Source organism: Vibrio sp. EJY3 (assembly GCF_000241385.1).
GTDB classification, from domain to species: domain Bacteria; phylum Pseudomonadota; class Gammaproteobacteria; order Enterobacterales; family Vibrionaceae; genus Vibrio; species Vibrio natriegens.
Window position 1 is genome coordinate 228,539 of the sequence record NC_016614.1, and the last position, 57,671, is coordinate 286,209.

Here is a 57,671-nt window from a genome sequence, read left to right on the forward strand (position 1 = left end):
TTAACATTGTTGTAATGATTGTTAAAATGTTAATTCCTCAATCAATGATTTCATTATCGTTACTTATAATTGCGAATATGTTGTTGTTCTGTGTTTGGTGTGTGCCAAAACTAAGTTTCTGATAACATTTCGATTTATAAACGGTATGTTGTTTGTGTTTTTCATCTATGTGAGCGCAGTTGTGTATGATGATGAGTGGTAATTCTACTGCGCAAAGCCGCATAAATCGCTTGCTTTTGTTAACGACATGTTTTAACTCATGACGCATTCATCCAGTGGATGCTTAGGCTATTCTGCGTGAACAAAAAGAGCAGCTTTTCCTGCTGCTCTTTTTGATTGGGTCAGAAGTGATAGATCGTCCAAATACCGCTCGCTAATCCCAGCTTAATACCGTCCAGTTTGGCTGATTCGCATGCTCTCGAAGGCGAGGGCATGGGTTGACTAAATAGGCGTAGTCAGCGTGCTGACAAAGCGGTAAATCGTTGATTGAATCTGTATAAAAATGAATTTCTGAGTACAATTCTGGCTGTGCTTCTAGCCATTGTTGCAATCTGGTGACTTTGCCTTCTCGATAGCTAGGTATGCCCGAAATTTCAGCGCTGTAAGTGCCTTTTTGTTCAATCAAGTCGATTCCCAATGATGTTGGGATTCCAAGACGTTGGCCTACCGCTTCGACTAAGAAAGTCACGCTCGCGGAAATGATCACCATATCAATGCCATCTCGGGAGAGTTGTTCGATCAACGTTTTGGACTGCTTAAACTGCTTGGGCAGAATCTGTTTGTCTACGCACTCTGCAACTAACATTTTTACTTGCTCAATAGGCATGTCGGAAAGTGGTGCCATACAAAACTCAAGGTAGTCTTCCATGTCCATTTTTCCCTCAGCGTAGAGCTTCATGAGGCGTTGATCTTCTTCGATAAAGTTGGGCTCAGTCGCGATGCCCTTCTCGACCAAAAACGCGTTCCAAATCATTGCACAGTCTGCGTTGATTAAGGTTTCGTCCATATCAAAAACATACAAAGGTTTGGACATCTTAAGCTCTCACTGGTTGAATTTCGTTTAGATTAAAGAGTAGTTCTAACTGGCTGCCATTTGCTAATAGTCGCTCAGATGAACGGTTGAGTAAATCAACGGTGAGCTCGCACTCGTTAACCTCCACCTGATAGCGAATCACATTACCCAGCAACTGGTGATTTTTGATAATACCGCTTTGTGGTGCGGAAATCTGGTTACCATACTGACGGCCTTGCTCTCTGACATATATAGACTCAGGGCGAATAGCCACTTTGCTTTGCGTATCGATATTAAAAAGCTGTTTGGCGTGGTCGGATTCCACCAGGTTGTAGTGTCCCATAAAACCGGCAACAAACTCGTTGGCTGGTTGTGTGTAAATCTCTTCAGGTGTACCAGCCTGAACGATTTCCCCTTTATTCATCAAGAAGATACGATCAGACATGATCATGGCTTCTTCCTGATCATGAGTAACGAAGATCGTGGTCAGGTTCATTTCTTTCTGGATGTCGCGAATTTGCTGACGAAGGTGCTTACGGATTTTGGCATCCAGTGCTGACAAAGGTTCGTCGAGGAGTAAAATTCGCGGCTTCACCACCAAGGCGCGTGCTAGTGCGACACGCTGACGTTGCCCGCCGGAAAGTTGATGCGGGTACTGTTTTTCTTTGCCTTTTAGGTCAACCAGCTCAATCACTTTCGCCACTTCACGCTGAATGATGTCAGCGTCTAGTTTTTTCATTTTTAGGCCAAACGCAATGTTGCCTTCAACCGTCATATTGGGAAACAGAGCATAAGACTGAAACACCATGCCAATGCCACGCTCCTGCGGTACTTGGTGGGTGATGTCCTCTCCGTTAACCGAAATGGTGCCACCATCAACAGGGTTAAGCCCTGCCAGGCTGCGAAGAAGAGTGGATTTGCCACAACCACTAGGGCCAAGCAGAGTAATAAACTCGCCCTGTTCAATGCTGAATTGGATGTCTTCAAAGACCGTATTGTCACCAAAACGTTTGGTCAGGTTTTTTGCGGTTACGTAGCTCATGATTTAGTGCCTCGACTGAAACGACTTGCCAGCCAAGTCAGTAAGAAAATAAACAGGAAATAGGTCATGACCAGTGCAGATGTAAAGTGTCCGCTTGTCTGACGCATGTTGTACAAATAGATTTGTAGGGTTTCATAGCGTGTGCCAACAAGAATATTGGCAAATACAAACTCACCGAGCAGGAAGGAGAAAGAGAGAAACAGCGACGCCATTAAGCCTTTCTTCAAGTTTGGCAAAATGATCAGCAAAAACGCTTTGGTTGTGCTTGCGCCAAGTAAATGCGCTGCGTCCATCAAGTCATGCAAATTGATGGCCTCAAAGCTGTTTGAAATCGCTCGATACATGAAAGGTAAAGCGATCGTGAAATAAGTGCCAATCAGAATCCACGGAGTGCCAATTAAGGAAATATCGCTGTTGGCATAAAGTTGCAGAAGGCCAACCGACGACACCACCGGCGGTACAGCAAACGGAAGCAAGATTAGAATGTTCATCAGCTTGTCGAGTTTTGGGAAGTAGTAAAACACCACAAAAATCGCAGGCAGAATCAGAACAACGCTCAATGCCAGAGCAGAAATACAAATAAACAGAGAACGACCAAATGCTTGCAGGAAGCGCGGGTCAGTCAACAGTTTGATGTACCAATCCAGCGTAAATCCGTCCGGTAGAATGGTCGCTCCCCAGCGGGACGAGAGCGAATAAACGAAGGTCGCAATGATTGGGACCAACATAATACCGACAATTGAGTACACCACCGTTTTGTGGAAGCGAATATTAATGTTTTGCATTAGCTTCTACCTGCGTAGCTCTTAGTAATCAGCCATTGGTTAATCACAGTGATAAAGGCCAGCATCGCCATCAAAATAACCGAGATTGCGGCGGCGAGATTGGGCTCAAGGAACAGATCGCCCGAGACTAAGCTCGCAATGCGAATGGTGATGAGGTTGTAGTTACCGGAAGTTAACGCATACACACTGGCATAAGCGCCAATGGCATTTGCGATCAGGATGATAAACGTGCCCAACAGAGCAGGAGAAAGCACGGGTAATGCGATGCGTATCCAGTATTGTGATGTCTTTGCCCCAAGTAGTGCGGCGGCCGCTTGCCAATCGTCACTTAAGGCATCGAATGCAGGGTAGAGCAGCAGTACTGCCAACGGGATCTGGAAGTAGATGTAAATCGCCATCAATCCCCATTTACCATAAAGGTCGAAATCGCCGAGCAGGCCGTATTGCTTAAGCAATAAAGTGACCGCACCGTTAGTGCCTAAAATGATGATGAACGCAAACGCCAGAGGGACGCCAGCAAAGTTGCTGCTCATGTTGGTGAAGGCAATCACACCGTCGCGGATTTTTGAATCGACACGACGTAACGAAGAAACCAGTACGGTTGCAACCAGTAAACCAGCAATACTCGACCAAAATGAGAGCCAGAGGCTGTTGCCGAAGGCTTGCATCATGAAGGTTGAATCAAACACTTCCAGATAGTTGTCTAACGCGAACTCTTCGTCGTAAATAAAGCTGTTAATCAGCACCCAAACAATCGGTGCAAGCTGAAACAGGTAGAAAAACAGAGCGAAAGGGGCAAGCCACAATGCAGGCTTACTCCTTTTTAACCAACAACTTATTCGCCGCTGTTTCGCGCTTACGTTGTTTGATGTTGATGAAATGGCAGAACTGCTCATAGTGCTAACAATTCCTGAGTGTAAGGTTTTGAGTGATCAAGGTTGAGAAGCTGGCAAACCGAGCCACAAATCTCAGTTTGTTTCACGTGGCATTCTTGGTGGGTGAACATATCGCCAATCACAAACAGTGGAACTTCTCTTTCTTCTGGCAGGATGCCGCCATGAGATAAATCGTTGTTCATGCCATGATCGCTGGTCACAATGATCTGGTAACCATCAGCAAGCCACTGATCGATGTAGTTGGAAAGAATGATGTCTGCGCCACGCGCACAATTGCGGTATTGACGAGAATCTAAGCCGAATTTATGGCCTAAATCATCAATGTTCATTGGGTGGATCAGCAAGAAATCCGGCTGATGCGCACGGCGTAAATGCTCGGCATCCAGAAACAGTGCTTCATCAGGGTACTGGTCCCAGTGATAAAAACAGCCATGTTGGATATTCAGTGTTTCATCATTGGTGAAGCGGTCGCGCACAGCGTTATACGGAGCGCGATTATAAAGTTCGCTCACCCAGTGATATGCCGCTGCTGCGGTCACTTTTCCCTGAGACTTTGCCAAACTAAAGATTGAATCCTGATTCGACAAGCGAACGATATTGTTGTTGACGATGCCGCTATCAACCGGACGGACACCGGTTAGGATGCACTCATATAGCGGGCGGGACATCGAAGGCAGTTCACATTGAATCGGGTATAGTGTTGCACGTTGTTGCTCTAACAGACCGTTTAGGTAGCCCATACAATCACGGGCTACCTGATAGTTCAGTCCATCTAGAACAACAAGGATAACCTTATTGCTCATGATATTTTCTCGTTACTTCTTAGGAGAGGATGTTGCTTAGTACTATTGCTGATGAATCAGTACGTTCTCTTGCCATTGACGTGGCAGCTTACGTGCCGATTTTTCCCATGCAGAGAAGTCCGTAACTGGTTTCGCATTCGTGTACTGGTCGTTCGAGATCAACTTGTCCTGAATGGATTTTGGTAGAGTGATGTTGCTGCGAATCGGACGTGCATAACCTTCTGCAAGGTTAATCTGGCCTTGGTCGCTGAAGATGTATTCACGTGCTAGCTTCGCTGCATTTGGGTTTTTCGCGTACTTGTTGATGATGGTTGTGTAGCCCGAAATCACAGAGCCGTCTTGAGGAATGTTGACACTAAATTGCTCGCGGTCAATCTGATCACGGTAGTTCAGTGCGTTGAAATCCCACAGGATAGCCACTTCGACTTCACCTTTTTCAAGGTTTGCGATGCTTGGATCCGTAAACGACAAACGACCTTGTTTAGCTAATTTTGCAAAATACTCGATAGCTGGTGTTAGGTTTGATTCGTCACCACCATGCGCAAAGGCTGCCGCAAGTATCGCATTGTTAGCTTGCGCTGCCACACCGACATCGCCTACCGTTACTTTGTAGTCGCCTTTTAGCAGGTCATCCCAAGTTTTTGGCGCGTTTTTCACCAGATTATTGTTTGAGATGAAAGAGATTGTGCCTGTGTAAGCCAGTGCCCAGTGGCCATCTTTGTCTTTTGCCCAATCAGGGATGTCGTTCCAAGTGGTTGGCTTATATGGCTGCGTTACCCCTTTCTTCACTGCTACTCGCGCAAAGGCAAAACCCACATCACCAATGTCTGCGGTCGCATTTTTCTTCTCAGCTTCGAATTTAGCGATCTCCTGAGCAGAGCTCATGTCCGTATCCTGGTGCTTCAAACCGTAGTTTGATTGCAAGTCCGTCCATGTGTCTTTCCAGTTTGCCCAACTACCAGGCATACCCACACTGTAAACTGCTCCTTCTTTTTGAGCAGCTTTTACCAATGTGTCTAGGTTGGCGTCTTTTTCTTGTGTTGCGGAAAACGCAGAGGTAGATAGTGTTGCTGCAATCAGAGTGGCTGATGCTACAGCGGAACGGCTAAGCAAAGTTTTCATTGTCTCCATCCTTCTGGACTAGGTCAGTAAGTTCGATTGTTATCCTATGGGTGGAATGTGACGATTTCGCGCAGATAATTTGACAGTTATGCTGAATTTCTGTGGCAGTTATATTTCATCTGAACACAAGTTAACCAGTTGTTACTTGTCATATTTCTGTTATCCAACTGACCTATCTTGTTCATCAAACAATCTATGGACTAGATCAGAGAATGAACATTTTGGGCTCCGCTTACTCGGGGAAACAGTCAGGTACGCAACTGGGAAAAATCAAAGCGACGCTTCGTGAAAAAATTCATTCAGGCGTTATCGTACAAGGACAAAAGTTACCGTCGGAACGAGAGTTGAGTGAGCTTTTTTCGACGACCAGAATCACCATTAAGGACGCTTTAGTTTCGTTAGAAACGGAGGGAATCATCTACCGAGAGGAGCGCAGAGGATGGTATGTTTCTCCACCAAGAGTCTGTTATAACCCCTTGTCTCGTGCCCATTTCCATCAGATGGTTCGTGAACAGAATCGGATTGCTGAAACTAAATTAATCAACGTCCGCAGTGAGATGGCGTCTGGTGAATATGCCAAGGTATTAGAAGTCGAGCAGATCACGCCAACTTATATTATCGAGCGACTACGCCATATTGATGGCCGCGTGGTACTGTTTGTAGAAAATGTCCTGAAAGCGGAATTGTTTGAGGGAATCTTATCGGAAAACCTGACCATGTCACTGACGGGCATCTACCGAGAAAAGTATGGATTCGAAACCAAACGCTCCCGATTTGATGTGATTCCGACGTCAGCGCCTGCTCATGTTGCAAAACCACTGAATCTGGCGGAAGGGCAGCCTGTTCTTAAGATCTGCCGGGTGAACTACAACCAGAATGGGGAGTTGATGGACTGCGAACTGGAGTACTGGCGACCGGATGCGGTGAGAATCCGCATTGACAGTGTGGAGTGAGTAATAGATTCCCGATAATGTGTAAAGCGTTACCGGGAATCATCACTTAAGCGATTACGTTAAACCTTGCTCTTTCGCCATCTGCTTCGCAATACCTGGTGCTTTCCAAATGCTTGGCAATATGATCAAAGACACTGGCACTGCGGTAATCACGATGAAGGACTGCAACGCCGAGATGCCACCGGAGCCCATCGAGATCAGAGCAATGGCGACTAAGCCCATGATCAAGCCCCAGAACGCACGAATGACCGCGTTAGGTTCAGTGGAGCCTGTCATTACAACGCTGATGGTATAAGTCATTGAGTCACCAGTGGTGACAATGAAGGTCGTGGTTAAAATTAGGAACAGCACCGAAATGAGCATCGGGAATGGCAGTTCTGATGTAATTGCCAGCAATACTGCGGGAAGATTGAAACCTTCGAAAGCAGATGAAATTACACCTGGATTCTCTAGCTCAAATGCCAGGCCACTACCACCAACAATGCTGAACCAGAAGCAGGTAATGAGCGGTGCAGCAATGCTAATTGCCATGATCAACTGACGGATTGTGCGACCGCGAGAGATACGCGCAATAAAGATCGCCATCATTGGGCCATAACCTATAAACCAACCCCAGAAGAAAACGGTCCACCAGCTTAACCAGTCAGCGTCACCGCGGTAGAGTGCCATTGGAAAGAAGTTATCTACCAAACGGCCCATACCTTGAACATAGCCGTCGACAATAAACGTAGTTGGACCAACGAACAAAATATACCCAATCAAAACAACGGATAAGATGATGTTGTAACGACTAACAATTTGAATGCCTTTACTGACGCCACTTAGCGCGGAAAGGGTGTACATCAGAATGGCAGCAATGATCACCATGCTTTGCGTAAAGAAAGTATCTGGCAATCCAAACAGAGAATTCAGTGCGTAACTGATTTGCAGGCCAAGAAAACCAATAGGACCAATCGTGCCAGCGGCTACCGCGATAATACTGCACGCATCCGCGAGGTTACCAATCCAGCCGTTGATGGCTTTATCACCTAAAACCGGGTACAGCAGAGTACGAGGTTTTAGTGGTAGACCCTTGTCGTAGTGGAGATGCATCAAAACAATAGAGGAAAGGCCACCAAGGATTGCCCAGGCTAAGAAACCCCAATGCATAAAGGACTGAGATAACGCATTGATTGCGGCACTTTTGGGAGAGGCATCACCATAGAGTGGTGGAGCAGTAACGAAATGGGCGATAGGCTCAGCCGCTGCCCAAAAAACACCGCCACCAGCGAGTAGGGTGCAGAGTACAATCGATAGCCATTTGAAATTATCGATTTCTGGTTCCGCTAAACTTCCTAAACGTACATCACCAGTACGTCCAAAAGCGAGAGCCAAACCAATTAAGAAATTGAGAAGAAGCAATACTTGCCAGTAAGCTCCGAAATATTTTGTGGCAAAGCCAAAACCACTGTTAACCATTGCGGTTAGAGAATCAGTATTCGTCAGAGCGAGCAGAACGAACAGAGTAAGAAAGCTACCACTTAACCAAAATACAGGGTTAGTGAGTTCGAGTCGCTTAACTAGGGAAGGAGGGTGGATCGCGGCATAGTCTGCTTCCTGAACAGGAGCGTGGGAGGCGGTATTCGTCATATTTGACATAAGTACTTCGCTTTTTTGGGCTTGGAAGCCGTGTATTTCCCCTCACATCCAGTCGATGAAAAGTGTGAGGGACTTCAAAAAGCCGCAAATACTAGCACGTCGAGATTATGAATTTAACCGTAGATTTAAGTTCATCGTTGGAGCATCAGCCAAGGCACTGATTTTTGGGAGCGGAAGACGCTGAAGTTAACAGGATTCTCTAAGCTTTTGATGAACGCGATAGCCTACCACATAACCGATGTAGAACAGGGCCGCGAGTGTAATTAACGCTGCGCTATAGGCGAGAGATCGATTAAGTCCGATGCCAAAAGCAAAGGTAAACGCTATGCCGTTGACCGCTTCCGCAGGAAAGTTATACCAAGCACCATGGACCGAGGACCCAAAAAGCAGCATAGTGCTGATTAAAAAGAGCACGCCGCCCAATAAGCCGAACCATCTGCTGTTGTTCATGTTTATTCTCAAGTGTTACCTAAGTAACGTAACAAAATATTTCAGGGAAAGTATTATATACCCAAATGACCTCAAGATGCGTGGTTATTTGGCTAGTTATCTGAGAGAACATAAATTTGTAGGGATAGATAGAGAGGCCACCGAAGCAGCCTCTTTATGAACGAATGGAGTATGATTCCAGTTAATACCGAGAATCAAGGTTGGCAGATAATCAACCTCCTGAGTTGTTTGGCGGATTGAGTGTCCAGTCCCCGCCAAGTGATTTGTAAAGCGCAATCGTCGCTTGTGCCGTTTGCAGTTTTGCCGCGACACGTTGGTCTTGCATCATTCGTTGCTGACGCTGAGCATCTAACACCGATAAATGGTCAATCAGACCAGCGCGGTAAAGTGACTTCGCCTTGCTCACTGCGTTATCCGTCGCTTTGAGGGCATCATTAACTCGACGCTGGTTCTCCTGGCTTCTGCCATAAGCAAATAGAGTCGATTCCGTTTCTGCCAATGCTGCATCCACCGTATGCTGATAAGACAATGTCGCCGAATCAAATCGTGCTTGGTTCATGGCTTCAATTGCCTCCCCGCGCCCGCCGTCAAACAAGTTCCAACTTACGCCTGCAGCACCCATCCAGCCGAAAGAGTCACTACTGAACAGATCATCAAAGCTCGATGCGGATAAGCCCGGAGCGCCCGTTAAGAAAAACTTAGGGTATTGATCGGCAATACTCGCCGCGAGTTCTTCATTCAATGCTGCCATTTCACGCTCAGCCAGACGAATATCGGTACGGCGCTTCAATAAATCCGAGGGTAAACCGACGGGCACCATATTCTGCATGCTCGGCACACCGTGGCTTTTTGCCAAACGGGTTTCAACCTTTGTCAGAGGTTCTCCAAGGAGCACCGCAATCCGATGTTTATGTGTTTGTTGAGCAATTTCTAGCTGAGGAACGATCGCTTCCATAGCCGAGAGCGTTGCTTTCGCTTGTGCTAAATCAAGGTCAGATCCATAGCCGCTTTGCACCACTTTCTCGACCAGGTTCATGGTGCGTTTCTGATCGTCCAAGTTTGACTTCGCCAGGTCAAGGCGTTCGCTCGCACCTTGGTACTGAAGGTAGTTATGAATTAAATCCGCCGTAATCACTGTGGTTAAGCCACTTTGATAAATTTCAGCTTGCTCCAGACGAATTTGCGCCGCATTCGCTTGACGGTCAATTCGTCCAAATAAATCCATCTCCCACGAGATATTCGCTCCGGCAAAGACACCATCGTGTTGATTATCCATCAAGGTGACATTGCCAACTTGTGGCGGTAAGCCGGATACCGAATCACTTAACGGGTTTAAAATCGGGCCCAGTGACGAGTCATTCTTACTGAACTGATAATTCATATAGCCCGCGCTGAGACTGATGGTCGGCACCTTAAACGACTCCACCATCGTCTTATAGCTGTTGGCCATTTTCACACGCTCTGCGGCGACTTTAAGCGGAATACTTTGACTCTGCATATCTTGAACCAGTTGATTTAAGATTGGGTCATTAAACTCCGTCCACCAAAACTCATTAGTTTGTGACTCGGTGCTTAGCCCCGAGTCTTGGCTGTTAAGGTAAATCTCTGCAATGCTGGTGGTTGGCCCCTGATAATCGGGACCCACCGCACAACCGGTCAAACTCAGTGCCAGAACAATTGGCGCAAGGATGAATTTTTTCATGATGACGCCTCCTGTGGCTTAGTGTTGGTTTGGGTTATTGGTTCTTTGTCATTGTACGCAAGGCGATAAAGTGCAGGCATTACGAACAAAGACAAGACCGTTGCCGCTGCTAAACCACCGATGATGGTTGCTGCCATTTGGTCAAACAGCAGATCCGAAAGCAGCGGAATCATGCCCAGCGCCGTTGTTAGTGCGCCCATCGAGATCGCCATGGTTCGGTTCACGGTCGCTTCTTTAATCGCGTCTGACAGGTTCATACCGTTTGCTCGTTCCAGTTCTATTTGATCCATTAATACAATGCCGTTTTTGATGATCATCCCCGTCAGCGTAATCGCGCCGATGATCGCCATAAAACCAAATGGTTTATCAAAACCGAGCAGAGCAAAAGCCGCCCCTGACGCTGCCAATGGCAGAGTCGCCAAGATGATGATTGGCTGTTTGAAGCCGTTAAACATTGCCACCAGAATGATCACCATGATCAGCATGGCTTTCGGTTGCTGCTTCATGATGTCCGTGACGGATTTGTTTTCATCATAATATTCGCCGCCCCATTCCATGCTGTAGCCAGAAGGCAGTTCAATCGCTTCAATTTGATCTTTAATCGCGTTTCTAACGTTGGCTGGTGTTGACTCTCGGCTAACACCGGCCTGAACCGTTATGGTTTTCACGCGATCACGACGCCAGATCATGCTCTCTTCGGTAACGAGCTCAAAACCATCGACGATCTGACCAAGTGGAACGCTGTTGAACCCAATCAGAGAACGTACTGGCAACGTTTCTAGTGAAGCCATCGTCTGCGAAGTACCACGCAATTGGATTGGGATAAGCTCGTCGTTAAGGTTCATCTGACCCAACGGCATACCGTCCGAAGCGCGTTTCAATGCGAATGCTACGTCTGTGCGATTGATGCCAGCATGACGCATCTTGTCCTGATTTAGGATTGGTTTGAGCACTTTGCTCTCTTGGCGCCAATCGTCGCGGATGTATTTTGCATCTGGGTGAGAGGCAAAAATGGTCTTCGCTTTTGCGGCTAATTGATGCAATACGTTCTCATCTGGTCCAGAAAAGCGGGCTTCTACAGCAAACTTGTCTTTTGTTGCGAGTTTCAGGGCGCGGAAACGAGGTTCTGCATTCGGAAATTCATTTTTAAGCCATTCATCACCGCGAGCAACTAAGCGGCTGATGCTTGGGTAGTCTTTGGTATTAATCAGTACCTGACCGTATGCCGGGTCAAGTGGCTCTGGTTCTACCGTTACAGAGAAACGTGGAGCACTTGTTCCGATATAGCTTGAGATACTTTCGACTTCTGGCTGTTCGACCAGCCACTTCTCGACCTTGCGCATATCTGCTGAGGTTTGTTCGATCTTCGCACCATTTGGCAACCAGTAATCTAAGAACACAATTGAGCGATCTGATTGCGGAATGAAGTTCACTGCCACATACGGGACCGCTAATGCCGTCGCAATGATAAGTGGAACTAACGCTGACAACGCTTTAACTGGGTTGTCGACTGTCCAAAAGACCAGTTGCTTATAACGGCTTGGTTTCGATTCTTCTTTTACCGCTTTTGGTTTCACGAACATCCAAACCATCAGCACGGTGAAGGTCATCGCCACAATCCATGAAAGCAGCAGTGAAGACGCCATGATGTAAAATACCGAGCTGGCGAATTCCGCAGAATCTGTCTTTGAGAATAGAACCGGACTGGCGCCCATTATCGCAATCACCGTCGCGCCTAACAGTGGTATCGCGGTTTCTTTGACTGAGTCAATGGCTGCGCGAGTGCGTTCAATGCCTTTGTTGAGTTTCACGATCATCATATCGGTGATAACAATGGCGTTATCGACCAGCATACCCAGAGCCAGGATAAACGTACCCAGCGAAACTCGGTGCAAGTCAATGCCTGCAATGTTCATGTAGCTCAACGTCAGCAAAATTGTCAGTAGTAAGCTCACGCCAACAATGGTTGCACTTTTAAAGCCCATAAAGACGAGCAGTACCACAAAAACAATCAGCACGCTTTCAAGTAAGTTACCCACGAAATCATCAATCGATTTTTGTACTTCTTTTGGCTGATAGGCGACAGTTGAAATATCGACTCCCAGTGGAAGTGAAGCTTGGTAATTCGCAATGATGTTTTGAATCGTATCGCCAAGAGAGACCACGTTGATGCCCTCAACGGGACTAACTGCCAGTGTCACGGCTGGTTCACCGTTGTAGCGATTCTCTGACAAGGCAGGAGTTTGGTAGCCCATGGTAACATCGGCGATATCGCCTAATCGGATTAAGCCAGAGCCAAGGTCACCGGCGCCGCCATTGATCACCAGATTGCGAATGTCTTCCAGAGACTGAAACTCGCTGGTTTGCGCGATACGAATACGTTCAGTTCCCGCATCAAATTTGCCCGCTTCAAAGGTGGTGTTTTGCGAGTTAAGTTGATTCCAAACCTGAGCAATAGACAGGCCGTACTGCGCCAGACGTTCGTCAGGCATATCAATGTTAACTACACGCGGCTGTACGCCATGCAGTTCGATTTTCTTGATCCCGTCAACGGCTTTGATTTGACGTTGTAACTCTTCCGCGTAACGGCGTAGCTCTTCTGGAGCAGCATCTTTACTGTGGATAGAGAAAAGCATGCCATACACTTCCGAGAACTCATCTTGCACAATGCTAATTTGCGCTGAAGATGGCAGTTGGAGTTTCACGTCCTCGACTTTCCGTCTTAGCAAATCCCACTGCTGAGGGAGTGCTTTGGAATTGAGGCTCTCGTTGAGATCGACAAATACCATCGAAAGACCAGGACGTGAGAGAGAACGTAACTTATCGAGCTCAGCCATTTCCTGCAATTTGGTTTCGATGGTATCAGTGACTTGTTGCTCAACTTCTTCTGCTGAAGCGCCCGGATAGAGCGTGACAACAACGGCTGTTTTTACGGTAAAGCTCGGATCTTCCAACTTGCCTAAGTCAAAATAGGAATAGATGCCCGCAATCACACTTAATACGATGAAAAAGAGTACGAATTTGCGCTGACGAATAGCGAATTCAGCTAAATTGATCATGGATTCGTACCTATAGAGTCTTGATGGTTAGGGTTGGGGTGACGTCACCCTCGCTCAGGTAGTGGCTGCCGCTAATGACGACGTAGTCACCTTGGGCAAAATTGCCAGTGACACATGCCTGATAGGCGTCGATTGATTCCAGGTTTACGGGTTCTTCGTGTACAACTTGGTCGCGCACGACATTAACGTGCAGGCTGGCTTTTTCTCCCAATACGGCAGAGTAAGGGAAGCAGTGGCTGGATGCCTGTTGGGTGAAGTGAGTATTTACCGTCACCGCTTTGCCGTTAAACAAGTCGGTAGATGCCGAGTCGACATCTAACGTCACAGTATAAGTTTGTTTCAGCATGTGCTTCTTAGGGGCAATTTCACTGACAACGGCGCGATAGGATTGCTCTGTGTCATACCAGGTTAACTCTGCATCCTGACCCAAGGAGAAATCCTGAATCATGTTCTCTGGCACATCGATATCGACTTCCCAGTTTCCATCTTGTTGTAGCGTCACAACGGATAATCCCGGGCTGGTTTGCTCAAATTGCTCCACGTTGACTTCGCCAATGATGCCAGAGAACGGAGCGCGCAATTCGGTGTAACCTAGCGCGTCTTTGGCACGTTGAATGTTCTTCTCAACCACTTTCACCGATGACACACTGCGTTCATAACTGCTTACCGCACGGTCAAGGTTCACGCTTGCAATGGCATCTTCTGATGTAGCTTGTCTAACACGCTTTAACTCTGCTTTCGCTAACTTATGAGCCGATTTTGCTTCTAACATACGAGCTTCAAGTTCATCCAGCGACACTTGGTAATCATGAGGGTCAAGGCGAGCGATCACTTGTCCTTTCTCGACATGATCGCCTTTTTTTACCAATACGCTGGATAGCGTGCCCGGAACACGGAAAGAGAGCGCCGCTATTTCTTTGGCTTCGACAATCCCACTGAATGATTTTTCCAGTGTTGCATTGTCGCCAGACACCTCAATCACCTGGATTGGTCGTGATGAAAAGGATTCCTCAAGAGGTTGTTGAGTTTGGTTACAGCCAAACAAAGCAAGAGCAACACTACTCAGTGCTGCTGTTTTGATTACGTGATTCATAAGATAGCTCCATAAGTTCGGCGCTATCTTATCGGTGAAAGGTGGTTAGATAATCACGCGTGAGCATGAATCAATGTCACGAAAATCGTGACAATAAAAGCGTGCTACAGATGTTTTGGTATTTTGTTGCACAAATGCTCGATAAGTAATCGGCTCGCCTGATTCAATGTCTTAGGTTGAGGGTAAAGAAGCCAGCCGGTCTCTTTAGTGACAGAGTAGTGAGACAATACTTGTACTAAATCCCCTGATTCGAGCTCTTTTTCGACCAATACCTTGGCGATGTAGCTGATGCCTCGATCAAGAAGTGTAGAGCTTTTAATGAAGCCAATATTGTTGGAGATAAGCTTGGGACTAACCATAATATTCTGTTCTTGGAAGTGCCAATTATTATCTACAGCGCCGCTTGGCCAACGAAAACAAATCGATTGGTGTTCACTTAACTCTTCCAGAGTTGTTGGCGTGCCATGTTTCTCGAGGTATTTCGGCGACGCAACCACACAGCGATCTAAGGTCAAAATTTTACGCGCGACGATATCAGAATCAAACAATGCGCCACCATGAACAGCAATGTCCAGCCCCTGTTGGAACATATCGATAAAGCCATTAGTAATGTTGCGCACATCCAACTCGACTTGCGGATATTGATCCTGAAAATCAAACAATATCGGTTGAATCAACTCGTAGGTTTCTGGCAACAGACCTAGTTTCACCTTACCTCGTACTTCTACGCTTTCACTAGTGGCTTGTTCATTGGCGGAGTCGAGTAATGTCAGTGCTTTTTGCAGATCCTGATAATACACATCTCCTTTGTTAGTGAGTGACAAGCTTCGCGTGGTGCGGTGAAACAGTTGAGTACCAAGATGGCGTTCAAGTTCGCCAATGCGTCGACTGACATTGGCGCGTGGAAGATCGAGAGCATGTGCAGCAGCTGTAAAGCTACCGAGTTCAACCACTTTCGTGAACAGTTTTAAATCATCAACTCTCATCAGAGTACTCCTGTTTTTTAAACGTCAATTTAAACATTTATATCCAAACGACTTCAAGATGCCCGTCGTTTGGGCGTTTCCAAAGTGAGGATAATCAATAAATATTTTTGCTTTTAAAGATTAATTTATTTTTCTTTTAATTGGTTAATTATTAACTAATTATGCACCCGAATCCCAGCGCGTCGCTGGACTGGTTGGATTGCATACCATGAAACTTATTATCAAAGGATTGGGGCTGAGCGCACTTGTTCTCAGTATGTTTGCTCATGCAGAAACGAAAACTCTGAACGTTTATGCGTGGGGCGGCTATTTGCCGGAAGCGTCACTAAAAGCATTTGAAAAACAAGAAGGTGTGACGGTTAACTATTCGACCTTTGAGAATAATGAGTCAATGTATACCAAGCTGAAATTACTCAAAGGCACTGGTTATGACGTTGTGTTTGCTTCTGCGTACTTCATTGAAAAAATGGGAAGAGAAGGGCTGTTAGCCAAGATCGACCATGAGCAGGTACCAAACATGCAAGACACAATGCAAGGTTTGCTAGGACAAGCGCACGATCCTAACAATGACTACTCGCTGCCGTATATTTGGGGCGTTACTGGGATCAGTTACAACGAATCGATGGTAGAACAACCTGTGACAAAATGGGCAGACTTATGGGATGCGCATTATGAGCAACAAGTGATGTTGATTGATGACATTCGCGACGTGTTCGGTATGGCTTTAAAAATGAACGGCCACAGTGTGAACAGTAAAAATGAAGCGGAAATCAAACAAGCTTACGAATCGCTGGTGGCGTTGAAAAACAATGTGCTGCTTTATAACTCAGATGCACCACAGGTTCCGTATGTGTCGGGAGAAACCTCGGTTGGTATGCAATGGAATGGTAACGCTTACCAGGGTCAGGTAGAAATGCCAGAGCTGAAGTTCGTGATGCCAGCAGAAGGCGCGGTGTTGTGGATGGATAATTTCACCATCCCATCAGGCAGCGAAAATAAAGTGTTGGCTCATAAATTCATTAATTTTATGTACCAGCCGCAAAACCAAGCAGAAATCGTTAATAGCCTAGGCTACGCCTCTGCAACGAATGCTGGACGTAATCTGTTGCCGGATGAACTGAAAAATAATGCGACCATTTTCCCTGCGGAAGACGACTTGGAAAAAGGCGAGTTCATTAACGATGTTGGCGCTGAAACTTTAGCGATTTATGAGAAATATTGGCAGAACTTAAGAACTCAATAACGATAACAGGCGCGATAGCGCTAACTTGAAATAACTTAGTTCAAGACTCTGAATACCCCTCATCATTGATGTGATGAGGGGTCTTTTTTTATCGGCTAAACTGCTCGCGTCACCAAACAGAAATGCTTCTTACCGCGCTGAAGTAGCCAATATTGATCGAAAAGTGGGAAGCTCATACTCGGTTTCTCGCTGGAGACTTTTTCGCCATTAACACTAATGGCATTGTTATCTATCAGTTCTCTGGCAATGCGTTTTGAACTTGCTAATCCAGATTCAATAAGCAGCGTCACTAAGTCTTGTTGAGTACTGTTAATGCAAGGCAGGCCATCCAATTCAAGCTGCTTTAATTCACTTAAGCTCAATTGTTGAACATCACCACTGAACAGCGCCTGAGTGATGCGCTCGGCACTCGCTAAGCCCGCTTCACCGTGAACGAAGCGTGTCATTTCTTCAGCAAGAATACGCTGCGCCTGTGGCTTTCCTTTGCTTGAAATATCTTGTGTTTCGATCGCTGTAATCTCTTCACAACTCAAGAACGTGTAGTACCGCAAGAAGTGGTATACATCGGCGTCTTCTGCTGCCAGCCAAAACTGGTAAAACGCGTAAGGTGAGGTTTTGGTTGGATCTAGCCAAACTGCACCGCCTTCCGTTTTACCAAATTTGGTGCCATCGGACTTGGTAATAAGCGGCAATGTTAAGCCAAACACTTGCTCACTATTTTGACGGCGTGTTAAGTCTATCCCACTGACAATGTTACCCCATTGATCATTCCCGCCGATCTGCAATCTACAGCCGTACTGACGGTTGAGTTCGGCAAAATCGTAGGACTGTAAAAGCGCGTAGCTAAATTCGGTAAAGGAGATCCCTTGATCAGGTCGCTGTAAGCGCTGTTTCACCGATTCGCGGTTGATCATAGTGTTGATCGAAAAGTGCTTACCGACATCGCGGAAAAAATCGATCACATTGATTTTCTGCATCCAGTCGGCATTGTTAACCAGCTGCATTGGCGTCGCCAGTTGAGGGTTCATCAGTTGCTGGATTTGTTTGGACAGATCATTCACCCAGCCAGTCACCGTTTCTTGCGAGTTAAGGTTGCGCTCGGTAGCTTTAAAACTTGGGTCGCCAATCATACCTGTTGCTCCGCCAATCAGAGCGATGGCTTGATGACCTGCATCCTGAAAGCGCTTAAGCATAATTAAAGGCACGAGGTGTCCGATATGCAGGCTTCCAGCGGTTGGATCGAAACCGCAGTAGACGGTTTGTGGCTCTGATAAAAGCGTTTGAATCAGCTCTAAATCACTGGCTTGCGCGATGAGTCCTCTCGCTTGTAAATCTTCAATCAATGTCATTGTCTTATCTGCCTGAGTTATTGTTTCATTCAGACTAAAGCGCGACAGTGCTGATCGACATATCCCTAAGGGGACAGTTTGTTATCTCACGCGGGTAATCAGATGATTTAAAAACAGCTGAAATAGCTCGCCAAGTGAAGAGACTTTCAACTGTGAGTATATCCGTTTGCGATGATTTTTGACCGTGCCTTGCACCAGTTCCAGTCGAGTCGCAATTTCTTTGGTATCAAACCCTTGTACGAGCAGCTGGGCGACTTCCTGCTCTCGTCGGGTTAACGTATCGGTGCCAAATGTTGTCAAAGCGTGTTCGATTACTTCTCTCAGATTGCCAGAATATGTCTCGGGATTAAAAACGGGCTCAGACATTGAAAACTCAGTTTGTTTCCAGTGTTGCTGGCACAGCGATTGAAGTATCGAAAAGTAAGGTTGTAATCGGTTTATTTGCTGCTTTGAGAAGCGTTTGCCTTCTTCCAGGTAGCCGAAATAGAACATTACCCAGGAATGAGCTTCGACTTGGATCAGCATACTGAGTTCATCTTTCCAGCCAGTCTGGCGATAAAATTGGTCGCAATAGGCTTGGTAATCTACTCCCTTACGAACCACATCTTTTAGCGTAAAAATTCCTTGTTGTTTGCTGTCGTTTAACTTCTGGAAAAAGGGATCATTTTGAAACGAATTGGTGAGATAGCGTTGAAAAAGCAAATCTCGCTCATTTTGAATCGAATCATAAAGATAAATAGGGTGTTTGTTTTCACGATAGCCCAGTATCACCGCGCAATCAAAATCTAATAAAGTGCTGATCACCCGCATCAATTTCGGCGTGAAATTAGGCGTATTTAAGGCAGAGATGGCCTCTGCGAGGAGCGTATTAAAGTGAGTGTCAGACATGCGAAGTTGAATTGAAGTGGTTTCATGTAAGCATAACCAAAACCGATGCATCGAGAAAGGGGAGCGTCACCTTTTGCTTCGGCGGTTCTCCCCTTGGCTTCTATTTGTTCTTGAGTCCTTCACTTACTGAGAGTTGGTTAGCTCCTCGTTGACCCAGTACTTAGAACCAGACACATTGACATCGACTAACAGACCTTTTGAGTTCAACTGGTACACCGCGACACCACTGTTAAAGTGTGTGCTGAGTTCCTCACCTTCATCGCCTGCAAGAGCCGTTGCTTCGCTGGACGCTTCCCAGCCTTCATTAACGAAAGTGTCGAAATCTTTTTGGTTTTCAAACAGCACCACTTGTTGATAAAACTTGCCGCCAGCGCCGAGTGCCAAGCCCATTCCGAACATGTTCATGTAAGTGCGTTTTTCTGTCTCTTTATTTACCGCAACGCCAGAGCCAGAGTTGGTGTGGAACAGTAAAGATAACTTGCGAGAGTCAAATACCGCGTAGCCATATGCTTGGTCGTAGAGTGCCTTCGCTTCCGGTTTTTCATTGAAGAGTTTGAACATGGTGCTGTCAGCCATCAAATCGACCGCTTGTCGTGCTTCTTCTGGCGTATCGCCTTCCATCAGCTCATCAATCTTTTTATCCGCGATATCAATCCACTCTTTGCTTTTTTCAATGCTCGCATCCGTCCACTCACCAGCCGTGTTCATCGCTTCTTCTGACCAGTTCATAAAATCTTGCCAAGCTTGTTTGGAATACGTTTTCGTACTGTCCCATGCCTCTTGCGCGCCTTCCGCAACCGCATCACCCAGCTCAGACATCTTTTCGGAAATTTTATCCCAGTCTGCATGGGCCGGAGAGGCAAGTAACATTAGCGTTGTTAAGATAACGATCGGTTTTTTCATCGACTTCAATCTCTTGCGAAATGGGTTTCTTTCATTCTAGGTGAAAATCTGCAGAGGGAAAATTACGCATGACGCTAGGCTGCGAATATTGTCACGAACTCACGCAATATTGACATAAAGTCTTGCTACAGAATGCAAAAAGCCCCCAAACCGAAGTTTGAGGGCTTTAGATTAGAGAATTCTAACGCGAATTACTTGCTAACTTTACCTAGCTGCAACCAAGTATCGATAACCGTATCTGGGTTAAGTGATACAGAGCTGATGCCTTGCTCCATCAACCATTCCGCTAAATCTTCATGGTCAGAAGGGCCTTGGCCACAAATACCTACGTATTTACCAGCTTTCGTTGCTGCGTCGATTGCCATTTTCAGCATGACTTTAACCGCAGCGTTACGCTCATCAAATAGGTGAGCCACGTCGCCAGAGTCACGGTCCAGACCAAGTGTTAGCTGAGTCATATCGTTTGAACCGATAGAGAAGCCGTCGAAGTACTTCAAGAACTCATCTGCCAGTACTGCGTTTGAAGGCAGTTCACACATCATGATAACTTTCAGACCCTGGTCACCACGGCGTAGGTCGAACTTAGCTAATAGGTCGATTACAGACGCTGCTTCGCTAGGAGTACGAACGAACGGGATCATGATCTCGATGTTCTTCAAGCCCATTTCGTTACGAACGCGTTTGATTGCTTGAGTTTCTAGCTCGAAACAGTCTTCAAACACTGGTGAAATGTAACGAGATGCACCACGGAAGCCCAGCATTGGGTTTTCTTCATGCGGCTCGTAAGATTTACCACCTACCAAGTTGCTGTATTCGTTAGACTTAAAGTCAGACATACGAACGATAACGCGTTTTGGCCAGAATGCAGAAGCGATAGTCGCGATGCCTTCTGTCAGCTTACTTACGTAGAAGTCGATAGGATCTTTGTAACCACGGATACGCTGCGTGATTTCTGCTTTTAGCTCATCGCTTTGAGCATCAAAGTTCAGTAGCGCTTTCGGGTGAATACCGATCATCTTGTTGATGATGAATTCAAGACGCGCAAGACCAACACCTTCGTTTGGAATTTGAGCGAAATCGAATGCGCGATCTGGGTTACCCACGTTCATCATTACTTTAGTCGGTAGCAATGGTAGCTCATCGACAGAAGAACGCTTCACTTCAAAATCAAGATCGCCTTGGTAAACGTAACCTGTTTCGCCTTCTGCACAAGATACTGTCACTTCGATACCGTCAGACAGTTTGCTGGTTGCATCACCACAACCAACGATAGCTGGGATACCAAGTTCACGAGCGATGATCGCTGCGTGACAAGTACGGCCGCCACGGTTGGTTACGATAGCAGAAGCTTTCTTCATTACTGGTTCCCAATCTGGGTCAGTCATGTCAGTTACCAGTACGTCGCCGTCTTGAACCAGTGACATTTGGTCTAGTGAATCAACTAAACGTACCGCACCTTTACCGATACGTTGACCGATTGCACGACCTTCAACTAAAACGTCTGCTTTGTTGTTTAGCTCGTAACGCTCGATAACGTTCTTTTCGCTTTGAGAACATACGGTCTCTGGGCGAGCCTGAACGATGTAAAGCTTACCGTCGATGCCGTCTTTCGCCCACTCAATGTCCATTGGACGCTGGTAGTGCTTCTCGATGATCATCGCTTGTTTTGCAAGCTCTTTAATTTCGTCGTCGTTTAGAGAGAAAGTGTTGCGCTCTTCATCCGACGTATCAATGATGTCTACTTGTTTGCCGATTTCTTGGCTGTTTGAGTAGATCATTTTGATCTGTTTAGAACCGAATGTTTTCTTCACGATTGGGTGAGCACCCGCTTCCAACATTGGCTTGTGAACGTAAAACTCATCCGGGTTAACTGCGCCCTGAACCACCATTTCACCCAGACCCCAAGACGAAGTGATGAATACCACTTGGTCGAAGCCTGATTCTGTGTCCAGAGTAAACATTACGCCTGAAGAAGCTTTGTCAGAACGCACCATGCGCTGGATACCTGCTGACAGTGAGATACCACGGTGGTCAAAACCCTGGTGTACACGGTAAGAGATAGCGCGGTCGTTAAATAGAGAAGCGTAAACGTGCTTCGTCGCTTCCATTACAGCGTCAATACCTTTGACGTTTAGGAAGGTCTCTTGCTGACCAGCAAAAGATGCATCAGGTAAGTCTTCCGCTGTTGCAGAAGAGCGAACTGCAACTGAAAGTTCAGGGTTACCTTCAACCAGTTCTTGATAGTTTTCACGGATATCTTGTTCAAGATCTGCTGGGAAAGGGGCGTCTAAAACCCATTGACGGATGGTCGCGCCTGTCTTACGCAGAGCGTCTACATCCTCAACATCCAGTTCATCGAGTAGTTGGTGAATACGATCATCCAAACCTTCATGGTCAAGGAATTTATTGAACGCATATGAGGTTGTCGCAAAACCATTTGGAACAGAAACGCCAACGTTAGCGAGGTTAGAAACCATTTCACCAAGCGAAGCGTTCTTACCGCCGACCTTGTCGACATCATTCATGGATAGGCCATTGAACCAGAGGGTGTTCTTTTGCATGTCTTTCTCCAGAAACATTGCAGCTTTTGTAGGGGGACTTAAGTCAATCTAAACAAATGCTTACTCGTTATTGTCAGTTAAAATCACAGAGGGTGTTTTTATAAATTGTGTAACCAGAGTAATAAGCTACTGAAATTTATAATTCACTATGAGCGACTTTTTCTGAACAATTTTCGACCATTCACTTGTTCAGGTTGATATCAAAGGCAATCGATTACGTTCTAGCTAAAAAAAACTCAACGAATTTTCAAAGCTGTGGGGAACCTAACTGAAAGCCAAACTGATTTATTAATATTATGTTGACCATCCTACTCAAAAGATTTTGAAATATTAAACAAAAATGCAAACAAATACCCAAAGTCGTGATGTATTCTATGTTTCTGACGGTACGGCGATAACATGTGAGACATTAGCCCATGTTGTTCTAGGTCAATTTTCATTCATTCCTAATGAAAAAACCTTTCCTTTTGTGGAAACTCCAGACAAAGGATTGGATGTCGTCAAAGAAATAGAAGCTTCCTACCGCCGAAATGGTGTTAAGCCTCTGGTGTTTTTCTCTATAGTTGTGCCAGAAGTGCGGGAAATGCTGCTTGCGGCTCCTGCTTTCAGCTACGATGTGCTTGAAAGCATTGTGCAAAAAGTTCAGGACGACATTCAGATGGCACCCACGCCAAAGTTGCAGCGCTCCCGAAGTGTGGGTAAAGACTCCGATACTTACTTTGACCGCATTGCTGCAATCGAATATACGCTCGCCCATGATGATGGCATTACGCTAAAAGGCTTGGAGCAGGCAGATATCATTCTTCTGGGTGTATCGCGCAGTGGCAAAACCCCAACCAGCTTATATATGGCAATGCAGTTTGGTCTGCGCGTGGTGAACTACCCGTTTATTGCGGAAGACGTAAAGATGCTGCGCTTGTTGCCTGAGTTTGAGATACATCGTCATAAGTTGTTTGGATTGACCATTACCCCTGAACGATTGAATGAAATTCGCGAGAATCGTTTATCGGGCAGTGATTACGCCAGTGAAGAACAATGTAAATTGGAGTTGAATACGGTTGAAGCGCTGTTCCGAAGAGAAGCGATTCCTTATATCAATACCTCGTCGCTTTCTGTTGAGGAAATTTCGACTCGAATTTTGGAAAAGGCGGGAATGAAGCGCAGATTGTTTTAACGGGAAACCGTTCTAGACCGAAACGGCGTTCAGTCAGGTTTCAAAAATAAAAAAAAGCGGCTTCACCCCGGAACAGATGGAAGCCGCTGCCAAAAGATGTGGTTTACCAACGTTGGTTGGTATCCATCACACCTTAACGCATAATCATTTGTTCACGACCAGGACCCACAGAAACCATTTTTACTGGTACGCCCATAAGTTCTTCAATACGTAGTACGTATTTCTGTGCCGCTACTGGTAGCTCTTCAAACTGACGACATCCTGTGATGTCTTCGCTCCAGCTTTCCATTTTCTCGTAGATTGGTGCTAGTGCTGCTGTTTGAGGCCAGATTGGGTTTTCGCTGTGATCGCCTTCGTAGCCAACACAGATTTTAAGATCGTTAAGACCCGTCAGACAGTCTACTTTGGTTAGCGCGATTTCTGTCGCTGCTTGTAGCTCAACCCCGTTTTTGGTTGCTACTGCATCAAAGTAACCCATGTCGCGTGGACGGCCTGTTGTTGCGCCGAACTCACCTGCAAGTTCACGGAATGCATCTTGCTCTTCCATTGCAGTGATCAGCGTGCCTGTACCTACTGATGAACTGAATGCTTTCGCTACAGCAATTACGCGCTCTGGACGAAGAGCTGGTAGGCCACTACCGATACCTGCATACATAGAGACAACATTTGAAGACGTTGTCCATGGGTATTCACCGTAAACCAGGTCACGACCAGCACCAAGTTGCGCTTCGAATAGCAGGGTCTTGTCTTCTGCTTGCAGCTCTTTAAGAGGAAGCGTTACGTTACAGATAGCATCACGCCAAGGTGCAGATACTTCTAGTAACCAGTTCGCTAACTCTTCTGCCGTCTGTTCAAACTCAAATGTAGGGTAAAGCGCACGTAGTTGAGGTAGTTTCCAATCCATCATAAATTGAAGACGTTCAACTAGTACTTCAGGTTGCTTTAACCAACCAACAAGAATGCCTTTTTTCATCACACGGTCACCGTACGCAGGTGCAATACCTTGACGAGTAGAACCATATGCTTTGTCGCCTAAACGCTGTTCTTCTAGCGTATCTTCAAGTGCATGTAGAGGTAGACACAGTGTTGCGCGATCAGAAATGCGCATGTTCACTTTAACGCCCGCTTCTTCGACTTCCGCAATCTCCTGAGACAGCAACGCAGGGCTGATAACCATACCCGGACCTAAAACTGCCAAACAGTCTGGGTTGAATACGCCACTTGGAAGCTGGTGTAGCTTAAACGTGCCCAGGTTGTTAACCACGGTGTGACCCGCGTTGTTACCACCTTGGAAACGAATACTCGCAGAAGCTTGCTCTGCCAAAAAGTCAACGATGCGGCCTTTGCCTTCATCACCCCAGTTTGCACCCACAACAACGATAGACGACATAATTTGTACTCCAATAACAGACCGAAAAATCTTATGTTGTTCGCCTTAATAAGAGAAATTAATTATACTAATCAGATTGATAAGAAATTCATATCGGAGTGGGCAATGTTGGATTTGAATTGGCTGAGGACATTTGTCACGTTGGCTGAAGTGAAACATTTCGGCAAAACGGCTACAGAGCTGCATATGACTCAGCCGAATGTCAGCTTGCACATTAAGCAGCTTGAGCAAGCAACACGGACGAAATTGATTGAACGAAATCCTGTGCAACTGACTCAGGCTGGAAAGCGCTTGTTGAATACTGCGCAACACATGCTGAACGAGCTGCAGATCTGTCAGTCGGATCTTAATGCAATTAATGATCTTACCCAGGGAACGCTTTCGATTGCTGCCAGCGATATTGTCTCGCGCTTGTTACTTATCAAGCCATTTCAAAAATTCAAAAACGAGTATCCGGGCATCGATTTAGCGCTATTCAACACCACCTCATCTCAAGCGGTGGACTTAGTGAAACGTGCCCGAGCAGACATCGGTTTTGTTATTGCTCAGAAAGAGAGTCAACCGCTTCACTTTACCCCTCTGACCCAGATTCACTGGTGTGCTTTTGGCGACAATATCTTTGAGTGGCAGGAAAACAAAAAGGAAAGCCAGACGCTTATTCTGCTTGGGCACGATACTCGTACGCGAGAACTGATCGATGCTTCTTTGCCGGAACTGGAGCTGCCAAAGCATAGAGTGATGGAAGTAGGCAGTGTGGAAGCGCAAATCGATTGGGCAGAAGCTGGTTTTGGCACCGCGATTGTTCCGGACTTTTCGATTGACCCAAGGCTGAAGTTAACCAGAGAGGTGATACCATTGCCAAGCTTCCCCAACACAGACTTTGGTTACATCGTTCGCCAGAATCAGGTGTTATCTAAAGCGGCCAAGCAATTGCTGACTTGGGTTGGAGAGAATGTGTCAGTGGTTAGTTGATCGGGGTTGGAAGGGGACGTTAAACATGACTTTGACGGTGGTGTTAGAAACGCAGATTTAGAACGCAACAGGTGAAAACAGCCTGTTGCGTTTATTGAGTTAATTCAGCTATCAGCTATCAGCTATCGCTGACGGTTTCGCTGTCTTTCTTATTGACCTGAAAACGCAGTATGTGAGTACGCTCGATCAGAACATAAAGGACAACCCCAGTTACTAGCCCCCAGCTTGCGCCATAGACAGCAAGAACCACGCCCATCATCCCGGCAATACCACGCTCAGTGTTATTGTTTAGCTGCTCTAGTCCTACCATCAGGCAGATGTAACCCGTTAATAGCAGAGTTAACGACAGCGCTATCGGCAGCACAGGTTGGAAGAAACTAACCAGTGGAAGCGCGAAAAGAGCAATAAAACCGGTGATCCAAAACGTACCCGCGCCGCTGTAGATAGAGTCCATTGCTTCGCGCCCATGCTTGTAACGCTCTGCCATTGTTGCAGCAACTGCGGTCCATAATGGTCCGGCTAGGCCTGGGTATGGTGCGAAGAAAGCGTGTAAGGCGTTACGAATCGCGGTGACTAAATGAACACGGTCGATATTGTTTTCAATGACTTCATCGGTACGCAGTTCATCCGCTCGTTGCATTAATGATTGACCCACAATGATGTCCCCGAAGGCAATAATGTAAGCAATGACTGCGGTTGGAATGGCCATCAGGAATACATCTAAATCCGGGAAACCAATATTGAATGGTAAGTACTGCCACATTCCGACAAAGTCTGGTTGAGTAATACCCCATTGGATATCAGGCATTGGGTATTCACCGACCAAAATGCCCACTGAAATGGCAATGAGCATGCCAGGAACCATACCGTAATTAACGATTTTTTTCGCCAGTGGCACTCTATCAATCAATCCCTTGAAAGAAACTGAGAACATCAAATACAAACAGACCAAACTACCAATGCTCAGAGAGATTGGAGTGGCAGCCAGGCGTCCACCGCTGGAGATTTCGCCCATTATGGCTGCGATCCCGGCACCGATGATGATCCCTGCTTTGAGCGAGTTCGGCACCAGTTTAACCATCGCGGAGCCCAAACGAGTCACGCCCAGGACTAAGAAGATGATAAATACCAGTAGTTGAAGAGCGAACAGCGCTTGTATCGCTTCTGGTCCTGGCTTGAAGTCGCCAAGAAAGAGTAAAACCACCGGAATACCCGGAGTGATCCAACCTGGCACAAACGGTACACCTAACATTGCTGGAATCATAAAGCCAATTCCGCATACCACTACGTAGGCCAGAGCGATGTCATAAGGTAGTCCGAGATATTTCTCTAAAAGGGGGATCATCGCTAAGCTCACTACAAACATAATTAACGCTTGCAGCATTTCCGCAAATTCCCAGCGGTAGTGAATGAAAGGCAGTCGAATTTTAAAAGGCCCCAGTGGCCAGTATGGTTGTTCGGTTCCCTGCTGTCGTTTATAAACTTGCATGGCGTCTTCCTTGTTGACGTTATCGGGGGAGTATTACTTTGCTGTGTTGTAGTAAAAGATGGGGAAGCAATGCCTCCCGAGCTTTTACTTATTTATTTAGATTTATTATTTACTTAGATTTCTTTTGCCCAGTCGCGAAGAATGTACTTTTGCACTTTCCCTGTGGACGTTTTGGGTAAGTTGGTGAAGACAATGGTCTTTGGAATTTTAAAGCCAGCTAAGTGCTCACGGCAGTAGTCGAGAATTTCATTTTCACTCGTGAATCTGTTTTGCTTAAGAGTGATAAATGCACATGGCGACTCGCCCCAGCGTTCATCTGGCTTGGCGACGACGGAAACTTCAAGAATATCGGGATGTTTGTAGAGAACGTCTTCCAGCTCAATGGTAGAAATGTTTTCTCCACCTGAGATGATAATGTCTTTAAGGCGGTCTTTGATCTCTATGTAGCCGTTAGGGTGGCATACACCTAAGTCGCCGGTGTGGAACCAACCACCCTCAAAGGCTTCTGCCGTAGCGCTTGGATTTTTCAGGTAGCCTTTCATTACGGTGTTACCTCGCATGAAAACCTCACCGATCGTTTTACCGTCTTTGGCGACTGGTTTGAGCGTTTGCGTGTCGGCTACCATTACTCCTTCAAGGGTTGGATAACGGACACCCTGACGTGATTTTAGCGTCGCACGTTCTTCAAGGCTGAACTCATCCCAGCTTTCGTGCCATGCGCAGACAGTAACTGGACCGTAGACTTCGGTTAATCCATAGACATGGGTAATGTTGATGCCCATTTTTTCTACATCGCCAATCACTTTTGCTGGTGGCGCTGCGCCTGCAACCATCGCGTTAACTGGATGGTCAATTGCTGCTTTGGCTTCTTCGGGCATGTTAACCAGAGCATTTAGTACAATCGGAGCTCCACATAAGTGGCTTACTTTATGCTCACGAATCAGAGTGAGGACTTTTTGCGGGTCAACTCGGCGAAGGAACACATGTACCCCAGCCAAAGCCGTAATGGTCCATGGGTAACACCAGCCGTTACAGTGGAACATTGGCAAAGTCCAGAGGTAGACAGGGTGATGCCCCATTGACCAGGTCATTTGGTTGCCGAGTGAATTCAGGTAAGCCCCACGATGATGGTAAACCACGCCTTTCGGGTTGCCGGTGGTTCCTGATGTGTAGTTGAGAGAAATCGCCTGCCATTCGTCTTCTGGCCATTGCCATTCATAGTTAGGATCGCCTTCAGCCAGAAAGGCTTCATAATCGAGATCGCTGGTCGCTTCTTCTCCGCCGTATTCTGGATCGTTGACGTCAATAATCAGTGGCGGATTATCAATCAAAGTCAGTGCTTCCGTAATCACAGCATGAAATTCGCGGTCACAGACGAGTACTTTGGCTTCGCTATGTTTCAGCATGAAAGCGATGGTTTCGGCATCAAGTCTGACGTTCAGAGTGTTGAGAACCGCCCCTATCATAGGGACACCGAAATGCGCTTCTAGCATTGCTGGTATATTCGGCAGCATCACTGATACGGTATCACCTTTACCAATACCACGGCCGGATAAAGCTGAGGCGAGCTGACGACAGCGTTGATAGGTTTCTGACCAGTTGCGACGAATACTGCCATGAATCACAGCAGGGTACTCAGGGTAGACGGTTGCAGTGCGCTCCAAAAAACTCAGTGGAGTGAGAGCAATGTGATTCACTGCGCAAGGCGTAAGATCGTTATCATAGATTGACATTTAAGATCCTTTTTTTAGCTATTGGTGATTCCGTTATCAGATACTTTTTGTTAACAAGCGTGTTCTTTAAATTTAATGTTTTATTAACATGTGATAATTTATAGCATACCCGTATGAGTTATAGTAATAGCCTATAGTCTTATAGTATTTGTCCTATATTCCTTTATGCTGGGTGTCAGAGTGGAAGGCGTAAGGGAAGAATGTTTTGATAACCACATCTTTGGAAGACGGCATGGAAAGCGAACGTGCACAGCTTTACCTCAATTTATGGCTAAGTTTATTGCGTCAGGGTTCAGCCCCGGAGCAGGCTTCCGCTTTGCGTCGTTATGTCTCGACTTGGCCGGGTGTTCAACAGGTCTTTTGGCTCCCTTGGCAACCGTCTGAGCAGGTTTATACCAATGATGAAGATGGTCCTGCACTTCCGTCTGGACACGGTAATCCGCTGAATGCCAGTGATGATGGAATACGCGAACAATTGCAAAGCCAGATTTGTGTTCCCTTGCCGAATATTCGCCTTGGAGATTCTTGGCTGGGAGGACGTTTACATCGTGCGGGGTTAGCTCATGGCGGGGTGATTTCTCTGATGCCAAAGGGGCGAACATCTGAAGGGGAAGCGTCGGAAGGGGAAGGGATATTGGTTATCTCAACCGAGCAGCCTAGTCATGTCTCATCTCTGGCCGCCATGGGAACCCTACTAAAAACACTGCTGGCAAATCTCTCGGCGCAACCATCTGAAGGCTTACTGCAAAGTGATCCGTTACCCACGGTACGTTTTGATAAGCAAGCCAGGCCCAAGGCGATCAATATTTCCATGCAGAACCTCCTGTCTTGTCGAGATGATTTGTCTCTACAAGATCTGTTGCCAGTTAACTACGTTCAATTAATCGCCTCTTGTCTGAAGCAGGAAAGAGTCATAGCAGAAGTGGAATCTAAATTAGATGAACGCTACTTTCTGTGGCAGTTTTTCCCTGAGCCTTCAGTAGGGTCTGTGATCGTTCGCTGTCGAGATGCAACGCAAGAAATCCTGAATAAAAGAGATGCAGAAACCGCCTCAAGGCTTTATCGCCTGATCACAGAAAACACGACTGACTTGATCTCTCGTCATCGTCCCGATGGTGGTTTTTTGGATGCTTCGGCTGCCTCTTGGACTCTACTGGGATATTGGCCTGAAGAGTTACGTGGCATGCAAGTTAGAGAGATGGTCCACCCTAGCGACCGAGATTTGCTCCTTTTGCAAATGGTTGAACCCTTGGAGCGAGATGGCTACCTGACTTTAACTTATCGTATTCGCCATCGTGATGGACACTACTTGTGGTTCGAAACTGCGTTTCGTGGCATTCGGGAAACGTATACCGGCGATGTGGTGGAAATTGTCGGCATATCGAGGGATATCACTGCCAGAGTAAGGGCAGAAGAGGAAAATAGCCGACTGGCGGAAGTCGTCAGAGCCAACACGGACTTGGTACTGTTTACGGATTCGCACTGGCAATTGACCAAGATGAACCCTTCTGCTCGCACCGCGTTGGGGATATGCGAAGAAGGTGAACTGCCGAATCTGGCTGATTTCCTGAGCCCTCAGGATTTTGACAGGCTTCGAGAGGAAGGTTGGGAGGAGGCCATACGACAGGGAGCGTGGACCACAGAAGTGAAATTAACTCCGCTGAAGTACAAAACAGGTTTTGTCGCATCGTTAGTATTACTCGCTCACAAAGGTGCAGGAGGGCAGTATTACGCCTCGCTGGTTGCACGGGACATGACTGAGCGAGAGTTACGAGAGGCAGAACAGAGGCGTCATCAGGATGAGTTAGCGCATACTGCTCGCCTAGTTACGATGGGTGAATTGGCATCCGGTATTGCTCATGAGCTGAATCAGCCTCTGGCTGCCGTGATCAACTATGCGAGCGCCAGCCAGCGTTATTTAGAAACCCTTCCTCAAACTCCTCAAAATGCTGCGCGCGTTGCAGAAGGGCTGCAATTGATTTGTGGTCAGGCTAGCCATGCATCAGCCGTCATTAATCGTCTACGAAATTTTTTGCGCAAGAGCCCGCGAAATATTCAACCGTTAGACATCGATATGGTGGTGTGGGAAGCAGTGGGGCTTTGTGCGAGTGAAGCCAGTCGATATAAAGTCACCATTAATTATTGCAATGCAGAACATGAGAAACGACCGCTTGTATATGGCGATGCTGTTTTGTTGGAGCAGGTACTGATTAATCTGCTGCGAAATGCCATTGATGCCAATTGGAGTGTGCATCCTAATCAAGACTCAATGGTAGATATTAACGTGAGCACTAATGCGCAATGGTTGCTTATTCGTGTTAAGGATCAGGGACCAGGGCTAAAGCCGGACGAAAGTGACAAGCTTTTTACACCGTTTTATACCAGCAAACCGGATGGACTTGGGCTTGGGTTATCTATGAGTCGAACAATCGTGGAAGGTTTTGGCGGCAGTCTTGATGTTGAGCCTTCTGATCGCAGAGGATTAACGTTTTGTTGCTCATTGCCACTGCGTAGCAATAAAGATAGATCAGGGGAGAACAGTGGTCCCCGCAGCAACGCTTGTTAGGAGTATGACATGCAGAGTGAACAGATTGTATATGTGGTTGATGATGATCAGGGAATGCTCGATTCAACGGTTTGGTTGTTTGAATCGGTAGGGCTAAAAGCGGTGCCGTTTTCTTCCGGACAAGATTTCTTGTCATCATGTGATCCCGAGGCCAATGCGTGCGTTTTACTGGATATCCGCATGCCCGGGATGGGGGGGCTGCACATACAGGAAGAAATGCGTCGTCGAGGCATTAAACTGCCCGTCATTTTTGTTAGTGGTCACGCTGATGTACCCATTGTTGTGCGTGCATTTAAATCCGGTGCGGTCGATTTCATCGAAAAACCTTACAACGATCAGTTATTACTAGACAGCGTTCAGGATTCACTTCAAAGCGAGCCGAGTGTGATCAGAAGTAATGCTCAGCAATTGATAGAGGAAAAACTTGCTTCGCTTACCCCTCGCGAGCAGGATGTTTTTTTGCCTTTAATTCAAGGTTATACAAGCCGAGAGATAGCCGAACAGCTGGAAATTAGCATCAAAACGGTCGATTTATACCGTTCTCGAATTATGAAACGTCTTGAAGCCAACAACTTACCCGAATTAGTCGGTATGGCGATTGTGGCGGGAGTGGTTGATCCTCTCGACTTACGTGCAAATAAAAAATGACTTGCGATGTGATGTCGTTATTTTTATCGCATGCATTTTTAGCCTCATGGTATGACCATGAGGCTAAGTACTCTAAGAAAATAAATCCTAAAAGTCGGTGTGGCTCAGTTGCTCGTGTAACGTAAAACTATTTCAGAGTATCTGCGTTGTCACTACACATTCGACGTTAAACTCGCGAAATCAGGCTTCCCTTTTTCCTGATTGTCGATTCTCCCGCTCAGGCAAGTGAGAGCCAAAGCGATGGCCACGATAACTGCACCTATCCATGGCGTGTGCATTAGGCCAGCGTTCGAAACGATCAAACCGCCACTCCAAGAGCCTAGTGCGATACCGACGTTAAACGCCGCAATGTTCAGACCTGAAGCGACATCGACAGCGTCAGGTGTGTATTTTTCTGCCAGCTGCACCACATAGACCTGCAAGCCAGGGACATTACCGAACGCAAATGCTCCCCAAACTAAAATTGTGGCAACGGCCGCGATAGGGTAGATCGCACTGAAATTAAACACGATTAGAACAGTTGCAAGCCCGAAAAAAATGACTTTGAGTGCTTTAATTGGCCCCATTTTGTCCGCCATTTTTCCACCCCAGATGTTTCCCACCGCGACAGAAACACCGTACACCAGCATAATCAAGCCAATCGCACTGGAACCAAAGCCGGATACTTGTTCAAGAATCGGGGCTAAAAACGTAAAGGCTGTAAATGTGCCACCATAGCCTAAAGCAGTAATTGCATAGACCAGTAGCAAGCGAGGCTGTGTCAATACTTTTAGTTGTGAAGTTAGCTTAGTTACAGGTGGTTGTTTGAGGTTACTTGGTACCAAAAGAGCGCTTCCAATTAACGCAACCAAACCTAGTACAGCGACGATCAAGAAGGTCGCCTGCCAACCAAAAGATTGTCCGATGTAAGTACCTAGCGGCACCCCTGTTACCAGCGCGACTGTTAAGCCTGTAAACATGATCGCGATAGCACTCGCTGCTTTTTCTTTTGAAACCAGTCCTGTAGCAATCGTAGAACCGATTGAGAAGAATACGCCATGAGAGAGCCCTGTAAGGATGCGAGCTAAAATCAGAGTGTTATAACCCGGCGCTTGCCATGCCATTACATTGCCTGCGACAAATAATGACATGACGGCGAGCAAAACATGTTTTCTATTCCACTTACCTGTTAAAGCGGTTAACACTGGTGCGCCAACGGCAACACCAAGGGCATATAAACTCACTAAGAGTCCTGCAGAGGGCAGTGACACTTGTAAGTCTGAGGCCATCGTTGGGATAAGCCCAACAATGACAAATTCGGTCGTTCCAATAGCAAAGGCGCTGAGCGTCAATGCAAGAAGTGCTAAAGGCATATTTATCTCCCTACTCGTTGAGTCATATCTTGTTGTTTAGAGAGCTGGATTATGCGTAAATGGTTTGTTGTTAAAAACATTGTTTAAAGCAAATTATATTTGTTATATATGCAATAATTTACTTGGTGTTTTACTAGTGTGGGGGAAGGTGATGCTGACACGTTCTGATGACTTGGAAATTTTATTAGCGGTTGTTGATAGTGGTGGATTTTCGGCAGCGGCAGAAGTTTTAGATATTCAATTAGCCAGAGTATCTCGTGCAGTAAGCAAGGTAGAAAGGCAACTCGGAGTATCAATATTAAATCGAACCACTCGTCGTGTAGAACTCACCGATGAAGGTCGGCAGTTTGTGGCTTTAGTTCGAGGCGGATTGGCTCAACTCCAAAAGGCTGAGGAAGAGATCATATCACGTGGAGAATTGCCTAGTGGTAATTTACGCGTCGATGCAGCTAGCCCATTCGTGTTTCACCAGCTGGTCCCGCTTGCACAGGCATTTAAGGAATCCTATCCCGATATCCATCTGGAGCTCACATCAAACGAAGGTTTTGTTGATCTGATCGAGAAAAGAACTGATCTTGCTATTCGTATCGGCAAACTAACTGATTCGACATTACATGCCCGTCCGTTGGGAAAGAGTTCGCTCTATATTGTTGCTTCTCCAGACTATATTTCTCGTCGCGGGATTCCAAAGCTCACTGCTGACTTAGCCCAACACGATACTATTGGCTTTTCCAGCCCAAAGACGCTAAACAACTGGCCACTAAAAGGGTTTGACCTGTTAAAACCAACTTTTACCTCAAGCAATGGTGAAACGGTTCGGCAACTGGTCTTAGCGGGTAATGGTATCGCGTGTTTATCGGGTTTTATGGTGAAAAAAGATATTGAAGAAGGACGACTCGTGTCACTTTTAGAGTCTGAACGATTTCCTGATATTGGACGAGAGCAAGTTAATGCTGTTTATTACAAGTCGTCTTCTGTTTCTAAGCGAATCTCGGCATTTATAGACTTTATTCAGCCCAAATTGTCACTATAAAATGATTTGTTAATTCTCAATCGAAGCGTTTTTTACTTCGCTATCATTTTTCGTTTTCTTCACAAATCAATACTTTACGTAGTAAGCCGGCTAGCTGATCTTGTTCTTTTTTTGTTAATGCATTCAGCATGTTATCCATGTTTTCAACATGCGCGTTTAATGCAGTATCAACCAGCTCAACACCTTTTGAGGTCAAGGTGACTTTGCAGCTTCGTCGGTCTTGTTCGCTAGAAATACGCTCTACCAACCCTTCTTTTACCAACTGCTCTAATCGTGTACTGACAGCACCTGAAGAAAGCATGAGTGTCTTATATAACTCTGTGGGTGTGATACCAGAAGGATCGCTGCGACGCATCGTTGCTAAGATGTCGAACTCGATGCTGCTTAAGCCATGTTCTTTGAACACCTTATCCATCTTACTTTTCCAAGCATTACTGGTTCGGCGCAAACGTCCAATAACCCCCATAGAAGAACAGTCCAGATCTGGTCTGACGCTTTTCCATTGAGCCAGAATGGAATCGACACTATCCAATGACATTTTTATCTCCTGTGTAAATATCTTTTTAAAAAGATACTTGATCGTAAATTAAACATCTATTACTTTATAAAAAGTATCTTTTACAAAAGATACTTTTTATAAAGAATGTTGGAGGCGTCAGTATGCAAGGATTACATCAGATTAAGACAATCGGTTTGACTGCAATAGCACCGATCGTGTGGGGAAGTACTTATATTGTGACAACGGAGTTATTGCCACCGGAAAGCCCATTGCTTGCATCGACGATTCGAGCTTTGCCGGCAGGGTTGTTTTTAGTCTTAATTAGCAAGACGTTACCTGATAGCAAATGGCTGCTGCGTCTTGCGGTACTTGGTTTTTTAAATATCGGTTTGTTTTTCTACTGTCTATTCTTCGCTGCTACTTATTTACCAGGGGGGATGGCGGCGATAGTGATGTCTATCCAGCCTATGGTTGTGATCCTACTTAGCTGGAAGTGGCTTGAATCAGAGCTATCATCGCGTCAAATGTTGGCGAGTGCGGTCGGAATACTGGGCATTGTCTTATTGGTCATCAACAGTGCTGTACAGATCAATTTGACGGGGGTGGCGGTGGCTTCTGTCGGCACATTAAGTATGGCTTCTGGCGTTGTATTAACGAAAAAGTGGCAAAGACCCCAAGGCATGACCTTATTGGGTTTTACGGGCTGGCAACTGCTTTTTGGTGGATTCATGTTGCTGCCAGTGGCTTTATGGGTTGAAGGGCTACCTGAATCCTTAAGCTTGCCAAATTACATTGGGTATCTGTATCTGAGTGTGATTGGCGCGATTTTAGGCTACTCCCTATGGTTTCGAGGAATCGAGAAGCTGCCACCGATTACGGTTTCTTTTCTCGGTTTTCTCAGCAGCGTATCTGCATGTGTATTGGGCTATCTCGTGCTCGATCAAACCCTTACTTGGCTTCAGCTGTTAGGGGCAATGTTTGTCCTAATTGCTATCGTTCTGGCGGCTCCTCGCGTGGCTGCGTCATCTAATAAATCTAATGACTTACTTTCTCCAAGCTTTAAAAAGGAATTAATATGAAGATTACCATTGTATCTGGTAGCCAACGTGCAAACTCGCAAAGTCTACAAGTTGCACGCTATTTAAAGTCACTTTCTTTAGACCATTTCGATACCGCAGACATTTTAGATTTGCATCAACTTAACCTTCCATTTTGGAACGAGGGCGTTTGGCAACAAACTGAAGAGTGGCAGCAATGGACATCCATTTCCGAGACACTTAAACACTCGGATGCTGTGATTCTTATTACCCCAGAGTGGCATGGAATGGCGACGCCAGCGCTCAAGAACTTTTTGCTGTTGTCTACCGATGAAGAATTGGCACACAAGCCAGTACTTTTAGTCAGCGTGTCAGCTAGTGTAAATGGCGTGTATCCGATCAGTGAACTGCGCATGACGGGAAACAAGAACAACCACGCGTGCTTTTTACCGGATCACTTAATCTTTCGCAATGTAGAGGAATTGATCACGACTGACCACCAATGTACCGACCAAGCTATGCATCAGCGTAATCAGTATACAATGACGTTACTCGCTAGTTATGCGCGGGCATTGGCTCCAGTTCATCGTGATATGGTCGCTCTGGGCAAGGCATTTCGCTACGGTATGTAACAGTAATCTATGCTTTGTTTTAATTGGTTTTATTCTTCTTCTACTTCATCTTGACCAAAGACGCCTCTCTTGTATGGCGTCTTTAGTCTTTGATGTTGTCTGAAATAGGGAGGGTAACCCCAATATTAGGTCCGTTTTTAACGAAAATGCTGGGATCGTTGCATTTCACCGAAGAGGCTGGTCGGTTATTTACCGCGTTTGAGGTAATGTTTGTAAGACATCGTTTCTGGCTTGGAAACAATGCGTGTATATTCAAATACACGTCCATCTTTAAGAATACCAACGGATGAGATACACAATAGGGGCTTGTTCTCATTTACGCCTAATATCTCACACATGTTTTGAGTGGGCATTATGGCCTCAAAGTCTTGAAATGCGCCATCAATTTCAAAACCGAGTTCGTTTTCTAGGTAGGCGTATTTAGAGCCTTCTAGCGACATCACCTTCATTTTGGGATACATCGCCATTGGCATGTATGAATCTTCGTAAACAGAAGGCACGCCGTTAATTAGCTTGAAACGACGGATAAAGTAGACCTTTTCACCACTTTCAATGTGTAAGATCTTTGCCAGATCTTCGTCGGCATCAATAAAAGCAAACTCAACAATTTTGTACTCAAGACTGCTGCTGGCATCCGTAAAGTATTCACTTGTACTTTTCAATTCCAGCATAGAGCCGACCATGGTTTTTCCAATTACGGTCGTTCCGGCCCCTTGACGCTTTTCCACTAAACCAAGCTGTACTAACTCTTGAATTGCTTTTCGGATGGTAATGCGACTGACAGAGTATTGATCAACCAATGCCTTTTCGGTTGGAAGCGTGTCACCAATCGCGAATTCATCGGAATCAATTCGGTTTTTTAGCTCCTGCATGACTTGTTTATACAGCATAAGTTACCTCTCTAATTTCTGATGAAATTATCACATCGCAAATAATACAAATCAATAACCTTTATTGAGTTGTATCGCAATTATTCGGTTTTAAAGCACACAATATACGTATAAAGATTATCTATAGGTCATGTTTTGTGAGCTTTTTCTCAAAGCATATCTTTTATTTGTATTCGATCACGTTTAACTTGTATTTAATTTGTCTCTTTTTGTGTCTGGGAGTAATTTGAATGTGTCGAAAGACGGAACACTGTGAAGATGAATAAATAACAAATTAAGGATCCTGCCATGTTGAGTGCGATACAACGTTTAGGCGGAGCGATGTTTACCCCAGTTTTACTATTTCCGTTTGTCGGGATATTAGTAGGGCTAACCATTGTTCTTAAAAACCCGGTTTTTGTTGGTGATTTAGCCGATAAAAGCGGTCTTTATTATCAAGTGTTACAAGTTATTGAAGAAGGTGGCTGGACCATCTTCCGAAATATGGCGCTATTGTTTGCCGTTGGATTACCAATTGGTTTAGCTAAAACCGCTCATGCCAGAGCTGCCATGGTTGTGATGGTTTCGTACTTATCCTTCAACTACTTTATTGGCGCGATGGGAGGTTTCTGGGGAGAGTTTTTTGGTGTCGACTTTTCTCAACCTATCGGTGGAACTTCAGGATTGACCGAAATTGCGGGCATTAAAACCATCGATACTGGTATTTTTGGCGCCATTATAATCTCCGCTTTGGTTACCTGGATTCATAACCGTACCTTTGAAAAACAGCTACCCGCATATTTAGGCATTTTCCAAGGTGCCTCTTTTGTAGCGATGCTTTCGTTCTTCGCTATGCTTCCTTCTGCTTGGTTAACGTTGTATGTGTGGCCTTCAATTCAACATGGGATTTTAAATTTACAGAACTTTATGGTTGATTCGGGTTCCTTTGGTGTTTGGTTATATACCTTTCTGGAGCGAATCTTAATCCCAACAGGTTTACATCACTTCGTGTATGCCCCATTTGTGTTCGGTAATGTGGCAACGCCAAATGGAATTGCTGTGGACTGGTTTACCAATCTAGAAGTGTTCACTCAATCTAGCCAATCTATGCAAGACCTTTTCCCTGCTGGTGGATTTGCATTACACGGTAACTCCAAGATTTTTGGTTGCACAGGTATCGCACTCGCGATGTACCACACGGCTAAACCAGAAAACCGCAAAAAAGTTGCTGCATTGCTAATCCCTGCCACATTAACTGCCGTGATGGTTGGAATTACAGAGCCACTTGAATTCACTTTCCTCTTTATTGCTCCATGGCTATTTGCCATTCACGCTTTGCTCGCTGGCACTATGGCAATGGTGATGTACAGCTTTGGTGTGGTCGGCAATATGGGTGGCGGCTTAATTGAATTTGCAACGGGTACCTGGATTCCACTGCTAGGTAACCATACCAGTATGGTGGTGACGCAAATCGCGATTGGCTTGTGTTTTACAGTTCTTTACTACTTCGTATTTAAGTACCTGATCGTTAAGTTCGATGTGCTAATTGCAGGTCGAGGTGAAGCCGAGATGAAACTGCATTCCAAAGAGGACTTTAATAAAAAATACGGAATTACGGGCAAAGACAATCAAGGTGCCAGCCCACTGCAAATCCAAGCATTTGAGACCATTCATGGCTTAGGCGGTGTCAAAAACATAGCCGACTTAAGTAACTGTGCGACTCGCTTACGCGTGACGGTGAAAGATGCAGATCAAGTCGAATCCGCTGAATATTTCATGAGTACTGGCGCGGTGAACTTAGTAAAAAGTGGCAATGCCGTGCAAGTAATCATCGGTTTGAATGTGCCCCAGTTACGTGAGGAGTGCGAAAAGATTGTTAATGAATATGAGCCAGAACTACAAGCATCGGAACTAACGCTTAGCCCGGCTCGCTAAGACCAGACGATTAATCAAAGAATTTTAAACCAGTATTGTATGGGCGGCGGAGGCGTCGCCCGAAAAAAGAGAGGCATATTATGAAAAAAGAATTCTCAGTTGTTATTGCAGGCGGCGGTTCAACATTTACTCCTGGCATCGTCATGATGCTGCTAGAAAACCAAGAGCGTTTTCCTATCCGTCAACTGAAGTTCTACGATAACTTTGCGTCGCGTCAGGAAACCGTGGCGGAAGCGTGTAAAATTTTGCTGAAAGAACGTGCACCGCATATCGAATTTTCTTACACCACGGATCCAGAAGAAGCGTTTACCGATATTGATTTCTGTATGGCTCACATTAGAGCGGGTCTATACGCAATGCGTGAGCAAGATGAGAAAATCCCACTGCGTCACGGTTGTGTAGGGCAAGAAACATGTGGCGCAGGTGGTATGGCTTATGGTCTACGATCTATTCCTGCTGTCATCGAATTGATTGATTACATGGAGAAATACTCGCCAAATGCTTGGATGTTGAACTACTCAAACCCAGCTGCAATTGTTGCCGAAGCGTGCCGTGTAATGCGTCCTAACTCAAAAGTACTGAATATCTGTGATATGCCTATCGGTATCGAGACTCGTATTGCAGAGATCCTTGGTTATGACGATCGTAAACAGTTCGACATTATGTACTATGGTCTTAACCATTTTGGTTGGTGGAAAGAATTCAAAGACGCAGCAACAGGTGAAGATCTTATGCCGCGTATCAAAGAATACATCACAGAGTATGGTTATTTGCCACCAAGTGCGATGAATGGCACTCAGCATACCGATGAATCCTGGAAGGAGACTTTTATTAAAGTTCGCGATGTGTATGCGCTTGATCCAGAAACCATTCCAAACACGTACCTGAAATACTATATGTACCCTGATTACGTCGTAGAACACTCGAACAAAGAGCACACCCGTGCGAACGAAGTTATGGAAGGTCGTGAGAAGGAAGTGTTTACCGAGTGTCACCGCATTATCGCTAATGGCACAGCGACAGATACGACCATCGAAGTGGAAGAGCACGCTTCATACATTGTTGACCTAGCGACAGCCATCGCGTTTAACACCAAAGAGCGTATGTTGCTTATTGTGCCGAACAATGGCGCGATTAGTAACTTTGATCCAACTGCGATGGTTGAGATCCCTTGTATTGTCGATAATACAGGGGCGAAGCCTTTACAAATTGGTGAAATCCCAGAGTTCCAAAAAGGCATGATGAACCAACAAGTGTCGGTAGAAAAATTGGTGGTACAAGCACACGTAGAAGGCTCTAAACAAAAATTGTGGCAAGCGTTGACACTGTCCGCGACTATTCCAAGTGCAAAAGTCGCGAAAGATATCTTAGAAGATTTACTTGAAGCGAATAAAGAGTACTGGGTGGAAATGAAATAATCACTAGTAACCAAAAATGCCCTGCGAGATCGGGGCATTTTTTATGGCTAAAAATAGATGATTGGTATCATTATTCTCGGTCATAACGTCGCATTTGCGCGATGTCGTCAGTTATGAAAACGGTGGTTATTGTGCGGCAAAGAGTCTACTGTTTTAGTGACGATTCACTAGAGTCCGCGAAGTTAAATATAATTTTTCTTTGTTTAGAATCGATTTCTTTCACGGTCACTTTGACTTGAGTACCTAACGTGAAGGTAGTGGTTGGGCTGGCAATTTTTTGTTTGATCGCATCAAATTCAAACTCCCCGTTCTGGAAACTTGATAATGGTATGAGGCCTTCAATTCGGTTTTCCTCTAACTCCACAAAAACACCGAAGTGTGTAACACCAGAAACGGTCCCCATGAAGCTTTGTCCAATGAATGGTTTCATATAATGACATTTTAGCGCCGACTCAACCTCACGACTTACTTCATCAGCTTGGCGAGATTGATGTGAACAATGCACGCTGAGCTGCTCAATCGTTTTTGTATCGTAAGGGTAGTTATTCTCTATGCCGGCTAGTTTGCGTATAGGGTTGAACTTCAATAACAGACTACGTAGCTTGCCATTACTTTGTTCTCTTAGTTTGGCTCGAATAGCGCGGTGAACGAGTAAGTCAGGGTAACGACGAATTGGCGAGGTAAAGTGCGCGTAAGCATCATAAGCTAAACCAAAGTGGCCCATGTTTTTAGGCGAATACTCAGCTTGGCTTTGAGAGCGCAAGAGCAAGGTGCGTATTATGTCGCTCTCATCCAATTCTCGAACTTGTTCCAATAACGAGTTGTAATCGTGAGAGGTTGGCTTATCACCGCCTGCTAACGTTAGTCCTCTGTCTGCAAGTAACATTCTCAATGAAGATAGCTTTTTCATTTGAGGGCCGGAGTGCACGCGATATAGACTCGATATTTTATGTCGCTCTAAAAACTGTGCTGTAGCAACATTAGCGCAGAGCATAAACTCTTCGATCATTCGGTGGGCGTCATTTCGAACAACTGGAACGATAGAAGCAATCTTCTTTTTGTTATTTAACGTAAAAGCGAGCTCTTGAGTGTCAAAATCAATGGCTCCACGGATTTTACGCTGACCAGATAAGTTCAGATACAAGCGATGAAGATTCACCAAATGCTGAGAGATATTATTTTTAGGATTGTTGCTTTGGTATTTTGTTCTCGCAGGAGACTGCATAACAATCCGGTTAGCTTCGTTGTACGTCAGCCTGGCATGTGAGTGAATAATCCCTTCAGAAAACTCCGAATCTAGCATGTTCCCTTCGTTATCAAAGGTCATCTCACATACCATCACTAATCTATCTTCATTAGGATTTAGTGAACACAAACCGTTAGATAATGACTCTGGTAACATTGGCACGACACACCCAGGAAAGTAAACGGATGTTGCACGCGACTGTGCTTCAAGGTCTAAGTGGTCGTTTGGTTGGACATAATGAGATACGTCAGCGATTGCGACGAAAAGCTTCCATTGACCATTGTCCATTTGATACCCATAAACCGCATCATCAAAGTCTTTGGCATCATCCCCGTCGATAGTGACGAAAGGTAAATCTCGGTAATCCACGCGAGATGTTTTGTCTTTTTCGTCGACTTGAGAGCCAAATACGGAAGCTGCATGGAGTACTTCCTTATCCCATTTGTCATTGATGCCATGGCGACGCAATGCCAATTTTACTTCGATGCCAGCCTCTCCCGCACGACCCAATACTTCTGCGACTTCAACCGTGGTTGATTGTCTGTGATCCGGGTATGCAGTGACTTTACAATGAACGAGTTTACCGACATTTTTGGCGATGAGTTCATTTGGGGTGACATGGATGGTTTGAGTCAGTTTTGTGCTTTCTGGCACTAAATAGAAGTTAGAGCCTTTTTTCTTTAACAAGCCAACAATATGAATCGTTTTACGTTCCACGATCTTGATCAAGCGGTGGTTTGAACGACCTTGCTGTTGAGCATTGCCTTTCAGAACCAGCACGATATCGCCATCGAAAACATGAGTCAGTTGATGTTTAGGTAAGAAAAGGTCTTTTTCATTGCTGTCGTATGTAACAAAGCCAAAGCCGTCAGCGTGAGTACTTATTTTCCCTGTAACTAAAAAAGCCTGATCGACTTTTTTGTAACCTCTACGATGAGTAAAAATCAACTGCCCGTCTCGCTCCATTGCACGTAAGCGCTTTTTCAAGGCGTCTTTTTGTGGTTTTTCATCCAAGCCCGCAGAGTGAGAGATCTGTTCATGGCTTAAATAGCTTTTGACTTTGTCGAACAAGCTAAGAATAAAATCTCGGCTAGGAATAATATCGTCATATTTAGTGTGGTTTATTGATTGAGCGGATATATTTATTTTCATTTAATTCTCTTTTATTCGCCAATCGCTTTTTATATAAACCTATTTATATGAGTAAAGCACTAGGCGAAATGATTCAGATATGAATCACATTAGTTATTATAGGGGATTGTTTTTGGCCTTTTGCCAAAGATATATACTGAAATGACTTATTAGAAAGGTTGGTTTGCGTTGCAAACTGAATTTTAACGTTTAAGTTCAAGTTATTTGGGTATATAGACTTGGGTGAAAGACTTGCGATGATATAAAGAGGAGAGAAGAGGCACCGATGAACATCGATGCCATATAACGAATTACATTACAGTAACTTCGCCAGCTTGTAGGCCTTTTTTGCCTTGCTCGACAACATACGAGACTTTTTGGCCTTCAGATAGTGTTTTGAAACCAGTTGAGACAATTGATTGAAAATGAACAAACAAGTCTTCACCACCATTTTCAGGAGAAATAAAACCAAAGCCTTTAGTTTCGTTGAACCACTTTACTGAACCAGTTGATTTATTAGACATAGATACCTCTATATTTGTATAGTTTTAATATTAAGTTTATTAGCTAATAAGTGCTATTAGATGATTTAGAGATAAATACTTTGTCGCAGGAACGTAAACGAGGAAATCGATGAGGAACTGAGAGAAATTTGATCTTAAAATAATTAAATAGCTCTTTTCTTAAGAGCTGACGTGCAGTATACCGATAAAATTGATAAAGGCTAGCTTTTTCATTTTTTAATTTTTCCTTGTTCTTCAAGCATTCGTTTTTTGCAATAGAAAATGCAATACAGTGGTCAAACTATAGTTTGTGCAGGCTTCATTGCAGGAGCAACAGTAAAGTAGTCATAGGCTGTGATTTTAAATTAGATGCGCAATTGTTGTTCTAATTTTATGATTTTTAATGATATTTCTGTGTTGTGTTCTTCTTATAAAACCACAACAGGCATAGAGACAGCCTCTGTTCTACTGAGGAAAATGGAAAATATCTATCTATTTATTGTAATGAGTGTATAGTGAGTACAGCTCCGAAACGTGAGCTATTGATGAAACATATAGTTCGAGTCTCTTCTCAGTTTTCTTTCGAGTCATATCGTTATACAACTCCCATAGCAACTTATTCTTTATCTTCCATTAAATAGTCTCAGTTTTGCTTTCAACTATTAACGAGGGTTAAAAAATAGCGTCAGAATGTTTAAGTATCTATCAGAAGATCACAAATTAGCATTCAGAACTGAACATGACCTGAAAGGTCTTTCAGCCCCAAATGTTATGATCGTTTAGATAACTTTTCATTGCTTGAAATGCTTATTTATCATCGTTAATGAGTACTAAAGTAGTATGTTGAATCAGGCTTATTTAAGCCAATGCAAGCGGATATATAAAATATAGGCTGCATGTTTAATATACTTTTGATAAATATGTTCAAACAGGAACAAGAATGCGAAAAAGACAAGATAAATCGCCAAGAAAATATAAGAAAAGCGGCTATGAAGCGAAGTTTGAGCAAATGGTTAAAGAATACCATAGTGCCAAAGAAGTCCTAGAATCAATGGACGCAGGTTCTGATGAGTACAACAAGCAGAAAAACCTCTGCGAATCTCTTTTTGCCAGTGCTGAACGTTTCTTTAAACAGAATCAGTAATATTATAAAGAACTAAATCGAGTTCTTATGGTGATTGTGGTGCGTAAGTATCACCGGCTTCCGCATCATTATCACATCCCTTATATATTCATGTTTATTACCAACCACACTCCCCTACAAAACGGCTGTCTTAATTTGACACTAGCTAGTTTTGGTCACGATTACTTTCGCTTTGCTCCGCCAACCAACTGACCAGTTTGCCTACCATCGAATTGCGTTCGTGTTTTGGATTGAGCAGGTGATAACCATTTCCAGAAGCGACATAGCTGTCGAACGGCTGTATTAAGCGTTTTGATTTTAAGTCTTGCTCTGCCAGAGTAATGTCACCAATCGCCATGCCAAAGCCTTGTTGGGCTGCATTTACCGCCTGATCAAGCGTGGCAAAAGTCTGGTTACCTTTGCCCTGAACATTGCGATATCCTCGCGACGCCAGCCACATCGACCAGTCTGACTGCTCCGTATTCGCATGAAGCCAAGTACAACGTTTGAGCAGGTTTAGCTCATCTATTGTTTCTTCTGAAACAGACAATGCCATCTTTTCCCACAACTGTGGCGCACATACTGGAGCCAGAAGCTCGTCGAACAATAGTACTTGTTCAATGGTTTTATTGCGGATGGGTTTTCCGTATGAGATGACTAAGTCAAAACTATCGAAGTTGGGTATCGCCTGATGCTTGGTGGTTGAGGTCAGTTCGACATTCACATCAGGATAAGCTTGCTGAAAATTGGCGATGTGACCTAACAGCCATGTGGTAATACAGCTTGGTGCGTTCAACTTGATTCGGTTTGCACTATCCACCACTTCACGAATCGACATTTGTAAGCGATGAATGATTTCTTCTGCGAGAGGGATAAACTTCGCGCCTTCTGGAGTCAGAGCCAGTCCTCGTGCCTGACGATAAAACAATGCAACACCCATCAGACTCTCGATTGACTGGATTTGGCGGCTGATCGCGCCTTGAGTCATGTTAAGCGCTTCTGCAGCGTGAGTGAAATTCAGATGTTGCGCTGTGGCTAAAAACGCTTGCAGGTTTTTTGTCGAAGGGAGTCTAGTTTGCATGTCATCTATCCATGATTTTTTTGCATGGCTAGTATGCCTTTAATTCGATTTAACCGAAAGCGATTCTTGACTAATTTATTATCAATAAAGAAATTAAATACAGAATGAATACCAAATATTGATTAAGTATTCACATTGGGGTGATAAATATAATGTCATTAGCTGAGAAGTTAGCTCCTGAGAGCATAAAAAAGTTAATACCATATCAGTCTGCAAGACGCATTGGCGGCGCTGGGAGATTGTGGCTTAATGCGAACGAGTTGGAAGAGCCGCTGCTGTACAAAGAGCACCAGTCTCCACTGCATCGCTATCCGGATTTTTTGCCTCATGATATTGCATCTGCATACCAGGCTTACTGCTCAACGTCACAGCCAACACTGGCAGTACGTGGTGCGGATGAAGCAATTGATTTGCTCATTCGTACCTTCTGTCAGCCAGGTAAAGACAGCATCGCGATATGCAGTCCGACTTATGCGATGTACGAGTTTTGTGCTGAATCATTGGCGATTGATGTTATCGACTCTCCACTGCTTTTGCCGAACTTTGATCTCGACGTTGAGAGTGTGGTTCAAGCAGCAGAGAAGGCGAATCTGGTATTCTTATGCTCCCCAAACAACCCTACGGGTCAGTTGTTGAGCTCCCAAAAGATTGTTGACGTGTTAGAGCAGACACAGCAAAGCGCCATTGTGGTTGTTGATGAGGCTTATATCGAATTTGAACTTGACCAAAGTGTCGTTGAGCTAATTGACCGTTATCCAAACCTGGTTGTGATTCGCACTTTGTCTAAAGCTTTCGGTTTGGCCGCGGTAAGATGCGGGTTTATTATCGCTCAGCAGTCGGTTATGGATTTTGTCTACAAGCTGATTCCCCCGTACCCGATGCCAGACAGCTCAGCAGAAATCGTTCTCCAAGCGTTAAGTGCTGAAGGGCTAGAGAAAGTAGCGGCTCATACCCGTACCCTGATTGAATCTCGTCAACGTTTTATTGCACGTATTGAAGGTCTTGACTGGATTGAAACAATTTACCCGTCGGCGACTAACTTTGTATTGATTCGCACTAAGCCGGATATGAATCTTTTTGAATACTTACGAGAGCAAGGCATCGTAACGCGTAACCAGACTCATGAGCCTAGTCTGCAAAACTGTGTTCGAATCACGATCGGTTCGGAAAAGAGCATGCAGGAAGTGGCGGAAACTATTTGTAACTACACCAATCTAGTGACACCATCAATCGAAATATAATAAGGACATTACACATGAAAAAAATTCTGAGCGCGTTAGCTTGCACCGCCGCACTACTATCGACTCCTTTGATGGCAAAGGAAGTTCGTCTGGCTTCTGACTTTACGTACCCACCATTCAATTACAAGGATGCTAGTGGTACGCCGGTTGGTTTTGATATCGAAATCGCAGACGCCTTGTGTGCAGAAGCGAAGCTTGAGTGTACCTGGGTGTCACAAGGATGGGATTCTCTGATCCCGAGCCTGCTTGCGCGAAAATCAGACGTGATCATGGCTTCAATGCGTATTACTGACGATCGTAAAAAACGCGTACTGTTTACCGACAAGTATTACCAAACGCCAGCTCGCTTTGTTGCTAAAGCAGACAACAACATTGAGATCAGTGAAGCTGGTTTAAAAGATAAAGTAATTGGCGTTCAAAGCGGTACGATTCACGATATGTACGTGACGGATAAATTTGGCTCGGTTGCGACCATCAAACGTTATTCAGGTCAGGACGAAGTGTATCTGGATATGGCAAATGGCCGTTTGGATGCGACTTTTGGTAACTCAGACCAACTTGCGCTGGCGTTTTTAGACAAAGACATTGGCAAAGGTCATGAGTTTGTTGGCGAAGCTGTAACGGATAAAGCTTACATCGGTGAAGGTACGGCACTAGCACTGCGTAAGAATGATAAAGAATTGGCTGAGAAGTTTAACCAAGCGATCAAAACCATTCGTGCAAATGGTACTTACGACAAGATTGCTGCGAAATACTTCTCCTTCGACATCTACGGCGAAGAGCTTTAATTACCGATAGATTCATTCCATCAAATCAACAAGGCCTACTTTGTTTAGCAAGGTAGGCCTTTTTATTAACTCAATGCGTTAACGACATTTCATTCTCTGTGTGGCGAAAAGATGAAAAATCAGCAAGCTAAGTTTAAAATGTGTGTCTATTTCTGATGATATGACGCCTTCTATGCATTCAAACAAGCTCACCATCCCATTGCCTTCGCTGATTCACCGTATTGGTGGCGAGCACGCTAAGCGGGCCAAAATGATTGCGATGGAGAAGGGGTGTGAGTTGAAGCGTGTCCGACGTTCCAGAAACTGGCAGGTTTCTGGTGAGGCATTGGATTTGAAAACCTTTCTTGATCATCTCAAAGCAGAAGAGTCAGAGGCGCTGTGTTTTGTGATCAACAAGATGGAAGTCGGACTCGTGGCTCATCAGGATAAATTAGAGCCGCTGGAAGCCAAGTTGATTCGTTTAGTGGTGGAGAACCCTAACGTCACCCTGGCTGAATTAATGGCAGAAACCAATTGTACAATCGCTCAAGCTCGCACTGCGCGTTTTGATGCGGAAATGTTGTAATGGTTTATGTTTCAAACAGCCAAACAGCCAAACAGCCAAACAGCCAAACAGCCAAATAGCTCAGTAAGATCATAAAAGACCACCCCGTGAGTTATCATCGGAGTGGCCGTTGTGGTTTAGTCTTTGGTTGGCTTGAGCCTTGTTACTTTTCCAATGCTGGTTTAGAAAGCGTTTTTTGCGATTTTTTTGGGTTTGCTTCCTGCGCACCTTCGTTTGATGCTTCGGGTAACACTAACGTCATTACAATCGCTGCAATACCGCTGGTAGTTACTGGAGAGCCGAAAACGCTCTGCATGATTTTTGGCATACCTTCCAGAATTTCAGGAACGAGCATTACGCCAAAACCAATACCAAATGAAACGGCGAGAATCATTAGGTTTCGGCGATCTAACTCTTCATTCGCAATGATCTTAATTCCTGCTGCTGCTACGGTACCAAACATGACTAAGGTTGCGCCGCCGACAACCGGTTTAGGGATGGTAGTCAGAATGGCACCGATGAGAGGAAACAATCCGAGAGCCACCAAAATAAGTGCGACAAAGTAGCCCACATAGCGGCTTGCAATGCCAGTCAGATGAATGACGCTGTTGTTCTGGCTGAATGTGGTGTTCGGAAAAGTATTAAATACCGCAGCAATCAGCGAGTTCACGCCATCGCCAAGTATCCCAGCTTTAATTCGTTTGAGATATTGTGGGCCCGACACGGGTTGTTTGGTGATAATGCAGTTCGCCGTAATATCGCCTGCTGACTCGATGGCAGTGATGGCGTAAATAACAGCGATTGGGACAAATGCAAACCAATCAAAATCAAACCCGAATTTGAATGGAACAGGGACGCTGACTAAAGGCTGATTAAACGCCCCTTCTAAGTTGACCATGCCCATAAAGGCTGCCAGAACATAGCCAATAACCATACCGATCAAGATTGACGACAATCTTACCATTAGGTTTTTAGAGCGATTTAAAACGATGATGGTGGTTAAAACAACCGTCCCCAAAACAAGGTTGTTCCATGAGCCGAAGTCTGGCGCGTTGAACCCGCCCGCAAGGTCGGTCATTCCGACTTTAATCAAAGATATACCTATCGTTGTTACCACGATACCCGCCACGACAGGTGTGATAATACGTTTAAGTTTGCTGATAAACTGAGAAAGGATGATTTCGACGAAGGCACCGACAAAACACACCCCGAAGATCATTGCCAGAATATCTTCTGGACCACCACCTTGTGATTTAACGATGAAGCCTGCCGCCAAGACAGAACTCAGAAACGCAAAACTGGTGCCCTGAACGCAGACTAACCCCGCGCCTATTGGGCCGATACGGCGCGCCTGTATAAAGGTGCCAATCCCTGACACGATTAACGCCATACTGATGAGATAAGGAACGTGCTCGCCGAGTCCAAGCACGCCGCCGATGATGAGGGTTGGAGTAATGATTCCGACAAAACTCGCAAGTACATGTTGTAGCCCTGCGTAAAGTGCTGCGCCGGCTTTGGGCTTGTCTTCTAACCCATATATGAGGTCGTGGGTTTCCTGTTGAGACATACTGACTTCCTTGTATTCATTATTGTGTACTATTTTATGAATACATCTGAGCAATCTTTGTGCCACAAACTTCCTGACTGGTTAGTCAAGTTATTCCAGTGGGTTAGGAGAAAACCTTGTTAAGTTGACGGAGAATATTGTTTCGTATTGGTGCAAGAATGCTCAATTTAGTGCATGTACAACCCGTCACTTTTTTGTTTTACACACACTTAATCGATTGAAATTACCATAAAAAAAGCCACCTAGATTTCAGGTGGCTTCAAATGACGAGTGAGCAGAGAGGTTAATTCAACACTTCTTTCAGGCGTTGTCGCTCTTCATCAGTCATCTTGGTTTTATTCAAAAATGGCATATCAGCACTTTCAACCGAGCGAACCAGAATTCTTGCTTTCCAGCGTTCGATATCTTGCCAGCTATCAAAAACGGCACCGCTTGGCGCGACCTTGAATACATCATCCGTTGGTGTAGAGCTATGACACTGGCTACAGCGCTCACTGATGATCTGTTTTGCGATCTTCTGTTCTTCCGTTAATGAAACTTCAGTCGCTACTGCTGCATGTGGGCTGTCTGCATTGGCGACGGTAGGTTGTGATGCGCTGCGAGAAGAAGACTGCCAACTTACCAATACCGCCAGAACCATCATGGCACAGGCTCCACTTAACAGAACGCTTGGTCTATTTTGCCCGATATGTTTGAGGTTAAAGTAATGGCGAATATACGCGCTGATGATCATAACGAAAAAGCCAATCAGCCAGTTCAGTGGATGTTGATAGATCATTGGATAGTGATTGCTGATCATCAAGAAGATTACTGGCAGAGTGAAGTAGTTGTTGTGAATAGAGCGGCGCTTTCCTTCTAAGCCTGGAGCGGGGTCCACGGTTTCACCTGCGGTAACTTGCGCCACCATTTTACGTTGGCCAGGAATGATTTTGTGGAAGACGTTATTGACCATAATCGAGCCAATGAGCGCACCCATATGAATAAACGCACCTCTTCCGCTGAACAGTTGGGTAAAGCCGTAGAAAAACAGCGCACCAAACGCAAGTAGTGCTGCACTGAACAGGGCTGTATTTCGGCTTAAAGGTGAACGCATTAATGCTTCATAAACTACCACGCCCAGTAGAATGCCACCAACGCCAACCCCGACTGCTTGCAGAGAAGTTAGCTCCATGACACGAGGGTCAATCAGATATGCTTGGGCGTTGAAATAGTACATCCAAATCATCAACGCAGAGCCGGTTAGCCAGGTGGCGTAGGCTTCCCATTTAAACCAGTGCAGTTTTTCCGGGATTTTTTCCGGACCTACCTGATACTTGGCGACTTCGTAAAATCCACCACCATGTACTGCCCAAAGGTCACCTTTGATGCCTTTATCTTTTTTCCATTTTGGCGGTGTCTCTAAGTTATTATCCAGCCATGTGAAGTAAAAGCTTGCTCCAATCCATGCGACGCCACAGATCACATGAAACCATTTGATAAACAGCGCCAGCCATTCATACAGTTGCGGCCACATCGTAATATTCCTTTTTAAATTTTGATTCCTTGAACATGCGTTCGTTAAAGATTGTTCTTTGAGAGGGGGGATTTGCCCAACTGCCTCACTGAAGAACAATCATCTCTTCTCTTTGGGGCATTGCCCTCTAACTTCCTCGGTAGCTTGAATAAGAGAATGGGGATAGAAGAAGAGGAATGTGGTAGTTACCCTCGTCATAGACGTTGAAATTTACGTCTATAAGAGGAAAGAAAGCGCTACCAAACTGCGCATCACAATAAGGTGCGACAAGAAAGCGCAGCGTATAACCCTGTTTTTCCAAGATTAGCTCTGGGAACTTGGCGCGACCATCTTGATCGGTGGTGGCCTCCGCGAGACATATTTGGTCGTTGAGGCCAAATAACTGAACTTGAATACCAGCTGCGGGCTTTCCGTTTGCGGTATCTAACACGTGGCAACTGAGTTGTTTCATAACAAGGCTTCCATTCTGATTTTGCTGATTTTCTGTTGTTCTAGCGCTGCTTGATGTAGCTCTTCATCCCGAGAACGATTGATTCGGCCTTTGAGTAGGTTGAGCATCTCTTCTGCAGTCTTGTTGGTGGCACACACGATAAAAATGAATCCAAATTTGTCGTGGTATTTTCGGTTGAGCGTAAGCAGTTCTTGCAACACATCGGTAGAAGCCTGTTTAACGCTCTTTTGCTCTTTTTCGCTGAGGTCTTTGCCTTGTGAGTACTTCTTTTTCAGGCTATTGAGATCACCAATCATCGGGTGACCTGCAAATGCTTCCAGCCAGTCGTTTTCTTTTAACTTGGTAAAGGCAATCTCTGCGCTACGAAGTAAAGAATCTATTGAGTCAAACGGCATGCGGATTTTCATTTCTTGCTGCCAACGTTGGCTGGTGCAAATTCTTTCCAGCTGTTCATCACTTAGGCTCAAGGCAAGGTTTACTGTACTCATTGATGATTTTCCCTGATATTTTTGCGTGCGAGATTGGCTTGTTGCCATTGTTCTTCGTTCTGTTGTTTTACATCGGGCTGCATTTCATTATGTTGTTTGTTAGCTTGGTGTCGCTTAAACCGTTCCATCAATTGGGCAGATACTGAGACCGCCACTTCCATTGGTAATTTGCCCGTGATGTCTGGATTCCCAATCGGGCAGGTGAGCTGATCGAGCAAGTTGACGTTGCTCAGCTGTTCTTTAAGGCGGAACCTGAAACGTTGGCTTTTACCTTGTGAGCCAATTAAGCCCACATACGCAAAGCGCTTGCTTTCTAGCGCTTGCTGAGTCAGCTCAAAATCAAGCGCGTGGTCTTGCGTCATGATCAACACAAATGTGTTGTCTTTTAGTGTTTCAATTGCATCGACCGGATTGGCATGTAGCGACGTCTCTATTCCTTTTTGCGATAAAGGCGACAGCCATTCAGGACGACTGTCGATGACTTTTACATGGCAAGGCAATCCACTGAGGATGCTAGTGAGTGCCTGACAAACATGTCCGGCACCAAATATTGCAACCTGTGGCGTTTGTGTCTGGAAAAACTCGAACATCACTTGCACCGCTCCGCCACAGCATTGTCCAAGATCCGCAGACAGGGCAAAGCGTTCGATAATTGGTTCAGCGTGTTGAAGCGCCAGGTTTTCACGCGCTTTGGCGATCACCTGGTATTCGAGGTTGCCGCCGCCGAGCGTGTCGAACTGGCCTTGAGCAGAGATAACCATCTTCGCGCCACTGGATCGCGGCACTGATCCAACATAAGCCAGAACCGTTGCAATACAGTAAGCCTGACCTTGTTGCTCAAGTTGCTGGCAGGCGGCTAACCAGTTCATGCCCGGGTTCGACAGGTAGGCATCATTGTTCGACGACATAGGTTTCCTCCTGCATTGATTGCTCTTCAAGCCACTGTTGCTGATGCTCGCAAGCGTTAAGGATTTCTTCACCTGTTGCTGGCGCGTGTAGTGCTGGAGCGCTTTGATGTTGACTGATTGAGGCTACTGCATCGTAAATTGCGCACCAGACACTGTTCGCGTGCATGAATGGCGGCTCGCCAACCGCTTTAGAGCGGTAAATGCTGTATTCCGGATTGGCCTGATCGTACAGATCAACATGCATTTTTTTCGGGTAGTCACCGATGGTCGGGATCTTGTAATTCATCGGGCTGTTACTTAGCAGGTGACCATTCTCACCCCAAACCAATTCCTCTGTGGTTAGCCAGCCCATGCCCTGAATGAATGCACCTTCAATTTGTCCTTTATCAATCGCCGGATTCAGGCTGTTACCCACATCATGAAGAATGTCGACTTTTTCAACGCGCATTTCGCCAGTTAGAGTGTCGATCGTGACTTCTGAACACGAGGCTCCAAGGGCAAAATAAAAGAACGGACGACCCGTCGCGGTACTTCGGTCATAACCAATTTTTGGTGTTTGGTAGAATCCGCTTGCAGAGAGCGAAATACGGTTCATATACGCCAACTGAACTAACTCCGCCCAACTGACGGGGTGTTGGTATTTCGGTGAGGTTTCAATACCGACAAGCTCACCGTTGACGATGTCCGTTTTTTCCACTTGATAATGTTCACAAGCGAAATCAAGTAAGCGTTGTTTGATTTCCATCGCTGCATTGTGCGCCGCCATACCGTTAAGATCGGCACCAGAAGACGCTGCTGTTGGCGAGGTATTTGGCACTTTATCTGTGCGGGTTGAGGTGACAAGCACCTTGTTAATATCAATACCGAAAGACTGAGCAACAATCTGCTGAATCTTCGTATGCAGGCCTTGGCCCATTTCTGTCCCGCCGTGTGATACCTGAAGTGTCCCATCGGTGTAAACATGGATCAGAGCTCCCGCTTGGTTAAGGTGTGTTGCCGTAAACGCAATCCCAAATTTAAGCGGAGTTAAAGCCAGACCTTTTTTCAGCACTGGGTTACTTTGGTTCCACTGACTAATTGCCTCGCGGCGAGCGCGGTAGTCACTTTGCTTCTCAAGCTGTCGCATAATATCCAGCATTGCGTCATGCTGTTCGACTTCCATACCATACGGTGTGATTTGTGCTCCATCGCGATATAGATTTTTGTAACGAACGTCGAGCGCATCCTGGCCGACTTGAAGCGCTAAATCCTGCATCGCTTTTTCAATCACGATCATGCCCTGAGGTCCGCCAAAACCACGGAATGCGGTGTGGGAAACCATATCGGTTTTGAGCCTGTTGCCGACCACACATGCCTGGCCGAGTGAGTAAGCGTTATCGGCATGGAACATGGCGCGATCGACAATTGCGTCGGATAGGTCAGGCGAGTGACCACATAAACCGTTTACTTCGATGTTTGCGGCGATGATTTGGCCTTGAGCGTCTGCCGCAAGCTGGTAACGGTTGTAGAAAGGATGACGCTTACCAGTGACCGTCATATCGAGTGAGCGAGGAAGACGCATTTTTACTGCTCGTTTTGTATGGTGTGCCCCAAGCGCTGCCAGACATGCCCATTGAGCCGCCTGACTTTCTTTACCACCAAAACCTCCGCCCATACGACGCATATCAACCGTGACTCGGTTAAAATCAATGTCTAATACTTCAGCGACCAACTTCTGAACTTCAGACGGGTTTTGGGTTGAAGAACGCAAGAATATGCCACCATCTTCGGTTAATTCTGCAAGACTTACCTGACCTTCCAAATAGAAGTGTTCCTGACCACCGACATGGATATCGCCGTGAATATAAACCGGCGCTTGGTCAAAAACTTGTTGTTCGACTTTTTTACCCATCTGGTGAGTAGGCAAAAGGGGATCTTGTGATGCGGCTTTTGGGTACGTCAGCGCCAGATCGCCCGTTTCGGTGTACTCCACTTTCGCCAGGCTTGCGGCTTTCCATGCTAGCTCATGTGTGGTCGCCAGAATGAGGGCAATAGGCTGTCCGAAGTACTTAATCTCGTTATTTATCGCCAGTAAGGGATCGCCTTTGAAAATGGTACCAATGTCCTTTTCTCCGGGAATCGAGGTCTCTGTCAGTACTTTAACGACACCTTCAGCGCACTCAACCTCCGATAAGTCGAGCTGTGTAATCTGACCTTTAGCGATGGTGCTGGTCACAACAGCCGCATGTACGCATCCAGCGGGAGTTGCGTAATCATCAACATAGAGCGCTTCACCGCTGACCTGCTTATCGGCACTTTCGTGCTTGTAAGATTTCCCTACGACTTGTTGGGATTCAGGGAGTATGGTTTGTCCCGATTCAACCTGAGTTAACTTACGCATCTTGCACCAACCTTGTCTCAATACTCTGAGACTCCAAATAAAAACGTTTAAGCAGGTTCTGAACCAACTTGACTCGATAAGTATTACTGCCTCGCACATCACTCAGTGGCTGAATCACCTGAGGTACCATTTCCTGAGCTTGCTGCACGACAGAAAGCGACAATGGCTTACCAATAAATAGCGCTTCTAACTGGCTAAGGCGTACCGATTTTGCGGCTACTCCGCCAGCCGAGATGATACAGTTGGTGACACATTGGTTAGAACCAAACGCCATGTTCAGTCCCAATGTGACTGTCGCGATGTCATCTTCGTAGCGTTTACTCACTTTGTAGATAGCGTGGCGTTCGTTTTTAGCCAGCTGTGGTAAGTGAATCGCGCTGATCCACTGATTGGGCTGGAGGGCGGTCTGGCGGTAACCCGTAATGTACTCTTCCGGTGCCAGTAACACTTTGTCTTCGCCATCATCTAATTCAATCAGACCATGCAGGCTGATAAGTAGTGGGGCAATATCGCCAATTGGTGAAGCGTGGCCGAGACTGCCTCCAAGCGTTGCTCTGTGGCGAATAGTCAAACTACCCAAGCGTTCAATCACTTCATCAGCGGTTGGGAAATGTTGTTTAATGAGTTCATGAACCTGCGTCATCGGAACTGCCGCACCAATGCGCCAACCTGCCGAAGTTTCTGTGATTGTCAGTAAGTCATCGACGTGAGATAAGTCGATCAGTTGCGCCAGAGGTTTGTGTTGCTGAGTCACTTCTAATGATAAATCCGTCCCGCCAGCGATCATTTTTGCCTCTGGCATCTCTTTGATTGCCTGAGCGAGTTGCTGACGGTTTTTTGGGCGCGCATAGTTCGGCTCATTTGTGTCTGCAACTGAGGCCATCCATGTTTTTACGCTAGCTTCATGAACGCTAAGCGGATCATCTATATGGCATGCCGCAATCGAGTTTGCGGCTTCAATCAATGGGCCGTAGCCCGTGCATCGGCACAGGTTGCCAGAGAGATAATGGGTTGGGTTGTGAGGCGCGACTTCTTGCTTTGACAGCGCATAGAGAGACATCACAATTCCCGGCGTACAAAAGCCACATTGAGAACCGTGATGATCGACAACCGCTTGCTGCACAGGATGAAGCTGGTTGTTTTGTTTTAGGTGCTCGACGGTAATGATCTGTTTACCGTGCAGAGCATGAATTGGGGTGATGCAGGCGTTGATTTGTCGATAACTCAGTTTATCTGCGTCATCAGTATCAACGACGACTACCGTACAAGCGCCACAATCACCACTGGCACACCCTTCTTTAGAGCCTGTCATGTGTTTTTGTTCACGCAGGTAGTTCAAAAGCATGGTGTCTGCTTTTGCTGATGCCACTTTGACGACATCATTATTAATCATGAGCTCTAACATAACTTCCTCTATTCATTATTGTTAAAAACCTGTCCATATGGTCAACTAAAGAGCCCCAAATAGCTCGCGC

General features: G+C 45.6%; 47 protein-coding genes. 15 read left to right on the forward strand and 32 right to left on the reverse strand.

The features are described from left to right. Positions 1 to 373 precede the first annotated feature (373 nt). From VEJY3_RS16985 to VEJY3_RS17010, 6 genes are read right to left on the reverse strand one after another with little or no spacing between them, the layout of a single operon-like run. Positions 374 to 1,033, reverse strand: coding sequence for an HAD family phosphatase (locus VEJY3_RS16985; RefSeq protein WP_014233636.1), 660 nt, complete (start codon positions 1,031 to 1,033; stop codon positions 374 to 376). A 1-nt stretch (position 1,034) separates the two neighbouring features. Next, positions 1,035 to 2,054 carry an ABC transporter ATP-binding protein gene (locus tag VEJY3_RS16990; RefSeq protein WP_014233637.1) on the reverse strand — a complete coding sequence of 340 codons (1,020 nt, stop codon included), beginning with the start codon at positions 2,052 to 2,054 and terminating at the stop codon, positions 1,035 to 1,037. Further along, a complete protein-coding gene (locus tag VEJY3_RS16995) occupies positions 2,051 to 2,839 on the reverse strand; it encodes an ABC transporter permease (protein WP_014233638.1) in 789 nt (262 codons plus the stop codon). The genes VEJY3_RS16990 and VEJY3_RS16995 overlap by 4 nt, the downstream gene beginning before the upstream one ends. Further along, on the reverse strand, positions 2,839 to 3,735 hold the full coding sequence (locus VEJY3_RS17000; protein ID WP_014233639.1) for an ABC transporter permease subunit: 897 nt from the start codon (positions 3,733 to 3,735) through the stop codon (positions 2,839 to 2,841). The genes VEJY3_RS16995 and VEJY3_RS17000 overlap by 1 nt, the downstream gene beginning before the upstream one ends. Next, positions 3,732 to 4,538 (reverse strand): alkaline phosphatase family protein, encoded by an 807-nt coding sequence (locus tag VEJY3_RS17005; protein ID WP_014233640.1) that lies wholly within the window; start codon positions 4,536 to 4,538, stop codon positions 3,732 to 3,734. The genes VEJY3_RS17000 and VEJY3_RS17005 overlap by 4 nt, the downstream gene beginning before the upstream one ends. Positions 4,539 to 4,580: 42 nt before the next feature. Further along, positions 4,581 to 5,660: an ABC transporter substrate-binding protein gene (locus VEJY3_RS17010; protein WP_014233641.1), complete on the reverse strand. Its 1,080-nt coding sequence runs from the start codon at positions 5,658 to 5,660 to the stop codon at positions 4,581 to 4,583. Positions 5,661 to 5,872: 212 nt separating this feature from the next. Here VEJY3_RS17010 and VEJY3_RS17015 point away from each other — a divergent pair, with 212 nt between their 5' ends. Then, a complete protein-coding gene (locus VEJY3_RS17015) occupies positions 5,873 to 6,613 on the forward strand; it encodes a UTRA domain-containing protein (RefSeq protein WP_014233642.1) in 741 nt (246 codons plus the stop codon). A gap of 54 nt (positions 6,614 to 6,667) precedes the next feature. Here the strand turns inward: VEJY3_RS17015 and VEJY3_RS17020 are convergent, their stop codons facing one another. From VEJY3_RS17020 to VEJY3_RS17045, 6 genes are all read right to left on the reverse strand, one after another. Continuing rightward, positions 6,668 to 8,251 (reverse strand): BCCT family transporter, encoded by a 1,584-nt coding sequence (locus VEJY3_RS17020; protein ID WP_014233643.1) that lies wholly within the window; start codon positions 8,249 to 8,251, stop codon positions 6,668 to 6,670. A 186-nt stretch (positions 8,252 to 8,437) separates the two neighbouring features. Then, positions 8,438 to 8,701: a hypothetical protein gene (locus tag VEJY3_RS24945; RefSeq protein ID WP_081469387.1), complete on the reverse strand. Its 264-nt coding sequence runs from the start codon at positions 8,699 to 8,701 to the stop codon at positions 8,438 to 8,440. Positions 8,702 to 8,912: 211 nt separating this feature from the next. Beyond that, positions 8,913 to 10,403 (reverse strand): efflux transporter outer membrane subunit, encoded by a 1,491-nt coding sequence (locus tag VEJY3_RS17030; protein WP_014233646.1) that lies wholly within the window; start codon positions 10,401 to 10,403, stop codon positions 8,913 to 8,915. Continuing rightward, positions 10,400 to 13,462, reverse strand: a complete 3,063-nt coding sequence (locus VEJY3_RS17035) for an efflux RND transporter permease subunit (protein ID WP_014233647.1) — start codon at positions 13,460 to 13,462, stop codon at positions 10,400 to 10,402. The genes VEJY3_RS17030 and VEJY3_RS17035 overlap by 4 nt, the downstream gene beginning before the upstream one ends. Before the next feature lie 10 nt (positions 13,463 to 13,472). Further along, entirely contained in the window at positions 13,473 to 14,555 is a 1,083-nt protein-coding gene (locus VEJY3_RS17040; protein ID WP_014233648.1) for an efflux RND transporter periplasmic adaptor subunit, read from the reverse strand. A gap of 104 nt (positions 14,556 to 14,659) precedes the next feature. Continuing rightward, on the reverse strand, positions 14,660 to 15,541 hold the full coding sequence (locus tag VEJY3_RS17045) for a LysR family transcriptional regulator (RefSeq protein ID WP_014233649.1): 882 nt from the start codon (positions 15,539 to 15,541) through the stop codon (positions 14,660 to 14,662). 208 nt (positions 15,542 to 15,749) lie between these two features. Between VEJY3_RS17045 and VEJY3_RS17050 the strand changes: the two genes are divergently transcribed. Then, on the forward strand, positions 15,750 to 16,784 hold the full coding sequence (locus VEJY3_RS17050; RefSeq protein WP_014233650.1) for a PotD/PotF family extracellular solute-binding protein: 1,035 nt from the start codon (positions 15,750 to 15,752) through the stop codon (positions 16,782 to 16,784). Positions 16,785 to 16,879: 95 nt separating this feature from the next. On the opposite strand, the gene tyrS is transcribed toward VEJY3_RS17050, so the two are convergent. The 4 genes from tyrS to ppsA all read right to left on the reverse strand — a co-directional run bounded on the left by tyrS (position 16,880) and on the right by ppsA (position 22,485). Then, positions 16,880 to 18,133, reverse strand: a complete 1,254-nt coding sequence (tyrS, locus tag VEJY3_RS17055; RefSeq protein ID WP_014233651.1) for a tyrosine--tRNA ligase — start codon at positions 18,131 to 18,133, stop codon at positions 16,880 to 16,882. Between the two features lie 81 nt (positions 18,134 to 18,214). Further along, positions 18,215 to 19,021, reverse strand: a complete 807-nt coding sequence (locus VEJY3_RS17060) for a response regulator transcription factor (protein ID WP_041170456.1) — start codon at positions 19,019 to 19,021, stop codon at positions 18,215 to 18,217. A gap of 123 nt (positions 19,022 to 19,144) precedes the next feature. Beyond that, positions 19,145 to 19,924, reverse strand: coding sequence for a YSC84-related protein (locus VEJY3_RS17065; protein WP_014233653.1), 780 nt, complete (start codon positions 19,922 to 19,924; stop codon positions 19,145 to 19,147). Positions 19,925 to 20,115: 191 nt separating this feature from the next. Continuing rightward, positions 20,116 to 22,485 (reverse strand): phosphoenolpyruvate synthase, encoded by a 2,370-nt coding sequence (gene ppsA / locus VEJY3_RS17070; protein ID WP_014233654.1) that lies wholly within the window; start codon positions 22,483 to 22,485, stop codon positions 20,116 to 20,118. A gap of 340 nt (positions 22,486 to 22,825) precedes the next feature. Here ppsA and VEJY3_RS17075 point away from each other — a divergent pair, with 340 nt between their 5' ends. Next, positions 22,826 to 23,659, forward strand: a complete 834-nt coding sequence (locus tag VEJY3_RS17075; protein ID WP_014233655.1) for a pyruvate, water dikinase regulatory protein — start codon at positions 22,826 to 22,828, stop codon at positions 23,657 to 23,659. Positions 23,660 to 23,792: 133 nt separating this feature from the next. On the opposite strand, the gene VEJY3_RS17080 is transcribed toward VEJY3_RS17075, so the two are convergent. After that, complete coding sequence (locus tag VEJY3_RS17080; protein ID WP_014233656.1) at positions 23,793 to 25,049, reverse strand: adenylosuccinate synthase; 1,257 nt, start codon at positions 25,047 to 25,049, stop codon at positions 23,793 to 23,795. A 105-nt stretch (positions 25,050 to 25,154) separates the two neighbouring features. On the opposite strand from VEJY3_RS17080, the gene VEJY3_RS17085 reads away from it, so the two are divergent. Continuing rightward, entirely contained in the window at positions 25,155 to 26,021 is an 867-nt protein-coding gene (locus VEJY3_RS17085; RefSeq protein ID WP_014233657.1) for a LysR family transcriptional regulator, read from the forward strand. Between the two features lie 118 nt (positions 26,022 to 26,139). Here the strand turns inward: VEJY3_RS17085 and VEJY3_RS17090 are convergent, their stop codons facing one another. Further along, a complete protein-coding gene (locus VEJY3_RS17090) occupies positions 26,140 to 27,510 on the reverse strand; it encodes a hypothetical protein (protein ID WP_014233658.1) in 1,371 nt (456 codons plus the stop codon). Between the two features lie 113 nt (positions 27,511 to 27,623). Next, positions 27,624 to 29,243: an acyl-CoA synthetase gene (locus tag VEJY3_RS17095; RefSeq protein ID WP_014233659.1), complete on the reverse strand. Its 1,620-nt coding sequence runs from the start codon at positions 29,241 to 29,243 to the stop codon at positions 27,624 to 27,626. Positions 29,244 to 29,448: 205 nt separating this feature from the next. On the opposite strand from VEJY3_RS17095, the gene VEJY3_RS17100 reads away from it, so the two are divergent. Both VEJY3_RS17100 and VEJY3_RS17105 read left to right on the forward strand, forming a co-directional pair. Then, a complete protein-coding gene (locus VEJY3_RS17100; protein WP_237708191.1) occupies positions 29,449 to 31,809 on the forward strand; it encodes an ATP-binding protein in 2,361 nt (786 codons plus the stop codon). A 9-nt stretch (positions 31,810 to 31,818) separates the two neighbouring features. After that, positions 31,819 to 32,457, forward strand: coding sequence for a response regulator transcription factor (locus VEJY3_RS17105; RefSeq protein WP_014233661.1), 639 nt, complete (start codon positions 31,819 to 31,821; stop codon positions 32,455 to 32,457). A gap of 152 nt (positions 32,458 to 32,609) precedes the next feature. On the opposite strand, the gene VEJY3_RS17110 is transcribed toward VEJY3_RS17105, so the two are convergent. After that, positions 32,610 to 33,809 (reverse strand): MFS transporter, encoded by a 1,200-nt coding sequence (locus tag VEJY3_RS17110; protein ID WP_014233662.1) that lies wholly within the window; start codon positions 33,807 to 33,809, stop codon positions 32,610 to 32,612. Between the two features lie 151 nt (positions 33,810 to 33,960). On the opposite strand from VEJY3_RS17110, the gene VEJY3_RS17115 reads away from it, so the two are divergent. Next, positions 33,961 to 34,842, forward strand: a complete 882-nt coding sequence (locus VEJY3_RS17115) for a LysR family transcriptional regulator (protein WP_014233663.1) — start codon at positions 33,961 to 33,963, stop codon at positions 34,840 to 34,842. Between the two features lie 43 nt (positions 34,843 to 34,885). Here VEJY3_RS17115 and VEJY3_RS17120 read toward each other — a convergent pair whose 3' ends face one another. Continuing rightward, on the reverse strand, positions 34,886 to 35,380 hold the full coding sequence (locus tag VEJY3_RS17120) for a MarR family winged helix-turn-helix transcriptional regulator (RefSeq protein WP_014233664.1): 495 nt from the start codon (positions 35,378 to 35,380) through the stop codon (positions 34,886 to 34,888). A 122-nt stretch (positions 35,381 to 35,502) separates the two neighbouring features. On the opposite strand from VEJY3_RS17120, the gene VEJY3_RS17125 reads away from it, so the two are divergent. Further along, positions 35,503 to 36,420 (forward strand): DMT family transporter, encoded by a 918-nt coding sequence (locus tag VEJY3_RS17125; protein WP_014233665.1) that lies wholly within the window; start codon positions 35,503 to 35,505, stop codon positions 36,418 to 36,420. After that, positions 36,417 to 37,010: an NADPH-dependent FMN reductase gene (locus VEJY3_RS17130; RefSeq protein WP_014233666.1), complete on the forward strand. Its 594-nt coding sequence runs from the start codon at positions 36,417 to 36,419 to the stop codon at positions 37,008 to 37,010. Before VEJY3_RS17125 ends, VEJY3_RS17130 begins: the two co-directional genes overlap by 4 nt. A 185-nt stretch (positions 37,011 to 37,195) precedes the next feature. Here the strand turns inward: VEJY3_RS17130 and VEJY3_RS17135 are convergent, their stop codons facing one another. Beyond that, positions 37,196 to 37,900 (reverse strand): GntR family transcriptional regulator, encoded by a 705-nt coding sequence (locus VEJY3_RS17135; protein ID WP_014233667.1) that lies wholly within the window; start codon positions 37,898 to 37,900, stop codon positions 37,196 to 37,198. A 288-nt stretch (positions 37,901 to 38,188) separates the two neighbouring features. Between VEJY3_RS17135 and VEJY3_RS17140 the strand changes: the two genes are divergently transcribed. Together VEJY3_RS17140 and VEJY3_RS17145 are read left to right on the forward strand one after the other, a co-directional pair. Then, positions 38,189 to 39,814, forward strand: a complete 1,626-nt coding sequence (locus VEJY3_RS17140) for an alpha-glucoside-specific PTS transporter subunit IIBC (RefSeq protein ID WP_014233668.1) — start codon at positions 38,189 to 38,191, stop codon at positions 39,812 to 39,814. An 80-nt stretch (positions 39,815 to 39,894) separates the two neighbouring features. Next, entirely contained in the window at positions 39,895 to 41,232 is a 1,338-nt protein-coding gene (locus VEJY3_RS17145; RefSeq protein ID WP_014233669.1) for a 6-phospho-alpha-glucosidase, read from the forward strand. 145 nt (positions 41,233 to 41,377) lie between these two features. Here VEJY3_RS17145 and rnr read toward each other — a convergent pair whose 3' ends face one another. Both rnr and VEJY3_RS17155 read right to left on the reverse strand, forming a co-directional pair. Continuing rightward, positions 41,378 to 43,630, reverse strand: coding sequence for a ribonuclease R (gene rnr, locus VEJY3_RS17150; protein WP_014233670.1), 2,253 nt, complete (start codon positions 43,628 to 43,630; stop codon positions 41,378 to 41,380). 290 nt (positions 43,631 to 43,920) lie between these two features. Next, on the reverse strand, positions 43,921 to 44,133 hold the full coding sequence (locus tag VEJY3_RS17155; protein WP_005483265.1) for a cold-shock protein: 213 nt from the start codon (positions 44,131 to 44,133) through the stop codon (positions 43,921 to 43,923). A gap of 919 nt (positions 44,134 to 45,052) precedes the next feature. Between VEJY3_RS17155 and VEJY3_RS17160 the strand changes: the two genes are divergently transcribed. Further along, positions 45,053 to 45,256: a hypothetical protein gene (locus tag VEJY3_RS17160; protein WP_014233671.1), complete on the forward strand. Its 204-nt coding sequence runs from the start codon at positions 45,053 to 45,055 to the stop codon at positions 45,254 to 45,256. Positions 45,257 to 45,401: 145 nt separating this feature from the next. Here VEJY3_RS17160 and VEJY3_RS17165 read toward each other — a convergent pair whose 3' ends face one another. Next, positions 45,402 to 46,316, reverse strand: coding sequence for a LysR family transcriptional regulator (locus VEJY3_RS17165; protein ID WP_014233672.1), 915 nt, complete (start codon positions 46,314 to 46,316; stop codon positions 45,402 to 45,404). A gap of 149 nt (positions 46,317 to 46,465) precedes the next feature. On the opposite strand from VEJY3_RS17165, the gene hisC reads away from it, so the two are divergent. The 3 genes from hisC to VEJY3_RS17180 all read left to right on the forward strand — a co-directional run bounded on the left by hisC (position 46,466) and on the right by VEJY3_RS17180 (position 48,910). Continuing rightward, on the forward strand, positions 46,466 to 47,557 hold the full coding sequence (hisC, locus tag VEJY3_RS17170; RefSeq protein WP_041170457.1) for a histidinol-phosphate transaminase: 1,092 nt from the start codon (positions 46,466 to 46,468) through the stop codon (positions 47,555 to 47,557). 14 nt (positions 47,558 to 47,571) lie between these two features. Further along, positions 47,572 to 48,345 carry an ABC transporter substrate-binding protein gene (locus VEJY3_RS17175; RefSeq protein WP_014233674.1) on the forward strand — a complete coding sequence of 258 codons (774 nt, stop codon included), beginning with the start codon at positions 47,572 to 47,574 and terminating at the stop codon, positions 48,343 to 48,345. Positions 48,346 to 48,517: 172 nt separating this feature from the next. Then, positions 48,518 to 48,910, forward strand: a complete 393-nt coding sequence (locus VEJY3_RS17180) for a ribosome recycling factor family protein (RefSeq protein ID WP_014233675.1) — start codon at positions 48,518 to 48,520, stop codon at positions 48,908 to 48,910. 142 nt (positions 48,911 to 49,052) lie between these two features. Here VEJY3_RS17180 and VEJY3_RS17185 read toward each other — a convergent pair whose 3' ends face one another. From VEJY3_RS17185 to xdhA, 7 genes are all read right to left on the reverse strand, one after another. Continuing rightward, entirely contained in the window at positions 49,053 to 50,456 is a 1,404-nt protein-coding gene (locus tag VEJY3_RS17185; protein WP_014233676.1) for a uracil-xanthine permease family protein, read from the reverse strand. A 283-nt stretch (positions 50,457 to 50,739) separates the two neighbouring features. Continuing rightward, positions 50,740 to 51,969, reverse strand: coding sequence for a urate hydroxylase PuuD (locus tag VEJY3_RS17190; protein ID WP_014233677.1), 1,230 nt, complete (start codon positions 51,967 to 51,969; stop codon positions 50,740 to 50,742). Between the two features lie 127 nt (positions 51,970 to 52,096). Beyond that, positions 52,097 to 52,420 carry a hydroxyisourate hydrolase gene (uraH, locus tag VEJY3_RS17195; protein WP_014233678.1) on the reverse strand — a complete coding sequence of 108 codons (324 nt, stop codon included), beginning with the start codon at positions 52,418 to 52,420 and terminating at the stop codon, positions 52,097 to 52,099. Next, positions 52,417 to 52,908 carry a 2-oxo-4-hydroxy-4-carboxy-5-ureidoimidazoline decarboxylase gene (locus tag VEJY3_RS17200; RefSeq protein WP_014233679.1) on the reverse strand — a complete coding sequence of 164 codons (492 nt, stop codon included), beginning with the start codon at positions 52,906 to 52,908 and terminating at the stop codon, positions 52,417 to 52,419. Before VEJY3_RS17200 ends, uraH begins: the two co-directional genes overlap by 4 nt. Beyond that, positions 52,905 to 53,816, reverse strand: coding sequence for a xanthine dehydrogenase accessory protein XdhC (xdhC, locus tag VEJY3_RS17205; protein WP_014233680.1), 912 nt, complete (start codon positions 53,814 to 53,816; stop codon positions 52,905 to 52,907). The genes VEJY3_RS17200 and xdhC overlap by 4 nt, the downstream gene beginning before the upstream one ends. After that, positions 53,800 to 56,196: a xanthine dehydrogenase molybdopterin binding subunit gene (gene xdhB, locus VEJY3_RS17210; RefSeq protein WP_014233681.1), complete on the reverse strand. Its 2,397-nt coding sequence runs from the start codon at positions 56,194 to 56,196 to the stop codon at positions 53,800 to 53,802. The genes xdhC and xdhB overlap by 17 nt, the downstream gene beginning before the upstream one ends. Further along, positions 56,189 to 57,601 (reverse strand): xanthine dehydrogenase small subunit, encoded by a 1,413-nt coding sequence (xdhA, locus tag VEJY3_RS17215; protein WP_014233682.1) that lies wholly within the window; start codon positions 57,599 to 57,601, stop codon positions 56,189 to 56,191. Before xdhA ends, xdhB begins: the two co-directional genes overlap by 8 nt. Between the last annotated feature and the right edge of the window lie 70 nt (positions 57,602 to 57,671).

Bases quoted from the DNA above. Each gene is read 5' to 3' on its own strand.
- VEJY3_RS16985 (WP_014233636.1), bottom strand. From the start codon at position 1,033: ATGTCCAAACCTTTGTATGTTTTTGATATGGACGAAACCTTAATCAAC.
- VEJY3_RS16990 (WP_014233637.1), bottom strand. From the start codon at position 2,054: ATGAGCTACGTAACCGCAAAAAACCTGACCAAACGTTTTGGTGACAAT.
- VEJY3_RS16995 (WP_014233638.1), bottom strand. From the start codon at position 2,839: ATGCAAAACATTAATATTCGCTTCCACAAAACGGTGGTGTACTCAATT.
- VEJY3_RS17000 (WP_014233639.1), bottom strand. From the start codon at position 3,735: ATGAGCAGTTCTGCCATTTCATCAACATCAAACAACGTAAGCGCGAAA.
- VEJY3_RS17005 (WP_014233640.1), bottom strand. From the start codon at position 4,538: ATGAGCAATAAGGTTATCCTTGTTGTTCTAGATGGACTGAACTATCAG.
- VEJY3_RS17010 (WP_014233641.1), bottom strand. From the start codon at position 5,660: ATGAAAACTTTGCTTAGCCGTTCCGCTGTAGCATCAGCCACTCTGATT.
- VEJY3_RS17015 (WP_014233642.1), top strand. From the start codon at position 5,873: ATGAACATTTTGGGCTCCGCTTACTCGGGGAAACAGTCAGGTACGCAA.
- VEJY3_RS17020 (WP_014233643.1), bottom strand. From the start codon at position 8,251: ATGTCAAATATGACGAATACCGCCTCCCACGCTCCTGTTCAGGAAGCA.
- VEJY3_RS24945 (WP_081469387.1), bottom strand. From the start codon at position 8,701: ATGAACAACAGCAGATGGTTCGGCTTATTGGGCGGCGTGCTCTTTTTA.
- VEJY3_RS17030 (WP_014233646.1), bottom strand. From the start codon at position 10,403: ATGAAAAAATTCATCCTTGCGCCAATTGTTCTGGCACTGAGTTTGACC.
- VEJY3_RS17035 (WP_014233647.1), bottom strand. From the start codon at position 13,462: ATGATCAATTTAGCTGAATTCGCTATTCGTCAGCGCAAATTCGTACTC.
- VEJY3_RS17040 (WP_014233648.1), bottom strand. From the start codon at position 14,555: ATGAATCACGTAATCAAAACAGCAGCACTGAGTAGTGTTGCTCTTGCT.
- VEJY3_RS17045 (WP_014233649.1), bottom strand. From the start codon at position 15,541: ATGAGAGTTGATGATTTAAAACTGTTCACGAAAGTGGTTGAACTCGGT.
- VEJY3_RS17050 (WP_014233650.1), top strand. From the start codon at position 15,750: ATGAAACTTATTATCAAAGGATTGGGGCTGAGCGCACTTGTTCTCAGT.
- tyrS (WP_014233651.1), bottom strand. From the start codon at position 18,133: ATGACATTGATTGAAGATTTACAAGCGAGAGGACTCATCGCGCAAGCC.
- VEJY3_RS17060 (WP_041170456.1), bottom strand. From the start codon at position 19,021: ATGTCTGACACTCACTTTAATACGCTCCTCGCAGAGGCCATCTCTGCC.
- VEJY3_RS17065 (WP_014233653.1), bottom strand. From the start codon at position 19,924: ATGAAAAAACCGATCGTTATCTTAACAACGCTAATGTTACTTGCCTCT.
- ppsA (WP_014233654.1), bottom strand. From the start codon at position 22,485: ATGCAAAAGAACACCCTCTGGTTCAATGGCCTATCCATGAATGATGTC.
- VEJY3_RS17075 (WP_014233655.1), top strand. From the start codon at position 22,826: ATGCAAACAAATACCCAAAGTCGTGATGTATTCTATGTTTCTGACGGT.
- VEJY3_RS17080 (WP_014233656.1), bottom strand. From the start codon at position 25,049: ATGTCGTCTATCGTTGTTGTGGGTGCAAACTGGGGTGATGAAGGCAAA.
- VEJY3_RS17085 (WP_014233657.1), top strand. From the start codon at position 25,155: ATGTTGGATTTGAATTGGCTGAGGACATTTGTCACGTTGGCTGAAGTG.
- VEJY3_RS17090 (WP_014233658.1), bottom strand. From the start codon at position 27,510: ATGCAAGTTTATAAACGACAGCAGGGAACCGAACAACCATACTGGCCA.
- VEJY3_RS17095 (WP_014233659.1), bottom strand. From the start codon at position 29,243: ATGTCAATCTATGATAACGATCTTACGCCTTGCGCAGTGAATCACATT.
- VEJY3_RS17105 (WP_014233661.1), top strand. From the start codon at position 31,819: ATGCAGAGTGAACAGATTGTATATGTGGTTGATGATGATCAGGGAATG.
- VEJY3_RS17110 (WP_014233662.1), bottom strand. From the start codon at position 33,809: ATGCCTTTAGCACTTCTTGCATTGACGCTCAGCGCCTTTGCTATTGGA.
- VEJY3_RS17115 (WP_014233663.1), top strand. From the start codon at position 33,961: ATGCTGACACGTTCTGATGACTTGGAAATTTTATTAGCGGTTGTTGAT.
- VEJY3_RS17120 (WP_014233664.1), bottom strand. From the start codon at position 35,380: ATGTCATTGGATAGTGTCGATTCCATTCTGGCTCAATGGAAAAGCGTC.
- VEJY3_RS17125 (WP_014233665.1), top strand. From the start codon at position 35,503: ATGCAAGGATTACATCAGATTAAGACAATCGGTTTGACTGCAATAGCA.
- VEJY3_RS17130 (WP_014233666.1), top strand. From the start codon at position 36,417: ATGAAGATTACCATTGTATCTGGTAGCCAACGTGCAAACTCGCAAAGT.
- VEJY3_RS17135 (WP_014233667.1), bottom strand. From the start codon at position 37,900: ATGCTGTATAAACAAGTCATGCAGGAGCTAAAAAACCGAATTGATTCC.
- VEJY3_RS17140 (WP_014233668.1), top strand. From the start codon at position 38,189: ATGTTGAGTGCGATACAACGTTTAGGCGGAGCGATGTTTACCCCAGTT.
- VEJY3_RS17145 (WP_014233669.1), top strand. From the start codon at position 39,895: ATGAAAAAAGAATTCTCAGTTGTTATTGCAGGCGGCGGTTCAACATTT.
- rnr (WP_014233670.1), bottom strand. From the start codon at position 43,630: ATGAAAATAAATATATCCGCTCAATCAATAAACCACACTAAATATGAC.
- VEJY3_RS17155 (WP_005483265.1), bottom strand. From the start codon at position 44,133: ATGTCTAATAAATCAACTGGTTCAGTAAAGTGGTTCAACGAAACTAAA.
- VEJY3_RS17160 (WP_014233671.1), top strand. From the start codon at position 45,053: ATGCGAAAAAGACAAGATAAATCGCCAAGAAAATATAAGAAAAGCGGC.
- VEJY3_RS17165 (WP_014233672.1), bottom strand. From the start codon at position 46,316: ATGCAAACTAGACTCCCTTCGACAAAAAACCTGCAAGCGTTTTTAGCC.
- VEJY3_RS17175 (WP_014233674.1), top strand. From the start codon at position 47,572: ATGAAAAAAATTCTGAGCGCGTTAGCTTGCACCGCCGCACTACTATCG.
- VEJY3_RS17180 (WP_014233675.1), top strand. From the start codon at position 48,518: ATGCATTCAAACAAGCTCACCATCCCATTGCCTTCGCTGATTCACCGT.
- VEJY3_RS17185 (WP_014233676.1), bottom strand. From the start codon at position 50,456: ATGTCTCAACAGGAAACCCACGACCTCATATATGGGTTAGAAGACAAG.
- VEJY3_RS17190 (WP_014233677.1), bottom strand. From the start codon at position 51,969: ATGTGGCCGCAACTGTATGAATGGCTGGCGCTGTTTATCAAATGGTTT.
- uraH (WP_014233678.1), bottom strand. From the start codon at position 52,420: ATGAAACAACTCAGTTGCCACGTGTTAGATACCGCAAACGGAAAGCCC.
- VEJY3_RS17200 (WP_014233679.1), bottom strand. From the start codon at position 52,908: ATGAGTACAGTAAACCTTGCCTTGAGCCTAAGTGATGAACAGCTGGAA.
- xdhC (WP_014233680.1), bottom strand. From the start codon at position 53,816: ATGTCGTCGAACAATGATGCCTACCTGTCGAACCCGGGCATGAACTGG.
- xdhB (WP_014233681.1), bottom strand. From the start codon at position 56,196: ATGCGTAAGTTAACTCAGGTTGAATCGGGACAAACCATACTCCCTGAA.
- xdhA (WP_014233682.1), bottom strand. From the start codon at position 57,601: ATGTTAGAGCTCATGATTAATAATGATGTCGTCAAAGTGGCATCAGCA.